Annotated in this window: 48 protein-coding genes; 10 read left to right on the top strand and 38 right to left on the bottom strand. The window is 63.1% G+C overall.

Features of this window, described 5'->3' with window-relative positions:
• The first annotated feature begins 17 nt into the window (after positions 1-17).
• Positions 18-848, top strand: a complete 831-nt coding sequence (locus PCA31118_RS10370; protein ID WP_039396153.1) for a class II glutamine amidotransferase — start codon at positions 18-20, stop codon at positions 846-848.
• 139 nt (positions 849-987) lie between these two features.
• On the opposite strand, the gene PCA31118_RS10365 is transcribed toward PCA31118_RS10370, so the two are convergent.
• From PCA31118_RS10365 to PCA31118_RS10335, 7 genes are all read right to left on the bottom strand, one after another.
• Complete coding sequence (locus PCA31118_RS10365) at positions 988-1,713, bottom strand: amino acid ABC transporter ATP-binding protein (protein WP_039396149.1); 726 nt, start codon at positions 1,711-1,713, stop codon at positions 988-990.
• Positions 1,710-2,390: a glutamate/aspartate ABC transporter permease GltK gene (gltK, locus tag PCA31118_RS10360; RefSeq protein WP_150625102.1), complete on the bottom strand. Its 681-nt coding sequence runs from the start codon at positions 2,388-2,390 to the stop codon at positions 1,710-1,712. Before gltK ends, PCA31118_RS10365 begins: the two co-directional genes overlap by 4 nt.
• The gene (locus PCA31118_RS10355; RefSeq protein ID WP_044454215.1) at positions 2,390-3,130 is read right to left on the bottom strand and encodes an amino acid ABC transporter permease; all 741 of its coding nucleotides are present in this window, start codon (positions 3,128-3,130) and stop codon (positions 2,390-2,392) included. The genes gltK and PCA31118_RS10355 overlap by 1 nt, the downstream gene beginning before the upstream one ends.
• Before the next feature lie 105 nt (positions 3,131-3,235).
• On the bottom strand, positions 3,236-4,159 hold the full coding sequence (locus PCA31118_RS10350; protein ID WP_150625101.1) for a glutamate/aspartate ABC transporter substrate-binding protein: 924 nt from the start codon (positions 4,157-4,159) through the stop codon (positions 3,236-3,238).
• Between the two features lie 162 nt (positions 4,160-4,321).
• Positions 4,322-5,608 carry a Glu/Leu/Phe/Val family dehydrogenase gene (locus tag PCA31118_RS10345; RefSeq protein ID WP_044454211.1) on the bottom strand — a complete coding sequence of 429 codons (1,287 nt, stop codon included), beginning with the start codon at positions 5,606-5,608 and terminating at the stop codon, positions 4,322-4,324.
• Between the two features lie 191 nt (positions 5,609-5,799).
• Entirely contained in the window at positions 5,800-6,756 is a 957-nt protein-coding gene (locus PCA31118_RS10340; RefSeq protein ID WP_150625100.1) for a LysR family transcriptional regulator, read from the bottom strand.
• A gap of 230 nt (positions 6,757-6,986) precedes the next feature.
• On the bottom strand, positions 6,987-8,900 hold the full coding sequence (locus PCA31118_RS10335; RefSeq protein ID WP_150625099.1) for an ABCB family ABC transporter ATP-binding protein/permease: 1,914 nt from the start codon (positions 8,898-8,900) through the stop codon (positions 6,987-6,989).
• A 142-nt stretch (positions 8,901-9,042) separates the two neighbouring features.
• On the opposite strand from PCA31118_RS10335, the gene PCA31118_RS10330 reads away from it, so the two are divergent.
• Positions 9,043-9,462, top strand: a complete 420-nt coding sequence (locus tag PCA31118_RS10330) for an acyl-CoA thioesterase (protein WP_150625098.1) — start codon at positions 9,043-9,045, stop codon at positions 9,460-9,462.
• Between the two features lie 229 nt (positions 9,463-9,691).
• Here the strand turns inward: PCA31118_RS10330 and PCA31118_RS10325 are convergent, their stop codons facing one another.
• The 20 genes from PCA31118_RS10325 to PCA31118_RS10230 all read right to left on the bottom strand — a co-directional run bounded on the left by PCA31118_RS10325 (position 9,692) and on the right by PCA31118_RS10230 (position 36,205).
• Positions 9,692-10,459 carry an enoyl-CoA hydratase gene (locus tag PCA31118_RS10325; protein WP_150625097.1) on the bottom strand — a complete coding sequence of 256 codons (768 nt, stop codon included), beginning with the start codon at positions 10,457-10,459 and terminating at the stop codon, positions 9,692-9,694.
• Between the two features lie 230 nt (positions 10,460-10,689).
• Positions 10,690-11,889 carry an acetyl-CoA C-acyltransferase gene (locus PCA31118_RS10320; protein WP_150625096.1) on the bottom strand — a complete coding sequence of 400 codons (1,200 nt, stop codon included), beginning with the start codon at positions 11,887-11,889 and terminating at the stop codon, positions 10,690-10,692.
• 17 nt (positions 11,890-11,906) lie between these two features.
• Entirely contained in the window at positions 11,907-14,351 is a 2,445-nt protein-coding gene (locus tag PCA31118_RS10315) for a 3-hydroxyacyl-CoA dehydrogenase/enoyl-CoA hydratase family protein (RefSeq protein WP_150625095.1), read from the bottom strand.
• Positions 14,352-14,368: 17 nt separating this feature from the next.
• Complete coding sequence (locus tag PCA31118_RS10310) at positions 14,369-16,156, bottom strand: acyl-CoA dehydrogenase C-terminal domain-containing protein (protein WP_150625094.1); 1,788 nt, start codon at positions 16,154-16,156, stop codon at positions 14,369-14,371.
• 48 nt (positions 16,157-16,204) lie between these two features.
• Entirely contained in the window at positions 16,205-16,798 is a 594-nt protein-coding gene (locus tag PCA31118_RS10305; RefSeq protein WP_150625093.1) for a TetR/AcrR family transcriptional regulator, read from the bottom strand.
• 247 nt (positions 16,799-17,045) lie between these two features.
• Positions 17,046-18,203 carry a cardiolipin synthase ClsB gene (gene clsB / locus PCA31118_RS10300; RefSeq protein WP_150625092.1) on the bottom strand — a complete coding sequence of 386 codons (1,158 nt, stop codon included), beginning with the start codon at positions 18,201-18,203 and terminating at the stop codon, positions 17,046-17,048.
• 51 nt (positions 18,204-18,254) lie between these two features.
• Positions 18,255-18,719: a dihydroneopterin triphosphate diphosphatase gene (gene nudB / locus PCA31118_RS10295; RefSeq protein WP_150625091.1), complete on the bottom strand. Its 465-nt coding sequence runs from the start codon at positions 18,717-18,719 to the stop codon at positions 18,255-18,257.
• Positions 18,720-19,017: 298 nt separating this feature from the next.
• Complete coding sequence (aspS, locus tag PCA31118_RS10290) at positions 19,018-20,820, bottom strand: aspartate--tRNA ligase (protein ID WP_150625090.1); 1,803 nt, start codon at positions 20,818-20,820, stop codon at positions 19,018-19,020.
• Between the two features lie 46 nt (positions 20,821-20,866).
• On the bottom strand, positions 20,867-21,511 hold the full coding sequence (locus PCA31118_RS10285) for a DUF502 domain-containing protein (protein WP_044454192.1): 645 nt from the start codon (positions 21,509-21,511) through the stop codon (positions 20,867-20,869).
• A 188-nt stretch (positions 21,512-21,699) separates the two neighbouring features.
• Positions 21,700-22,041, bottom strand: coding sequence for an FmdB family zinc ribbon protein (locus PCA31118_RS10280; protein ID WP_150625089.1), 342 nt, complete (start codon positions 22,039-22,041; stop codon positions 21,700-21,702).
• 130 nt (positions 22,042-22,171) lie between these two features.
• A complete protein-coding gene (locus PCA31118_RS10275; RefSeq protein WP_150625088.1) occupies positions 22,172-23,617 on the bottom strand; it encodes a high affinity choline transporter 1 in 1,446 nt (481 codons plus the stop codon).
• Positions 23,618-24,080: 463 nt separating this feature from the next.
• Complete coding sequence (locus tag PCA31118_RS10270; protein ID WP_150625214.1) at positions 24,081-24,713, bottom strand: methyltransferase; 633 nt, start codon at positions 24,711-24,713, stop codon at positions 24,081-24,083.
• Between the two features lie 106 nt (positions 24,714-24,819).
• Entirely contained in the window at positions 24,820-26,379 is a 1,560-nt protein-coding gene (gene ubiB / locus PCA31118_RS10265; RefSeq protein WP_150625087.1) for a ubiquinone biosynthesis regulatory protein kinase UbiB, read from the bottom strand.
• 3 nt (positions 26,380-26,382) lie between these two features.
• Positions 26,383-27,006, bottom strand: a complete 624-nt coding sequence (locus PCA31118_RS10260; RefSeq protein WP_150625086.1) for a ubiquinone biosynthesis accessory factor UbiJ — start codon at positions 27,004-27,006, stop codon at positions 26,383-26,385.
• Positions 27,007-27,152: 146 nt separating this feature from the next.
• Positions 27,153-28,139, bottom strand: coding sequence for a Tim44 domain-containing protein (locus tag PCA31118_RS10255; RefSeq protein ID WP_150625085.1), 987 nt, complete (start codon positions 28,137-28,139; stop codon positions 27,153-27,155).
• Positions 28,140-28,413: 274 nt separating this feature from the next.
• Complete coding sequence (ubiE, locus tag PCA31118_RS10250; protein WP_150625084.1) at positions 28,414-29,148, bottom strand: bifunctional demethylmenaquinone methyltransferase/2-methoxy-6-polyprenyl-1,4-benzoquinol methylase UbiE; 735 nt, start codon at positions 29,146-29,148, stop codon at positions 28,414-28,416.
• A gap of 57 nt (positions 29,149-29,205) precedes the next feature.
• The gene (locus tag PCA31118_RS10245) at positions 29,206-29,619 is read right to left on the bottom strand and encodes a gamma-butyrobetaine hydroxylase family protein (protein WP_150625083.1); all 414 of its coding nucleotides are present in this window, start codon (positions 29,617-29,619) and stop codon (positions 29,206-29,208) included.
• 273 nt (positions 29,620-29,892) lie between these two features.
• On the bottom strand, positions 29,893-30,330 hold the full coding sequence (locus PCA31118_RS10240) for an HIT family protein (RefSeq protein ID WP_150625082.1): 438 nt from the start codon (positions 30,328-30,330) through the stop codon (positions 29,893-29,895).
• Between the two features lie 92 nt (positions 30,331-30,422).
• The gene (locus PCA31118_RS10235; RefSeq protein ID WP_150625081.1) at positions 30,423-32,111 is read right to left on the bottom strand and encodes a Na+/H+ antiporter; all 1,689 of its coding nucleotides are present in this window, start codon (positions 32,109-32,111) and stop codon (positions 30,423-30,425) included.
• A 98-nt stretch (positions 32,112-32,209) separates the two neighbouring features.
• A complete protein-coding gene (locus PCA31118_RS10230; protein ID WP_150625080.1) occupies positions 32,210-36,205 on the bottom strand; it encodes a DUF3683 domain-containing protein in 3,996 nt (1,331 codons plus the stop codon).
• 588 nt (positions 36,206-36,793) lie between these two features.
• On the opposite strand from PCA31118_RS10230, the gene PCA31118_RS10225 reads away from it, so the two are divergent.
• Both PCA31118_RS10225 and PCA31118_RS10220 read left to right on the top strand, forming a co-directional pair.
• Entirely contained in the window at positions 36,794-37,252 is a 459-nt protein-coding gene (locus tag PCA31118_RS10225; protein ID WP_150625079.1) for a (2Fe-2S)-binding protein, read from the top strand.
• Between the two features lie 17 nt (positions 37,253-37,269).
• Positions 37,270-39,495, top strand: coding sequence for a xanthine dehydrogenase family protein molybdopterin-binding subunit (locus tag PCA31118_RS10220; RefSeq protein ID WP_150625078.1), 2,226 nt, complete (start codon positions 37,270-37,272; stop codon positions 39,493-39,495).
• A 60-nt stretch (positions 39,496-39,555) separates the two neighbouring features.
• Here the strand turns inward: PCA31118_RS10220 and PCA31118_RS10215 are convergent, their stop codons facing one another.
• Positions 39,556-40,164, bottom strand: a complete 609-nt coding sequence (locus tag PCA31118_RS10215; protein WP_150625077.1) for a YqaA family protein — start codon at positions 40,162-40,164, stop codon at positions 39,556-39,558.
• Positions 40,165-40,318: 154 nt separating this feature from the next.
• On the opposite strand from PCA31118_RS10215, the gene PCA31118_RS10210 reads away from it, so the two are divergent.
• The 4 genes from PCA31118_RS10210 (at position 40,319) to queF (ending at position 44,402) form a co-directional block, all read left to right on the top strand.
• Positions 40,319-40,939: a nucleotidyltransferase family protein gene (locus PCA31118_RS10210; RefSeq protein ID WP_150625076.1), complete on the top strand. Its 621-nt coding sequence runs from the start codon at positions 40,319-40,321 to the stop codon at positions 40,937-40,939.
• Positions 40,940-41,060: 121 nt separating this feature from the next.
• On the top strand, positions 41,061-42,590 hold the full coding sequence (gene ilvA, locus PCA31118_RS10205) for a threonine ammonia-lyase, biosynthetic (protein ID WP_150625075.1): 1,530 nt from the start codon (positions 41,061-41,063) through the stop codon (positions 42,588-42,590).
• A gap of 47 nt (positions 42,591-42,637) precedes the next feature.
• Positions 42,638-43,588, top strand: a complete 951-nt coding sequence (locus PCA31118_RS10200) for a 5'-nucleotidase (RefSeq protein ID WP_150625074.1) — start codon at positions 42,638-42,640, stop codon at positions 43,586-43,588.
• Entirely contained in the window at positions 43,575-44,402 is an 828-nt protein-coding gene (gene queF / locus PCA31118_RS10195) for an NADPH-dependent 7-cyano-7-deazaguanine reductase QueF (protein WP_150625073.1), read from the top strand. Before PCA31118_RS10200 ends, queF begins: the two co-directional genes overlap by 14 nt.
• Positions 44,403-44,523: 121 nt before the next feature.
• On the opposite strand, the gene PCA31118_RS10190 is transcribed toward queF, so the two are convergent.
• The 5 genes from PCA31118_RS10190 to PCA31118_RS10170 all read right to left on the bottom strand — a co-directional run bounded on the left by PCA31118_RS10190 (position 44,524) and on the right by PCA31118_RS10170 (position 48,628).
• Positions 44,524-45,045 carry a hypothetical protein gene (locus PCA31118_RS10190; protein ID WP_150625072.1) on the bottom strand — a complete coding sequence of 174 codons (522 nt, stop codon included), beginning with the start codon at positions 45,043-45,045 and terminating at the stop codon, positions 44,524-44,526.
• Positions 45,032-45,571: a hypothetical protein gene (locus tag PCA31118_RS10185; protein ID WP_150625071.1), complete on the bottom strand. Its 540-nt coding sequence runs from the start codon at positions 45,569-45,571 to the stop codon at positions 45,032-45,034. The genes PCA31118_RS10190 and PCA31118_RS10185 overlap by 14 nt, the downstream gene beginning before the upstream one ends.
• A 231-nt stretch (positions 45,572-45,802) precedes the next feature.
• Entirely contained in the window at positions 45,803-46,189 is a 387-nt protein-coding gene (locus tag PCA31118_RS10180; protein WP_044457733.1) for a RidA family protein, read from the bottom strand.
• A 56-nt stretch (positions 46,190-46,245) separates the two neighbouring features.
• Positions 46,246-47,745 (bottom strand): N-acyl-D-amino-acid deacylase family protein, encoded by a 1,500-nt coding sequence (locus tag PCA31118_RS10175; RefSeq protein ID WP_150625070.1) that lies wholly within the window; start codon positions 47,743-47,745, stop codon positions 46,246-46,248.
• A gap of 1 nt (position 47,746) precedes the next feature.
• Positions 47,747-48,628 carry a MurR/RpiR family transcriptional regulator gene (locus tag PCA31118_RS10170; RefSeq protein WP_150625069.1) on the bottom strand — a complete coding sequence of 294 codons (882 nt, stop codon included), beginning with the start codon at positions 48,626-48,628 and terminating at the stop codon, positions 47,747-47,749.
• A gap of 163 nt (positions 48,629-48,791) precedes the next feature.
• Between PCA31118_RS10170 and PCA31118_RS10165 the strand changes: the two genes are divergently transcribed.
• On the top strand, positions 48,792-50,063 hold the full coding sequence (locus tag PCA31118_RS10165) for an amino acid deaminase (RefSeq protein WP_150625068.1): 1,272 nt from the start codon (positions 48,792-48,794) through the stop codon (positions 50,061-50,063).
• A gap of 7 nt (positions 50,064-50,070) precedes the next feature.
• Here the strand turns inward: PCA31118_RS10165 and PCA31118_RS27535 are convergent, their stop codons facing one another.
• The 4 genes from PCA31118_RS27535 to PCA31118_RS10145 form a co-directional block, all read right to left on the bottom strand.
• On the bottom strand, positions 50,071-50,700 hold the full coding sequence (locus PCA31118_RS27535; protein WP_150625067.1) for a MarR family winged helix-turn-helix transcriptional regulator: 630 nt from the start codon (positions 50,698-50,700) through the stop codon (positions 50,071-50,073).
• A gap of 4 nt (positions 50,701-50,704) precedes the next feature.
• The gene (locus tag PCA31118_RS10155; protein ID WP_150625066.1) at positions 50,705-52,300 is read right to left on the bottom strand and encodes a DHA2 family efflux MFS transporter permease subunit; all 1,596 of its coding nucleotides are present in this window, start codon (positions 52,298-52,300) and stop codon (positions 50,705-50,707) included.
• A gap of 148 nt (positions 52,301-52,448) precedes the next feature.
• Positions 52,449-53,216: a bestrophin-like domain gene (locus PCA31118_RS10150; RefSeq protein ID WP_150625065.1), complete on the bottom strand. Its 768-nt coding sequence runs from the start codon at positions 53,214-53,216 to the stop codon at positions 52,449-52,451.
• 68 nt (positions 53,217-53,284) lie between these two features.
• Complete coding sequence (locus tag PCA31118_RS10145) at positions 53,285-54,823, bottom strand: DUF1254 domain-containing protein (RefSeq protein WP_150625064.1); 1,539 nt, start codon at positions 54,821-54,823, stop codon at positions 53,285-53,287.
• A gap of 26 nt (positions 54,824-54,849) precedes the next feature.
• Between PCA31118_RS10145 and PCA31118_RS10140 the strand changes: the two genes are divergently transcribed.
• Positions 54,850-56,694 carry a DUF1254 domain-containing protein gene (locus PCA31118_RS10140; RefSeq protein ID WP_246190158.1) on the top strand — a complete coding sequence of 615 codons (1,845 nt, stop codon included), beginning with the start codon at positions 54,850-54,852 and terminating at the stop codon, positions 56,692-56,694.
• Positions 56,695-56,740: 46 nt separating this feature from the next.
• On the opposite strand, the gene PCA31118_RS10135 is transcribed toward PCA31118_RS10140, so the two are convergent.
• Positions 56,741-57,658: a LysR family transcriptional regulator gene (locus PCA31118_RS10135; protein WP_150625063.1), complete on the bottom strand. Its 918-nt coding sequence runs from the start codon at positions 57,656-57,658 to the stop codon at positions 56,741-56,743.
• Between the last annotated feature and the right edge of the window lie 13 nt (positions 57,659-57,671).

Below are 57,671 nucleotides of genomic sequence, written 5' to 3'. Positions count from 1 at the left end.
ATCGATTTGCCCGCCCCATGTGCCAACTGCTCGCAATGAATTGCGCGGAACCGACCGACATCACGTTCTCATTTACCGGTTTTGCGGCGCGTGGGGGGGGCACGGATCACCATGCCGACGGCTGGGGCATCGCATTTTTCGAGGACAAGGCCTGCCGCCTCTTCATCGATCATCAGGCCGCAGCCAACTCGCCCATCGCCGAACTGGTGAAGAAGTACCCGATCAAGTCCAAGAACGTCATCGCCCATATCCGCAAGGCGACGCAGGGCATCGTCGAGCTGGAGAATTGCCATCCGTTCCAGCGCGAATTGTGGGGACGCCACTGGATCTTCGCTCACAACGGCGATCTGCACGATTACGATCCGTTCCTCTCCGGCGTCTACCAGCCGGTCGGCACGACCGACAGCGAGCGGGCCTTCTGCGACATCATGCAGGGGCTGCGCAAGCGCTTCCCCGGCTCGCAGCCGCCGCTCGACGAGCTCTTTCACGCCGTTGAAGACATCACGCGCACGATCACCCGTCATGGCGTGTTCAACTTCGTGCTCTCGAACGGTCAGGCGCTGATTGCGCACTGCTCGACCCGGCTGCACTTCATTGCCCGTCAGTGGCCGTTCACCAAGGCGCATCTGATCGACGCCGACTGGGAAATCGACTTCGCCAAGTTCACCACGCCGGCCGATCGGGTCGCCGTAATCGCCACGGCCCCCCTCACCGATAACGAAGTCTGGACGACCTTCGAGCCGGGCGAACTGATCCTGTTCGAGAAAGGCGCGCCGACGCTGCGCACGGTCGTGCCGATTCCAGAAGCCGTGCGCCTGCGCAATGCGCAGAACACCGCCTGCCAGTAACGCCAGTAGCACCAGTAACGCTGACAAGGCCGACGCGACCCACATCACTACGGCAAGACACAAAAAAAGCGTGCCCGAAGGCACGCTTTCTTCATTCCGCAGCCGGCGACGTCGATGACACCGGCGTCGCGACGGCCGATCAGTGCAGGATCTTGGCCAGGAAGTCCTTGGCGCGGTCCGACTTCGGGTTCGCGAAGAACTCGTCCTTCTGATCGTCTTCGACGATGATGCCCTGATCCATGAAGATCACGCGATTGGCCACCTTCTTGGCGAAGCCCATTTCGTGCGTGACCACCATCATGGTCATGCCTTCCTGAGCCAGTTCGACCATCACGTCGAGCACTTCGTTGATCATTTCCGGGTCGAGCGCCGAGGTCGGCTCGTCGAACAACATGGCGATCGGGTCCATGCACAGGGCACGGGCGATCGCCACACGTTGCTGCTGACCGCCCGAGAGCTGCCCCGGGAACTTGTGAGCGTGCGCCTTCAGGCCCACGCGCTCGAGCAGCTTGAGCCCCTTGTCGCGCGCAGCTTCCTTGCTGCGACCGAGTACCTTGACCTGTGCGAGCGTCAGGTTTTCGGTAATCGACAGATGCGGGAACAGTTCGAAGTGTTGGAACACCATGCCGACGCGCGAGCGCAGCTTGGCCAGGTTCGTCTTCGGATCGGCGACCGACGTGCCATCGACGATGATCTCGCCTTGCTGGATCGGCTCCAGACCGTTGACGGTCTTGATGAGCGTGGACTTGCCCGAACCCGACGGGCCGCACACCACCACGACTTCACCCTTCTTGACTTCAGTGGAGCAGTCCGTGAGCACCTGGAACTGGCCGTACCACTTGGAGACGTTTTTCAGGGTAATCATTTCGCCAACCTCTTTTGAAGACGTTTAACCAACATCGAAACCGTGAAGCAGATCACAAAGTAGATCGCTCCGGCAAACACAATCATGGCAGGCAGCGTGCCGTCACGCTGACCGACCGAGTACGCCATACCGAAGAAATCGGACAAGGCGATCGCGTACACGAGCGAGGTATCCTGGAACAGAATGATGCCCTGCGTGAGCAGCAACGGCACCATGTTACGGAACGCCTGCGGCAGCACCACGAGGCCCATCGCCTGCCAGTAAGACATGCCCAGCGCGAAGGCAGCCGACATCTGGCCACGCGACACGCTCTGGATACCGGCGCGGATGATTTCCGAATAATACGCTGCTTCGAACAGCGAGAAGGCCACCAGCGCCGAGACCATCCGGATGTCCCACGTCGGCGGCACGTCCAGCAACGAACGCAGCACCTGCGGCACGATCAGGAAGAACCACAGCAGCACCATCAGCAGCGGGATCGAGCGGAACACGTTCACGTACAGATCCGCGAACCATTTCAGCGGCGCAACGCCCGACAGACGCATCATCGCGAGCAGCGTGCCCCAGATGATGCCGACGACCACGGCCAGCGCCGTGATCTGCAGCGTGGTCACCATGCCCTTGATGAGCAGCGGCATCGCGTCGATGGCGCCGCCCCATGCGAAGATCTCACCCATTATTTGCCCCCGATGTAGCCCGGCAGGCGGGTCTTGGCTTCGATGAAGCGCATGAGCACCAGCACCGCGATGTTGATGATCATGTAAGCGATCGTCACGACAATGAACGACTCGTAGCTATGGGCCGTGTAATCGATGAGCTGCTTGCCCTGACCCGTCAGTTCCAGCAAGTTCACGGTCGAGATCACGGCCGAGTTCTTGAAGATGTTGACGAATTCCGAGGTGATCGGCGGGATCACCACACGGAAGGCCACCGGCAGAAGCACGAAACGATACGTTTGCGGGAGCGTCAGCCCCATCGCAAGACCGGCATTCTTCTGGCCCTTCGGCAACGAATTGATCCCGGAGCGCACCTGTTCGCACACACGCGCCGCCGTAAAGAGACCGAGACCCACCACACCGGTGAGCAGCGAGACGTTCGACGGGTTGAGCGAGAACAGCCACTGACGAACCGCTTCGGGCAGGAAGTCGGGGGCCACGTAGTACCAGAAGAACAACTGCACGAGCAGCGGGATGTTCCGGAACAGTTCGACGTAAGCCGCCGCGAATCCGGAAATCCATTTGTTTGGAATGGTACGCATCACGCCGAGCACGGAGCCGACGATAAGCGCAATGATCCAGCCGCCGAGGCCGACTTCAAGCGTGAGCTTGAGGCCCGAGAGCACCCACCCGAAGTAGGTGGTGTTCTCGCCGGTAGCCACCGGCTGGAAGAAAAAACTGAAATCGAGACCGAGAGCCATGATCTCCCCTTTTCTACTTGTCTTGCTTAAAAAGAAGCGGAAGGATCGACTCCTTCCGCTTCAGCATTACGTACTTACGCCTGGCAAACCAATACGCCTGTCGGCTTACTTGGTGCCCTGGACGTCAGCATTGTCGTTCGGCGCTTTCCACAGTGCGGCCATTTCAGCCGACGGCGGGAAGTCCATATTCGGCCCCGGCTGGTTATTCTGAGCCAGTGCGGCGATCGGCTGCTGGAACCACTTCGCGTAATCCTTCTGTGCCTGACCCGACTTCTGGTAATCCGCAACAGCCTTGTCCACCACCTTCTTGAAGGCCGGATCGTCCTTGCGCATCATGCAGCCGTAGGCTTCGTACGATTGCGGTTTGCCCACGATGCTGTAGTCCTTCGCATCCTTGAACTTCGCGCGCTCGCCGGCGAGCAGGGCGTCATCCATCATGAACGCCACCGCACGGCCCGAATGCAGCGTGATCGCAGCTTCGCCGTGATCCTTGGAGCTGATAATGTTCATGCCCAGATTTTCTTTCTGGTTCATCTCGCGCAGCAGACGCTCGGACGTGGTGCCAGCCGTCGTGACGACGTTCTTACCCTTCAGGTCTGCGAAATCCTTCACGCCCGAAGTGTTCTTGGTCAGCAAACGCGTGCCGATGATGAAGAACGTGTTCGAGAACGCGGCTTGCTTCTGACGATCCGCGTTGTTCGTGGTCGAACCGCACTCGATGTCGATCGTGCCGTTCTGGACCAGCGGAATGCGGTTCTGCGACGTAATCGGCGTCTGCTTGACTTCGAGCTTCGTCAGCTTCAGTTCCTTCTTGACTTCGGCAACGATCGCCTGAGCCACGTCGTTGGCATAGCCCACGACATTGTGTTGGTTGTCATAGAACGAGAACGGAATCGACGATTCGCGGTGCCCCAGCGAAATGACGCCCGTGTCCTTGATCTTCTTGAGAGTACCCGCTTCCTGAGCCTGAGCAGCACCTGCCATCAGGCCAACACAGCACATCGCCAACGCAATTTTTGAGAGGGTCATTCCTTGGTCTCCTTGGCAAAAACCAGTGCATTTTAGCACTGCATTTGCCCATTTTTTTATTCTCGAATGTTCGGAACGGACGTCTTTTTTGACGTAACTCGCCCCGAACATTCCTTTTTACGCACTAATGCGTATTACTACTTACCTGCAAGCGTTACCGGATCAGGGGTACAGACCGCGCATTTCGCGCGCCTGCAAAATGCGGGTACACGCGACGATGAATGCCGCTGTACGCAAGGAAACCTGATGTTCCTGTGCGACATGCCACACGCCGTCGAATGCTTCGCGCATGATGCGCTCCAGACGGTGATTGATCTCTTCCTCCGTCCAGAAGAAGCTCGAGAAGTCCTGAACCCACTCGAAGTACGACACGGTCACGCCGCCGGCGTTGGCGACCACGTCCGGCACGACGAGAATGTTCTTGCTACGCAGGATGTCGTCCGCAGCCGTCGTCGTCGGGCCATTGGCGCCTTCAACCACGACCTTCGCGCGGATCTTGTCGGCGTTCTTCTCGGTAATCTGGTTTTCCAGCGCCGCCGGGATCAGGAATTCGCAGTCGAGCGACCAGAATTCGTCGTCCTTGATCGCCTCGGCCGCCGGGAAGCCGCCCACACCGCCGGTCTCGGCCACGTGCTTGAGCAGGTTCGGCACATCGAGACCGTCCGACTTGTAGATCGTGCCGGTGTGATCCTGCACGCCCACGACATGGGCACCGGCTTCCGCGAACAGGCGCGCGGCGATACCGCCCACATTGCCGAAGCCCTGCACGATCACGCGCGCACCGCGCACGTCCATGCCCAGACGGCGGGCCGCTTCGCAGCTCACCACGAACACCCCGCGACCGGTCGCTTCGCGACGGCCCAGCGAGCCACCCAGCGAGATCGGCTTGCCGGTCACCACGCCCGTGGCCGTGGAACCCTCGTTCATCGAGTAGGTATCCATCATCCACGCCATGATCTGCTCATTGGTGTTGACGTCCGGCGCCGGAATGTCCTTCGTCGGCCCGATGATGATGTTGATTTCGCTGGTGTAACGGCGCGTGAGACGCTCGAGTTCGCCGCGCGAAAGCTTGCGCGGATCGACACGGATACCGCCCTTGGCGCCGCCGTAAGGCACGTTCACCGCAGCGTTCTTGACCGACATCCAGGCCGACAGCGCCATGACTTCGGACAGCGTCACGTCCTGATGGAAACGCACACCGCCCTTGCCGGGGCCGCGCGACGTGTTGTGCTGAACGCGATAGCCCTCGAAGTGGGCGATGGTGCCGTTGTCGAGCTCGATCGGGCAGTCGACCACGAGGATACGCTTCGGGCGCTTGAGGGTTTCGACCCAGCGCGAGAGCGAACCGAGATAGGGGGTGACGCGATCGACCTGTTGAAGGTAGTTACCCCACGGACCGAGGTGTTCGGCGTCGAGGTAAGAAGGCAAGGCATGTGACGTTTGAGACATCGTTGGATTCTCCGGCTTCAATCTGCACCGCCGGCACACACCGCGCCAGCGACACGAATGGCTCGCACTTTACAAAGAACCGCAAACAACAATCCAATGCCGAATAAACATGCATCTATGCATTTTCTGCATAGTTTTGCGCCGGGCCCGCAAAGCCTGCCATGCCGGCGAGGCCTTCGGACCGTCAGCCGTCAGCCCTTCACCTGATCCCGCACCGCCTGCCAGAACGCTTCGACCACGTCGCGCTTGGTACGCTCGCGCCGATTGCTGGCGTCCGCGTGGGCAAGACGGTCGCGGTACAGGCGGATCTCCATGTCCAGATGCCACGGCGTGGACGCCTTGCCGGACGGCGCCAGATCGATGAGCTCGTCGCGCGCGACCGAGTCGATCACCGCGCTCTCCGGCAGAAATGCCACGCCATGCCCGGCAAGCACCATCGCCTTGAGCGCCTCTGCCATGTCCGTCTCGTAAACCTTGTCCAGATGCGGGCGGCTCGCCACATCGCCCACCAGCAGGTCCGCCATGCGCCCGAGATAGGCGTTCGACGTATAGGCCAGGTACGGCACGGGCGCTTCAGGGGTACCGGGCAGCTTGAATCGTGCCCGCTTCTGCGGGGTCGGCGCGCTGTAGGGACTGAAGCGCTCGCTGCCGAGCACGATCATCTCGTAGCGCGCAGCGTCGAGCTGCAACGGCTGGCTCGGATGGTAATAGCACATCAGCAAGTCGCAGCCGCCATCGGTGAGCGACATGGCCGCGTCGTGCACGTTGAGCGCGCGCAAACGCGTGCGCAACAGGCCCATGCGCTTTTCCAGCAGCTTCAGCCAGCGCGGGAAAAAGGTCATGGAGAGCGTATGCGGCACGGCGAAATCGATCACCGAGTGGTCTGCTGAGCGTTGTTCTCGCAGCAGCGCGCGCGCTTCCTGCGCCTGCGCCAGCAATGCCAGCGCCTGCTCGTAGAACACCTCGCCTGCGGGCGTGAGGCGAGTTGGGTAGCTCGACCGATCGATGAGCTCGCTGCCGAGCCACGCTTCGAGCGATTGAATGCGACGTGAGAACGCCGGCTGCGTCACATGACGCAATTCCGCAGAGCGGCTGAAACTGTTCGTCTTGGCGAGCGACACGAAGTCCTCAAGCCATTTGATTTCCATGCGGTGCTCCCGCCAAGGCCGGTCGATTGGGGCATGATCGGTGCCGTCAGTGCCATCGGAACCATCAGTACCGTCAGTTCGGAACGGCGATGTGCCCCAGGGCAATATCGCCTCCGTCAGCGCGCTAGTCTACGCAATCGTGCGCACGCACGACAGGCCTGCGTTCGTCATTCGCCGGGACCCCGTGACGGCAATCCGCGACGTGGATTCCCGCCGAAGGGCCCCGGCGATCACGACACCACTGTCGCAAAGTGCGAGGCCTCGGCGTCCCCTTCTCCGCCGCGACGCTGTTGCTGCAGCGCCCACATCTGCGCATAGAGCCCCTCGGCGCGCAGCAGTTGATCGTGTGTGCCTCGCTCGACGATACGCCCCTTGTCGAGCACGATGATCTGCGCCGCGTGCACCACGGTCGACAGACGATGCGCAATGACGAGCGTCGTGCGCTCGCGGGCAATGTTGCGAAGCTCCGTCTGAATGGCCTGCTCCGAGCGCGAGTCGAGCGCCGACGTCGCTTCGTCGAAAATCAGAATATGCGGGTTCTTGAGGATGGTGCGCGCAATCGCCACCCGCTGCTTTTCGCCGCCGGAGAGCTTCAACCCGCGCTCGCCGACCATCGATTCGTAACCGGCGGGCAGGCTTTCGATGAAGTCGTGGATGTGTGCGGCGCGCGCTGCGGCAATCACCTGCTCGCGCGAAGCCGACGGATTCCCGTAGGCGATGTTGTAGTAGATCGTGTCGTTGAACAGCACGGTGTCCTGAGGCACGATGCCGATCGCCGCACGCAGCGAGTCCTGCGTGACATCGCGAATGTCCTGCCCGTCGATAGCAATGCGACCGCCTTCCACACCGGGAAAGCCCACGTCGTAGAAGCGGAAAAGCAAGCGCGAGAGCGTCGATTTTCCCGAGCCGCTATGCCCCACCACAGCCGTCGTCGTCCCCGCTGCAATGGTGAAATCGACGTCGTGCAGAATCTGGCGAGACGGCTCGTAGCCGAAATTCACATGATCGAAACGCACGGTGCCGCCGCTGCACACGAGGGGCTGCGCACCGGGCGGATCGGCGACTTCGCGATTGACGTCGAGCAGGGTGAACATGCGATCCATGTCCGTCATCGCCTGCTTCAGCTCACGATAGATCACGCCGAGGAAGTTCAGCGGAATGTAGAGCTGCAACATGAACGTATTGACGAGCACGAGGTCGCCGAGCGTCATGCGCCCGCTCATCACGCCCTGCGTGGCGTGCCAGAGAATCAGAATGAGGCCGGTGGCAATGATGGCCTGCTGACCGAAGTTCAGCACCGAGAGCGAGTTCTGCGAACGAATCGCGGCGGCGCGATAGCGTTTCAGGTTCTCGTCGTAGCGCTGGGTCTCGAACGCCTCATTGCCGAAATACTTCACCGTCTCGTAGTTGATGAGCGAGTCGATGGCGCGTGCGTTGGCCTTCGAGTCGAGTTCGTTCATCGTGCGGCGAAAGTGCGTGCGCCACTGCGTGACCTTCACCGTGAAGACGATGTAAAACACAAGGGCGACGAGCGTGACGATGGCGTAGAACGCTTCATAACGCACCACGAAAAAGCCCAGCACCAGACTCACTTCGATGAGGGTCGGCAAGATGCTGTAGAGCGAGTACGAGATCATCGACTGGATGCCTCGGGTGCCCCGCTCGATGTCGCGGCTCATGCCGCCCGTCTGCCGCTCCAGATGGAAGCGCAGCGACAGCGCATGCAGGTGGCGAAAGACCTTGAGCGCGATCTGGCGCACGGCGCTTTCCGTGACTTTCGAAAACAGGATTTCACGCAGCTCGGTGAAGAGCGACGTCGACAGACGCACGATGCCGTAGGCAATCACCAGAAGGCCGAGACCGCCCACGACGATCAGGCTCGGATCGTTCGCGGCGCGCGCCGTCGCCGAGAGCGACGCCACGGGACCGAGCGCATCGACGATGTGCTTCATGATGACCGGCACGCCGAGGTTGGCGACCTTCGCCAGAATCAGACATGAGAGCGCGAGTGCGACGCGGCCCTTGAATTCGAGCAGATACGGGAACAGCGACTTGATGACCTGCCAGTCGCCGCGCGGCGGTTTGCCGCCGTTGGGCGCGCCGGAGGCCGCCGGCGCAGGCTCGGCCGGAGTGAAACGTCTCATGGTGGGGTGTGGCGGCGTCCGGCTCGAATGAGGGCTTTCCGCTAGAATCGGTAATGACGTATTTTCGCAGAACCCGGCGTCCCATGCTGAACCCTCGGCTGGACCGACGCCGGTTGGCTCTCCCGCGCTACCAAGGATCCTCATGAGCACCCCGACCCCGGCCCTCACGGCCCTGCCCGAAGAAAAAGAACTGGCCTTGCGCGTGATGCCGATGCCGGCCGACGCCAACGCCCACGGCGACGTGTTCGGCGGCTGGATCATGTCGCAGGTTGACATCGCGGGCTCGATTCCCGCGGCGCAACGCGCCAACGGCCGTGTCGCGACCATTGCCGTGAACTCGTTCCTGTTCAAGGAGCCGGTGTTCGTCGGCGATCTGCTCAGCTTCTACGCGACGATCGTAAAAACGGGCAACACGTCGATCACCGTCTACGTCGAGGCTTACGCTCAGCGCATGCGCCTGTCGCATGAGATCGTCAAAGTCACCGAAGCGATGGTGACGTACGTGGCCACCGACGAAGACCGTCGCCCGCGCCAGTTGCCCAAGCTCGACGTCGTCAGCTGAGTCGCAGGGCTTACCGCCCCCCTGCACCACCCTGCACCACCCGGCAACATCCGGCAACACCTGGCAACACCTGGCAACGGCTTGGGGCACCTTGCCGCGCAACGAAAAACGCCGCTGCCTCGGAGTCGAGGCGGCGGCGTTTGTCTTCTCGCGGGTCTCACATGATGCATGCGCCCCTGCCGGACATTCGGCGTCGCGCTATGGCGTTGCGGCCTGGTTGCGTTATGCCTTACGAAAACTGGCTGTAGTCCGGCTTTCGCTTCTCGAAGAACGCCGTAAACGCCTCTCGTGCCTCGGGCGAGAGCAGACGTTTCGCGAACTCCACGCCTTCCTCTCCGATACGCGCCTGTACGTCGCGCGCGCCGTCTGCCTTCATGAGTTGCTTGGTCACACGCAGCGACCCGGCCGGCATTGCGGCCAGTTGCGCCGCGCGCTTCGCAGCGTAGTCGAAGACTTCTGCGGCGGGCAGAACACGATTGACGAAGCCCATCGCCACGGCCTCGTTCACGTCGAACGGCTCACCGAACAGCAGCTTCTCGGCCGCACGCTGATACCCTGCCACGCGCGGCAACAGCCAGCTCGACGCCGCTTCCGGACACAACGCCAGTTGCGAGAAAGGCAGCGAAAATTTCGCCGAATCTGCCGCGTAGACCACGTCGCAGTGCAACAGCAGCGTCGTGCCCACCCCCACCGCGTTGCCGGCCACGGCGGCCACGATCGGCTTGCTCGCCTGGCTGATGGCGCGCAGGAACTGGAACACCGGCGCGCTCTCGTCCTTCGGCGGGTTCTTCAGGAAGTCTTCGAGATCGTTGCCTGCCGAGAAGGCGTCGGGTTGCCCCTGAATCAGCACCACGCGCAACGAGGCGTCGTCCTCTGCCTGTGCGATGCCGTCGGCGAGCGCCTGATACATCTCGGCGGTAATCGCGTTCTTCTTGTGAGCGCGGTTGAACGTCAGCACCTGCACGGCGCCCTGACGCTGTACCAATACGTCTTCCATCGTTTGTGTCTCCTCGCGATCCACTCGTCTGGTCGGCTGTGTGCGTCGTCCCGGTGGTGACGCGACCCGCACAGCCTCATCCATCCACATGACAACGCCGGGGGCAGCCACGCATTTGCGAAACCGCGCCCCGGCGTCCTGAGCCGTCGGCACTCGTAGTGTCGGCCCTGCACCGGGCCAACGCCTATCAAAAATCGATCACGGATGCCCGAATGCCGATTGGATCCGGCTTACATGCGCTCGATAATGCCCGCGGCGCCCATACCCGTGCCCACGCACATCGTCACCATGCCGTACTTCAGGTTGTGGCGACGCAGCGCGTGCACCACCGTCGCGGCACGGATGGCACCGGTAGCGCCCAACGGGTGGCCGAGTGCAATCGCGCCGCCCATCGGGTTCACCTTGCTCGTGTCCAGATCCAGATCCTTGATGACGGCGAGCGCCTGCGCAGCAAACGCTTCGTTCAGTTCGATCCAGTCCATATCCTGCTGGCTCAACCCTGCGGCACGCAGCGCCGCCGGGATCGCCTCCTTCGGACCGATGCCCATGATCTCGGGCGGCACACCGCGCACGGCGAACGACACAAAGCGGGCGAGCGGCGTGAGGTTGAACTGCTTGAGGATCTTTTCGCTCACCACCAGCAGCGCGCCGGCGCCGTCGGACGTCTGCGAGCTGTTACCGGCCGTGACCGAGCCCTTGTTGGCAAACACCGGACGCAGTTTGGCCAGCCCGTCGATCGACGTATCCGGACGCGGGCCTTCGTCGAGCGACAACGTACGCGTCTTGATCGACACTTCGCCCGTCGCCAGATTCGGGAAGCGCTCGACGATCTCGATCGGCGTGATCTCGTTCGTGAACTCGCCGGCTTGCTGCGCCTTGATGGCCTTCTGGTGCGAGGCGAGCGCAAAGGCGTCCTGCGCTTCACGGGTCACGCCCCACTGCTGCGCGACCTTCTCGGCGGTGAGTCCCATGCCATAGGCGATGCCCACGTTCTCGTCACGCTCGAAAATCGAAGGCGAGAGCGACGGCGTGTTACCCATCATCGGCACCATGCTCATGCTTTCGATGCCGCCCGCGATCATCGCGTCGGCTTCGCCCACGCGAATGCGGTCGGCGGCCATAGCCAGTGCGGTGAGGCCCGAGGCACAGAAGCGGTTGACCGTGACACCGCCCACCGTGTTCGGCAGCCCGGAGAGCAGCGCGCCGATGCGGGCGACGTTCAGACCTTGCTGGGCTTCGGGAATGGCGCAACCGATGATCGCGTCTTCGATGACCTTCGGATCCAGATCCGGCACCTGCGACAGCGTGCTCTTGAGGATGGTCGCGAGCAGATCGTCCGGACGCGTGTTCTTGTAGCTGCCCTTGGGCGCCTTGCCGATCGGCGCACGGGTGGCGGCAACGATGTAGGCGTCTTGCAATTGTTTGCTCATGTCAGTCTCCGATCGGCTTAGTTGCGCACCGGCTTGCCGGTTTGCAGCATGCCCATGATGCGTTCCTGGGTCTTCGACGTGCCCAGCAGTTCGATGAAGGCGCGACGCTCGAGCGCCAGCAGCCACTCTTCGTTCACGAGGCTGCCCGCTTCCACATCGCCGCCGCACACGGCTTCGGCAATGCGCGAGGCGATCAGGAAATCGTGCGCCGAGATGAAGTTGCCGTCGCGCATGTTCACGAGCGAGGCCTTGATCGTCGACACGCCCGAGCGACCCGCCACCGGAATGCCGGCCGGCTTGAGCGGCGGACGATAGCCGGCGAGCGACAAGGCGCGCGCCTCGTTGCGCGCGACCGACAGCAGCTCATGCACGTTGTAGACGATGGTGTCCGACGGCTTCAGATAGCCCATGTCGCGGGCGTCGATGGCCGAACCGGAGACCTTCGCCATCGCAGCGTTGGTGAACGACTTCGTCACGAACTGAAGATACTGGACGCTACCGGCTGCGGTGGCCGCTTCGGCCGCACGGATCGCCGCTTCCTTCAGACCGCCGCCGCCCGGCACGAGCCCGACGCCGACTTCCACGAGCCCGATGTAGCTCTCGAGCGCCGCCACACGCTTGGCGCTATGCAGCAGCAGTTCGCAGCCGCCGCCCAGCGCAATGCCGGACACGGCGCTGACCACCGGCACTTGCGCGTATTTCACGCGCATCATGCCGTCCTGGAATTTCTTGATGAACGGTTCGATGCCCTTGGCGCCGCCCATCATGAACGCGGGCATGGCCGCTTCCAGATCGGCGCCCGCCGAGAACGGACCGCCCGGCGCACCGAGTTTGAGCGACGTCGGCTGCCACACGACCACGCCGCGATACTGCTGCTCCGCCAGATCGATGGCGCGCGTCAGTCCGTCGATGACGTCCGGCCCGATGGTGTTCATCTTCGTCTTGAACGAGACGATGAGGACATCGTCCTGCCCCGGGGTCTCGTCGACCCACAGACGCACGGCATCGTTCTCTTCGATGGTCTTGCCGAACTTGCGCGGATCGGCGCTGGCGTCGCCCACGAGCGAAGCCGGGAACACCTGACGCTGGTACACCGGCAGCGTGCTGCGCGGCACGAACGTATCCTTGGCCGGGTTGTACGACCCTTGCGCCGTGTGCACGCCGCCCGCCTCGGCCACCTTGCCGCTCGTGACCCACTTGGGCAGCGGTGCGCTCGACAGCGCCTTGCCCGCGTCGATGTCTTCCTGCACCCACTGGGCAATGTCCTTCCAGCCGGCGGCCTGCCAGTCCTCGAACGGCCCCGTCGTCCAGCCGAAGCCCCAACGGATCGCGAAGTCGACCTCGCGGGCGTTGTCGGCGATCTGCTCCAGATACACGCCGATGTAATGGAATACGTCACGGAACACCGCCCACAGGAACTGTGCCTGCGGGTTGGTCGATTCGCGCAGCAGACGCAGACGCTCGGCCGGCGCCTTCTTCAGAATGCGCACCACCATTTCGTCGGCCTTCTTGCCCGACTCGACGTACTCGCCCGACTGCGGGTCGAGCACCTTGATGACCTTGCCTTCCTTCTTGTAGAAGCCCGCGCCCGTCTTCTGCCCCAGCGCGCCCTTCTCCACCAGCGCCTTGAGCACGGGCGGCGTGGCGTAGGTCGGTGCGAACGGATCGTCCTTCAGGCCATCCTGCATCGTCTTGATGACATGCGCCATCGTGTCCAGACCGACCACGTCGGCCGTGCGGAACGTGGCCGACTTGGCGCGACCGAGCTTGCTGCCCGTCAGATCATCCACGACGTCGAACGGAATGCCGTACTTCTGCGCTTCGGCGAACACCGCCAGAATCGAGAACACGCCAACCCGGTTGGCGATGAAGTTAGGCGTGTCCTTGGCTCGCACGACACCCTTGCCGAGCGTGGACGTGAGGAACGTTTCGAGTTGATCGAGGATGGCCGGATCGGTCGTCGCGGTCGGGATCAGCTCGACCAGATGCATGTAGCGCGGCGGGTTGAAGAAGTGCACGCCGCAAAAGCGCGACTTCAGATCGGCGTCGAAGCCTTCGGAGAGTTCGGTGATCGACAGGCCGGAGGTGTTCGACGCGAAAATCGCGTGCTTGGCCAGATGCGGCGCGACCTTCTTGTACAGGTCGTGCTTCCAGTCCATGCGCTCGGCGATCGCTTCGATCACCACGTCGCAGCCGGCGAGCTTCTCGAGGTCGTCTTCGTAGTTTGCCGCTTCGATGTACTGCGCGTCGGCCTTGTCGGCAAACGGCGCAGGGCTCAGTTTCTTCAGGCCCTCGACAGCGCGCGTGACGATGCCGTTCTTCGGACCTTCCTTGGCCGGCAGGTCGAACAGCACGACGGGCACTTTCGCATTGACGAGGTGCGCAGCGATTTGCGCGCCCATCACGCCGGCGCCGAGCACGGCGACCTTGCGTACGACCAGGGGTTTGTTGGTTTGGCTCACAGTGATCTCCTCCGCTCTCAGAACAGGTCGACGTCGACTTCCATCAGCGTCTTCGCACCGGCACGGGCCATGCGAATTTGCGACGCGGTCTCCGGCAGCAACTTGGCGAAATAGAAGCGCGCCGTGGCGAGTTTCGACGCGTAGAACTTGTCGCCACTGTCCTGCTTGTCGAGCGCGATGCGTGCCATGCGCGCCCAGAAGTAGGCGAACACGAGGTGACCGACCACGCGCTGGTACGGCACGGATGCGGCACCCACTTCGTCCGGATTGGCCATCGCCTTCATGCCGATTTCCATCGTCAGCTTCTGGACCTTGTCACCGATGTCCGCGAGCGGGTTGATGAACTCCTGCATCTCTTCCTTCGTGCCTTCGGCTTCGACGAAGTCCTGCACGAGCTTGCCGAACTTCTTGAGCTTCGCGCCCATGTCGCCGAGCACCTTGCGTCCGAGCAGATCGAGCGCCTGAATCGAGTTGGTGCCTTCGTAGATCATGTTGATACGCGCGTCGCGCACGTACTGCTCCATGCCCCACTCGGAGATGAAACCGTGGCCGCCGTAAATCTGCATGGCGTGGTTCGTGCACTCGAAAGCGTTGTCCGTGAGGAACGCCTTGATGATCGGCGTGAGCAGCGCGACCAGATCGGCCGCTTCCTTGCGCTGCGCCTCGTCACCATGCGACAGTTCCTTGTCGATGTGCAGCGCGGTCCAGTACGAGAAGGCGCGACCGCCTTCCACGTAGGCCTTTTGCGTGAGCAGCATGCGACGCACGTCCGGGTGGACGATAATCGGATCGGCCGGCTTGTCCGGTGCCTTCGGCCCCGTGAGCGAGCGCATCTGGAGACGCTCCTTCGCGTACACCAGCGAGTTCTGGTAAGCGACTTCGGTCAGGCCCATGCCCTGCATGCCAACGCCCTGACGCGCGGCGTTCATCATCACGAACATGGCGTTCAGGCCCTTGTTCGGTTCGCCGACGAGCCAGCCCTTGGCGCCATCGAGGTTCATCACGCAGGTGGCATTGCCGTGGATACCCATCTTGTGTTCGATGGAGCCGCACTTGATACCGTTGCGCTCGCCCGGTGCGCCATTGGCGTCGGGGATGAACTTCGGCACGACGAACAGCGAGATGCCCTTGGTGCCCGGGGGCGCATCCGGCAGACGTGCCAGCACGAGGTGAACGATGTTGGCGGCCATGTCATGCTCGCCCGCCGAGATGAAGATTTTGGTGCCGGAGATGGCGTACGAACCGTCGCCGTTGGGTTCGGCCTTCGTGCGCAGCATGCCCAGATCGGTGCCGCAGTGCGGCTCGGTCAGGCACATCGTACCGGTCCATTCGCCCGACACGATCTTCGGCAGATAGGTGGCCTGTTGTTCGGGAGTGCCGTGCGCATGCAGACACTCGTAAGCGCCATGCGACAGGCCGGGGTACATCGTCCAGGCCTGGTTGGCCGAGTTCAGCATTTCGTACAGCGCGTTGTTCACGACCTGCGGCAGGCCCTGACCGCCGAATTCCGGATCGCAGGCCAGTGAAGGCCAGCCGGCTTCGACGTATTGCTGATAGGCTTCCTTGAAGCCGGTCGGTGTGGTCACGACACCGTCGCCTTCGTACTTGCAGCCCTCGCGGTCGCCCACCTGATTGAGCGGGAACACCACTTCGCTACAGAACTTGCCGGCTTCTTCCAGCACCTGGTTGATGGTGTCGGCATCGATGTCCGCGTGCTTCGGCATCGCCTTCAATTCGTTTTCCACGCCCAGCAGTTCGTGCATCACGAATTGCATGTCGCGCAGCGGCGCGTTGTACTGTCCCATGACCTACTCCTCCGAACAAATCGAATCGAATCGCGGACGGCTCGCGCCTTACCCGCGCTGATAAGACGAAATCAGTTTTTCCAATGCCACCCGGGTCATGTCGACGGCGCCGGGTTCCCGAAGGAAGCGCGCGTCGTGATGCAGGCCGAGTGTCAGGCTGTACATTTCGAAGAGCATCAGACGCGGATCGGTATCCGCGCGCAGATGTCCCTCCTCCTTCGCTTGCGTAATCGCGCGCAGCAGGGCCGATCGCCACAGCCGCACACTCCTCACCAAGGCTTCGCGCACCGGACTGGCTGCGCGATCGTCGTACTCGACGGCGCCGCTGATATAAATGCACCCCGTCGTAACTTCGCGAATACGCTTGTCCATCCAGCGATCCACCAGCGCTCTGAGTCGCGGCAAGCCGCGCGGCGCTTCCATGCTGGGAGCGAACACCTCTTCTTCGAAACGCCGGTGGTACTCCATCAGCACTTCGATCTGCAAATCCTCGCGCGATCCGAAGTGCGCGAAGACGCCGCTTTTGCTCATTTGCATGCGATCGGCCAGCAAGCCGATCGTCAGCCCCTCAAGCCCGTCGCGCCCCGCCAATTCCAGCGCGGCGTTCAGGATCGCGGCTCGTGTCTGTTCACCCTTTCGCATATGTTCTGCATCGCTTTGGTTGTCCGTTCCTCGATGCTAACCAAAAAATCGAACGGCCGTCCTATTATTGGGAAACGCCCATGGGGTAACAAGGAATTTATTAGACCGGAATACCTAATCGGTATTGAAGACAGGCGGGCACCGAGCCCGCGCGGAAAGGACGGAAAACGCAGAGAAAACGGACGAAAGCGGACTGAAACTACGCGAAACAAGAGGAAACGACGGGAGTCCGCCGGAGAACGGCGCGTCAGTCGTACTTGCCGCGTGTGAGTACCTTCATCACAAGACGATAGACGCGGTAGGCCGCCCACTGCCGAAAGCGCCGCCAGCGCGAACGCTCGCCATAACGGGCCGGGTCGATCTGACGCGCCTCGGCAAACGCCGCGCGGATGTGGTCGCGCAGTTGGATGACGACAGGGTCGTCGAGCACCACCACGTTCGCCTCGTGGTTCAGAAACAGGGACAGTGCATCGAGATTCGACGATCCGACCGTCGCCCAGACATCGTCGACCACGGCCACCTTGCCGTGCAGTTGCCGCATGTCGTACTCGCCAATGCGCACCCCGGCGGCGAGCAGCTTCGCGTATAGCCAGGGCACGGCCGTATCGAGCAGACGGAACTCCTTGCGTCCGATGAGCAGATGCACCGCCACGCCGCGTCTGGCCGCCTGCGTGAGCGCACGTCGCAGCCGACGCCCGGGCACGAAGTACGGATTCGCGAGCCAGACCTCGTGACGCGCGCGCCCCAGCGCCATCAGATAGGCTTTCTCGACCGCCCGGCGATTATGGAGATTGTCGCGCGCGACGAAGGCGGCCTGACCGGCATACGATGCGTGCAAACGCCCGCGTCGCCCACGCCGCCGATGACGAAACGGCGTGCCGAGGTAACCGGGGGCAAGACGCCGCCACTGGATGTGAAAGGCCATCACCACCTCGGCAACGACAGGCCCGCGGCATTGCACCGCAAAATCCCAGCGCGGCTCGTCCATGCGCACGCCACCGCCGCCGTTGTAATCGTCGATGACGTTGATGCCACCCACGAACGCCACCTCATGATCGACAATGGCAATCTTGCGATGCGTGCGGGAAAAGCCGAACTTGCCGAACAGATGCGGGTTGTAGACGCGATGCATCACGCCGCTCTCGTGCCACCCTTCGATGTAGGGCAGACGTCGGCTCGTGCCCACACCGTCCGTGATCACCCGCACCCTGACGCCACGCTCGGCCGCACGCCTCAATGCGGCGGACACGTTCTCACCGGCCTCGTCCGCTTCGAAGATATACGTCTCGAGCGCAACGTCATGCGTAGCCTTGTCGATGGCGTCGACGAGCTCGGTAAAGTAGTTCTCACCGAGATAGAGCAGCGTCAGTTGGTTGTCGTGTGAAAACGGCAGGTACTTGCTCATCGACGCTGATTCGGACAACTAATGAATGTCTGGTGGATACTCAATGAATATCTAGCGAACACGCAAAGGCAACTGCCGGATGGCATCGCCATTCGACGGCGAGAAACACCGCGCCGCCGCCTCCTGCCAGGGTAGCCAGACGTGGTTGACATGCTCGCGCGGCGAGAGCGTCACGACCGTATCTTCCGGCACGCACAGGCCGAACCAGTGCTCCGTATTGCGCGTGACGCCGGGCGCGTAGCGGTGCGCCCAGCGCTCATAGATGTTGTATTGAATCTGATGATGCCAATCGGTGAGCGACTCCTCGGGCACGGGCGTGCCGTTCGCCACGCGAATACCCGTCTCCTCGAAGACCTCGCGCGTGGCCGTCTCGATCAGCGGCTCGTCGAGCCGGTCTTTGCTCCCGGTGACCGACTGCCAGAAATTCCCGGCATCGGCACGCTCGATGAGCAGCACGTCGAGGGCCGGCGTGTAGATCACGACGAGCACGGATTCGGGGATCTTGAAAGGCTTCATGCAGGTGACCGGGTTCATGACGGCAATTACGACGATTGCGACGATTGCGACGATTACGGCAATGCCGTCGACAGGAGCGACGGCAACGATGATGCATTGTATAGGGCATGCGCCATGTTGCGGCACAGGGATCGCCAACCGCTCGGTGCGCCGCCGAGTCCGTCGCTTCGGCCACCATTAGGGAAGTCCCGAAAAACAAAACCCCCTCGCCGGAGACGGCAGAGGGGGCTTGCATCCTGCATGCGACATTCGGCGTGCGACGACGGGAGAGCGCCCGGCGTACGCACGTCCAACAGCCTTACGCCTTCGGCGCTTCGGCCTGACGCAGACGGATGTGCAGATCGCGCAGTTGACGCTCGTCCACCGGCGACGGCGCTTGCGTGAGCAGATCCTGCGCACGTTGCGTCTTCGGGAAGGCGATCACGTCGCGGATCGAATCGGCGCCGGCCATCATGGTGATGACGCGGTCCAGGCCGAACGCGATACCGCCGTGCGGGGGCGCACCGTATTGCAGCGCATCGAGCAGGAAGCCGAACTTCGCACGGGCTTCTTCCTCACCCAGCTTGAGCGCACGGAACACCTTGCTCTGCACCTCTTCCTGGAAGATACGGACCGAACCGCCGCCGATTTCCCAGCCGTTGAGCACCATGTCGTAGGCCTTTGCCAGGCACTTGCCCGGATCGGTCTCGAGGTAATCGATGTGCTCGTCCTTCGGGCTCGTGAACGGATGGTGGCAAGCCACCCAGCGGGCATCTTCCTCGTCGTACTCGAACATCGGGAAGTCGACGACCCACAGCGGGCGCCAGCCGGCTTCGAACAGACCATGGGTCTTGCCGAATTCCGAATGACCGATCTTCAGACGCAGCGCGCCGATACCGTCGTTGACGACCTTGGCCTTGTCCGCACCGAAGAAAATGATGTCGCCGTCTTGCGCGCCGGTGCGCTCGAGGATCGAGGCGATGGCGGCGTCGTGCAGGTTCTTCACGATCGGGCTTTGCAGACCGTCGCGGCCCTTGGCCACTTCATTGACCTTGATCCAGGCCAGCCCCTTCGCGCCGTAGATCTTCACGAAGTCGGTGTAGGCGTCGATTTCGCTGCGCGAGATCTCCGCACCGCCCGGCACGCGCAGGGCGACCACACGACCGCCTTCGGTCGTTGCCGGCACCGAGAACACCTTGAAGTCCACGTCGGCCATCACGTCGGTCAGCTCGGTGAATTCGAGCTTCACGCGCAGGTCAGGCTTGTCCGAGCCGAAACGACGCATGGCTTCGGCGTATTCCATGACGGGCACCTTGGCGTCGAGCTCGACGTTGATGGCTTCCTTGAACACGTGACGCACCATGTTCTCGAACAGATCGCGGATTTCCTGCTCCGAGAGGAACGAGGTTTCGCAGTCGATCTGCGTGAATTCCGGCTGGCGGTCGGCGCGCAGGTCTTCGTCGCGGAAGCACTTGGTGATCTGGTAGTAGCGATCGAAGCCGGCCACCATCAGCAACTGCTTGAACAGCTGCGGCGATTGCGGCAGCGCAAAGAACATGCCGGCGTTCACGCGCGAGGGCACCAGATAGTCGCGTGCGCCTTCCGGGGTGCTCTTCGTGAGCATCGGCGTTTCGATGTCGATGAAGCCTTGCGCGTCGAGATACTTGCGCACTTCCATCGCCACCTTGTAACGCAGGCGCAGGTTGTATTGCATCTGCGGACGACGCAGGTCCAGCACGCGATGCGTGAGGCGCGTGGTTTCCGAGAGGTTTTCGTCGTCGAGCTGGAACGGGGGCGTGACCGACGGGTTGAGCACCTGGAGCTCGTGGCACAGCACTTCGATCTTGCCGCTCGTCAGGTTGGCGTTCTCGGTGCCGGCCGGACGGCTGCGCACGAGGCCCGTGATCTGCACGCAGAACTCGTTGCGCAGGCCTTCGGCGGCCTTGAACATCTCTGCGCGGTCCGGATCGCACACGACCTGCACCAGACCCTCGCGATCGCGCAGGTCGATGAAGATGACCCCGCCGTGATCACGGCGGCGATTGACCCAGCCACAAAGCTTGACCGTTTGGCCCAGTTGTTGCTCGGTCACCAGACCGCAGTAGGAGGTACGCATGGACATTTTGCTGTTCCGATTTTCAAAAAATGGCGTCGACAGATCCCGTGGCTCACAGGAGCGGGCCGGGACGTTGCTGGCGCGGGTTGTGGGCGGGCGCCACCACGCCCATCGATACGATGTACTTCAGTGCGGCATCGACCGTCATGTCGAGTTCGATGACGTCGCTCGCCTTCATCATCAGGAAGAAGCCTGACGTCGGATTCGGCGTCGTCGGGACATAGACGCTCACGTACTCGCCCTGCAAGTGATTGACCACATCGCCGCCCGGCGCGCCGGTCAGGAAGGCGATGGTCCAGGATTCCCCGTGCGGATAACGCACGAGCAACGCCTTGCGAAACGCGTTGCCGCTGCTCGAGAGCAAGGTGTCGGAGACCTGCTTGACGCTACCGTACAAGGGTCCAACGATGGGAATGCGCGTCAGAATGGCTTCCCACCAGCCGACCAGCTTCTGACCGATGAAATTATGCGCCAGAAGCCCGACCACGAACACGAACGCGAGCGTGACCACCACGCCGAAGCCCGGCACGCGCATGCCAAGCAGGCGCGACGGCTGCCACTCGTCGGGCAGCAGCAACAGGGTCTGATCCATCGTACCGATGATCAGGCCCAGCACCCAAAGCGTGATGGCCAGGGGCACCAGCACCAGCAGGCCGGTAAGGAAAATCGTCTTCAACGCCGGTTTTTTGACGCTCATGGCAGGACTCGCGAATGTGGGCGGCGACTGGGTCAGCGGGGCAAAACTTGAAAGTGTTACTGAATACTATCGGTTACTGATGACATGTCTGGCATCGAGCCCGGCATGCCAGGTGCTGCAATTCGGTTCGGTGCGGCGCTGTGCGACTCAATGCGACACACCGCCGCGCGATTCCCGTACGGAAGGGCTCAGTGACAGGCGCAACCACCGCCGCAGCTCGCTGCGGAGGCGCTCGACGATTCGCTGCCGCCGGATGCCGGAGCCGACGCCGAGGCGCTCTCGCCGGACGCTGCCGCCGCACCTGCTGCACCTGTTGCACCGGACGCCGGAGCGCTCGTGCCACCGGAGCCGCCGCGGAAATCGGTCACATACCAGCCCGAGCCCTTGAGCTGGAACCCGGCCGCAGTCACCTGCTTGCGAAACGTGTCCTTGCCGCATTCCGGGCACTGGGAGAGCGGGTCATCGCTCATTTTTTGCAGCACATCTTTCGCGAAACCGCATGTTTCGCAACGATAGGCGTAGATAGGCATGATTCTTTTCGACGGAAAAAGGCGCGCAAAGCCTTGAATTATAACCGCTTCACAAGGCTTTCGGGATTTGTACGGTGATATATGGGGTTGGCGCCGTTGAAGATCAAGGCCGGCGCCACCCCGGGCCGCGTCAGATCGTGGAGACCCGCTGCTCGGGCGGCTGATCGCGCTCGGCGGCCGGTTGCAGCAGCGAGCCGACGACCATCCCTGCAATCGACGCCAGCAAGCCGGCGAGTTGCGGCGGCACCAGCGCCTGGGGCGCCCAGGCTTCGCAGGCAATCCACACGACCAGGCCGAAGAACACGGCCAGCGTGCCGCCCAGCGAACTCGAACGCTTCCAGTACAGGCCGAAAGCCAACGGCACGAAGCAGCACACCAGCGTGACCTTATAGGCGCTCTCGACCATCTGGAAGATCGATGCCTTCGAGTTCAGGGCGTACACAAGCACCAGCGCCGTAAAACACAGCACGACCATACGCATCAGGCGCAGCAGATGCTTGTCGTCGATGCGCCCCTTGAGCATCGGGCGAATGATGTTCTCGGCAAACGTCACCGACGGCGCCAGCAGCGTGGCCGACGCACAACTCTTGATGGCCGAGAGCAGCGCCCCGAAGAACATGACCTGCGCGACGATCGGCACGCTGGTGAGCACCAACTGAGGCAGAATCTGTTGCGGATCGGTGCCGATGTACTTCTGCACCATCGACGGCGCGATGAGCAGCGCCGAGTAGGCGAGGAAAATCGGGATGAACGTGAAGAAGAAATACAGCACCCCGCCCGTGATCGAACCGGAGACGGCAATGTTCTCCGACTTGGACGACATCACGCGCTGGAACACGTCCTGCTGCGGGATCGAACCGAACATCATGGTCACGCCCGCCGCAATGAACGCCAGCACGTCGGCCGGATTCATCTCGGGCAGGAACACGAACTTGCCGGCGTCCGCCGCGTGGGCAATCACGGCTTCCGCCCCGCCGGGGACCATGCCCGACACGACCACAGCGATGTAGACGAGCCCCACCACGATGATGATCATCTGGATGAAGTCGGTCACCGCCACCGAGATCATGCCGCCCAGCAGCGTGTAGGCGAGCACCGAGACCGCGCCGATGATCATGCCCGTGGGCTCCGACATGGCGCCGCCTGACACAGTGTGGAACACGAGACCGAGCGCCTTGATCTGCGCACCGACCCAACCGAGGTACGAGATCACGATGGCGATCGACGTCACCACCTCGACGGTGCGGTTGTACTTGAGCTTGTAGAAGTCGCCGATCGTCATGAGGTTCATGCGATACAGCTTGCGGGCGAAGAACATGCCCACGAGAACCAGGCACATCGACGAGCCGAACGGGTCGGCCACCACGCCGCGAAGGCCTTCGCCGATGAAGGTGGCCGGAATGCCGAGCACCGCTTCCGAGCCGAACCAGGTGGCGAACACGACCGCCACGACCATGCCGTAGGGCAGACGGCGGCCGGCGACGGTGAAATCCTTGGTATTGCGGACCTTGAGGGCGGCCAACAGCCCGATGGCCACCGAAATGACCCAATACAGAATGACAAACCAGATCAGCATAACGCGGCCCCAGCCAAGCCCCAGGGCGGTGGTCGCTGGCCGGGAATCGTCAATGGCGGACGTGATTCGGCCGCATGAAGCCGCCGCGCAAGCCAACGAAACCTAGCCTTGGGCCGCAGCCTTCCGGGCAACAGAAAATCAGGTCGTGCATGACGGGGCTGATGCGATTCAGCGCTCGGGGGCGCCCGTTCTTGCCACCTGGCGAAAAATTTTGGGCCGATTATAGCGGCGCGGAAGACGGGCGGGGAAAAAATCACAAATCCGCTGAAGATTCGTGGCAAATATCGGGAAATACGCGACGGCTGCACGAACGTTACCGGCATTTGGCGACGGCCGCCGCTTGCCGCGTAGGCATTGCTCCACGCGCGAACGGACGCCGGAACGCACCTCCGAACATACCCCCGAACATACCCCCGGACACACTTCCGAACGTCTCGGGATCGTACGCCCGAACAACGCGGACTCAGCGACGCCGCCAGACCATCCAGTGTTCGGCGCCAGCGAACACGGGGACCGAATCGTCGACGCGCCGGGTGTCCTCACAGACGAAGTCCGACGCCAGCAGCGCGTCGAGTGCATCCGGCGCGATGCCGAACGGCGGTCCCTTTTGCGTTTCCCTCAGAAAGAAGAACCCCACCAGACGCCCACCCGGCGGCAGGAGCTGCGCCATGCGACGCCCGTAGTCCTGCCAGAGGTCGCGAGGCAGCGCGCAGAGAAATGCTCGTTCGTAGATCAGGTCGAGTGTGAAAGGCGGCGTGTACGCAAAGAAATCGGCCTGTTCGACGAGCGAGGCTCGCTGGCCCAACTGGGCTTTGGCCGACGCGACCGCCATCGGCGAGAAATCGATGGCGCGCACGGGCCAGCCCTGCGTGTCGAGCCACGCGGCCTCGTAGGCCGCGCCGCAACCGGGAATCAGCGTGGCACGCGGCACGCCCTCGGTTGCCTCGGCGGCCACGAAAGCGCGCAGCGCCTGAGGCACGCCGGCCGCGTCCCACGGCGTGAAAGATCGGGCGAAGCGCTCGTCCCAGAACGCCGCTTGCGACGGATCCCGATGCGCGAACGACGGCACGTCGGGCGCCCCGGCCGACGCCGGCATATCGCCGGCACGCGTCCCATGCTCCCCCTTCTCCCCATGCTGTGCGTGCGTCACGGCGTCAAATTTGCGAAGGTTCACCACTGCGCCTCGTTCGAGAAATGCCGGATCAGCTATACAGCCACACGAACGCCGTCAGCACGCCGATGGCAATGCCGCCGACAAGGCAAAACGCGCCCGTGAGCAACCGATTGGTGCGGCGCTGCTCCTGGAGCAACGCCAACAGCAGCGTGTCGTCCTGACCACGCGCGTGGGCGGCGAGCGCCTGATGGATCAGACGCGGCAATTGCGGCATCGTCTTGCTCCATTGAGGCGCTTCGGCCTTCAGGCGTTCCAGCCAGCCACGCGGCCCGATCTGCTCGGCCATCCAGCGTTCGAGAAACGGCTTGGCGGTCTTCCACAGGTCCAGATCCGGATCCAGCTGGCGCCCCAGTCCCTCGATATTGAGCAGCGTTTTCTGCAGTAACACGAGCTGCGGCTGAATTTCGACATTGAAGCGGCGCGACGTCTGGAAAAGACGCATCAGCACCAGCCCAAGCGAAATTTCCTTGAGAGGACGATCGAAATACGGCTCGCACACCGCGCGAATCGCCCCTTCGAGTTCCTCCACACGCGTATCGGGCGGCACCCAGCCCGACTCCAGATGCAGCGACGCCACACGGTGGTAGTCGCGACGGAAGAACGCAAGGAAGTTCTGCGCCAGGTAGTTCTTGTCGAACTCGGACAGGGCGCCGACGATGCCGCAATCGAGCGCAATGTAGCGGCCGAACGTGGCGGGGTCGAGACTGACCAGAATGTTGCCCGGATGCATGTCCGCGTGGAAGAAGCCGTCGCGCAGGAACTGCGTGAAGAAGATCTCGACGCCTTCGCGCGCGAGCTTCTTCAGATCCACGCCCGCTTCACGCAGCACGTCGATCTGGCTGATCGGCACACCGTACATGCGCTCCATCACGAGCACCGAACTGGAACTGAACTCCCAATAGATCTCGGGCACCATCAGCATGCCGGAGTCGATGAAGTTGCGGCGAAGCTGCGCGGCGTTGGCGGCTTCGCGCATCAGGTCCAACTCGTCGTGCAGGTACTTGTCGAATTCGGCGACGACTTCACGCGGCTTGAGGCGCTTGCCGTCCGGCCACAGGCGTTCGACCCAACCTGCCAGATCCCGCATGAGCGCCAGATCGCTGTCGATGACACCGAGCATGTTCGGGCGCAGCACCTTCACGGCGACGTCCTTGCCCGCATGTTCGCCCTCGCGAACCCTGGCGAAGTGCACCTGGGCAATCGACGCGCTGGCCACCGGAATGCGCTCGAACTCCACGAACACTTCTTCGAGCGGACGTCCCAGCGACTTTTCGATGCTCGCATGCGCCACCTGCGGATCGAACGGCGGCACTTGGTCCTGCAAACGCGCGAGTTCCAGCGCGATATCGGGCGGCATCAGGTCGCGGCGCGTGGAGAGCACCTGCCCGAACTTCACGAAGATCGGCCCGAGCGATTCGAGCGCCAGACGCAGGCGTTCGCCACGCGGCGCCTTCAGACCGCTGCGGCCGATCGTGAGCACGCGCAGCAGCGCTCGCGTGAAGGGATGGGGAATGCTCGAGAGCACCAGCTCATCGAGACCGTACCGGTAGCAGACGAAGAAGATCTTGATGAGACGCAGAAGACGCATCGGTCAACGGCCTCCGTGAGTGCGAGGCGCCGCAATGGCAGTCCCCGTCTGACGTTCGAGCTTCTCGATGCGCTTTTCCAGCCGCGCGAGGTCGTCACGCAACGTACCGATATCCGCACGCATGGCATCGAGTCGGGGTCGCGCCACAAGCATCGGATTCTCTTCGACCAGATAATCGGCTAGCGAACGCGCCAGCGTGCCCCCCGTGCGGCGTGCGCCTGCCACGGCGGCCTTGCCGGTCTCGGTTACACGGTGCGCGGCAGCGTCGCCGATCACCTTGCTGAGGTCTTCCGCAGCCTCCCAGCGCAGATGCTGGGCAAGATACGACACCGTGTTGGCGAACTCGGCGTCACCTTCGATCTTGACGTGACGCATCACGGCGGCCTGCCCGCCTCCCGCAAAATCGGCCAGCGCCGCCGGGGGCACCGAGATACTGACGTCGCAGGGGAAATTGGCTTCGGCGGCGGCGAGATAGCCGTCGTCGCCCACGCGCAGGCGCAGGTCGACTGGGGACATGGCCAACCGGGCGGACGCACCGATGTGATGGCGCAGGCGCTCGCGTGCCCACGGTTCGCGGGCAAGCAGATGGTTCACGGTGGCGGCAAAGGCTTTGGCGGCTACGGTCATGAGCTAGGCGGCCGACCGGCGCTGAACACCGGTCGCACCGAAAGACGCCGTCCGGCAACGATCTTCGGACGGCAAAAACAAAAGAGCCCGCGCTTCGGTGCGCGGGCTCTCATTGTAAGGCAGGTTACGGCAAAAACGTCGCCAGCTTAGCTGAGCTGCTGAATCCCGGCGAGCACCCAGCCACCGTTGCCGGTCACCGGCTTGGTCAGGTTCCACACTTCGTTGAACGGCTCGGCGGCGGCGCCTTCGGTTTCGCGGATCAGGCCCGAGAAGCGAACGCTTGCCATGTACTCGGTGGTCGACTGCTCGATACCGAGAAGTTCGGCGTCAAGCTGCACGACATCCGTACGGTTGGTCGACTTGCCGCGCTCTTCGAGATCCATCTTGATTTCCGCGAACATCTGCGGCGTGGTGAACTCGTTGATGTCGGCCTGATCGCCCTTGTCCCATGCGGCTTGCAGACGGTTGAAGTACACCTTCGCGCTGCGCAGGAAGCCTTCCGTATCGAAACCGGCCGGCACACCGAACGACTCCGTCGCGGCGGCGCCCGCTGCGGCACCGGCGGCCACCGGCAGGCCGGATGCGCCGGCCAGATGCGACGGCTGGGCCGGTTGTTGACGCGACTCGTTTTCCCACGACTGACGCAGCGAGTTATTCGAAGCGTCGTTGCCTGCGCCTGCATAGGCCGGCGTCTGCGACTGCGACTTGTTGCCGCGGAAACGGCGAATGATCCACATCACGGCGAAGGCGATCAACGCGATGATGATGACGTTGGCCATCATGCTCGCAAACGCACCGCCCATGCCGAAGTGCGACAGCAGCGCGGCGATACCGAGACCGGCGGCCAGACCGGCGATCGGTCCGAGCCAGCGGTTGGCCGGCTTGGCGGCGGCAGCCGCACCCGCGGCACCTGCGCCGGCGGCGGCCGGTGCTGCCTGCGTCGGGGCGGCGCCCGGTGCGGCTTGCGCCGGTTGTTGCGGCGTGGCCTGACGTTGCGTCACGGTGTTGGACTGCTTGCCGATGCTCCGGCCGCCGCCAACGCGCTTGGCGTCAGCGTCCGCGATCGTCATGCCGACCGCCACTACGCCGGCCACAACGCCCAACAACAGCTTGTTTTTCAGGAACTGGAACATCGTTCTGGTCTCTCCGTGGAGTTTATAGGTTGCTGTCTATTGACAGACGTCAACCCAAATGGTTCAGCCGCTTTTTACGTACTGAAACCAGATAAGGCGTCGGGCGATTCTGCCACAGCAAAATTAGCTTGTTCTTAGGGATTCCAGACAAAACGCCCCGGCGTGGAAATTTTCCACCGTCCGGGGCGCGGCATGGGGTCTGGGGTGTCAGATTCGCCCGGATAAGTCTTGATACGTCTGACAAGTCGGGCGAAGCCAGTAAGTGAGCGTGTACTTAGAACTTGCGGCCGATGTGCAGCGCTACGACGCCCGCCGTCAGGTTGTGATACTCGACCCGTTCGAGGCCGACGTCTTCCATCATCGACTTGAGCGTTTCCTGATCCGGGTGCATGCGAATCGATTCGGCCAGATAGCGGTAGCTGTCGGCGTCGCCCGCGATGCGCGAGCCGAGCCACGGCAGCACCTTGAACGAATAAGCGTCGTACGCCTTTTCCAGCGGCTGCCAGACCTTCGAGAATTCCAGCACCATGACCTTGCCGCCCGGCTTGATCACGCGGCGCATTTCCGCAAGCGCCGCGTCCTTGTGCGTCATGTTGCGCAGGCCGAACGCCACGCTTACCACGTCGAAATAGTTCGACGGGAACGGCAACTTCTCGGCGTCGCACAGCAGCGACGGCGTGACGATGCCGTCGTCGAGCAGACGGTCGCGCCCCACGCGCAGCATCGATTCGTTGATGTCGGTGTGCCACACTTCGCCGGTCGGTCCCGCCTGACGTGCGAACGCCTTCGAGAGATCGCCCGTGCCGCCCGCGATGTCGAGCACCTTGAAGCCCGGGCGCACAGCAGCACGCCCGATCGTGAACGCTTTCCAGATGCGGTGCAGCCCGCCCGACATCAGGTCGTTCATGATGTCGTACTTGCTGGCGACGGAATGGAACACTTCGGCGACTTTGCCGGCCTTTTCCTTCTCGTCTACGGTTTCATAACCGAAGTGGGTCTGATCACCCATTGCACATCTCCAAAATCATGTAAGCGAGCGCACGCTCAGGCGCGCATCACCGGAACCTCAATGGTGGTGGCAGCCACCTGCGGACGGCGCGGGCATCGGCGTGTCGCGATCGACACCTGCTGCCGCGAGCTTGTCCAGGTACTCCTGCCACAGTGCGTCCTGTCGCACGCACAGCTCGTAGAGGAAGTCCCACGAATAAATGCCGGTGTCGTGTCCATCCGAGAACACGGGACGCACCGCGTAATTGCCGATCGGCTCCAGGCCGTTGAGCGTGACGTCGCGCTTGCCGGTTTGCAGCGTCTCCTGCCCCGGACCGTGACCGCGCACTTCCGCCGATGGCGAGAGCACACGCAGCAATTCAAACGGCAGGCGGTAAGTCTTGCCGTCTTCGTAACCGAGTTCCAGCACCTTCGAAGCGCGATGCAGCGTCAGGGAAACGGGAATCGGCGTGTCTTTCTCCAGCCCAGCCATGGTCTTGCTCCAGAAAATTCATTGCGTGCCGGTTTGTGACACATTCCGTGGCACATTCGGTTGACACGTTAAGTGACACCTGCGGCGGCACCTCGTGCCGCACGTCGGCGGGCAGTATAGCTGCTCAGCCCCGAGCGGTCATGCCGACCGACGCGTGGCCTCGGGATTTCGGGTGCGCGCACCGGCAAGACACCCGCGACATCGCAAACGCCCCCGCGCCTGCCCTCGTCGGGGAGCGATCGCCGCCAGAACGCGACCGGCTTGGCCCGCAGCTTACGCCGGCCATCCCGGGATTCGCTCCAATTCTGCCACGATGGCCTCGCGCAGCGCAGGCATCCACGCCGAGCGCTCGGCGATCACGGCTTGCGGCAATTCGCGTTGCGGGGCACTCCACACCGAGCCGGGGAAGTGAATGTCGTCGCGATAACGCGGGATCACATGCCAATGCACGTGCGGCACCATATTGCCCAGACTCGCCACGTTGACCTTGTGCGGCGACATCACCGTGCGCTGTGCCGTCTCGACGGCGAACACGGCGCGCATCACATGTTCGCGCGCGGCCTGCGGCAGATCGCTCATTTCGGCCACGTGCGCGTGCCAGATCACGCGGGCAAAGCCCGGGTAACCGGCTTCGTTCGCCAGCACCACACGCAGCACCGGATCGCGCCATACGACTTCACCGCCGTCACCGGCGCAAAACGGACATTCCATCTACGCTCTCCCTTCCCTTGGCGATCGCTCACTATCGATCACTATCACTCACTATCGAGCACAAGCCCTCAGCACTCGGCGCGCGCCTCACGTCAGTGCTTTCTGCCCTTTCGGCGCTTGCCCGTCGCAGGATCGACCGGCCCGAGCGCGAGTTCGGCAAAATCGATTTCGCTGAGCAGTTCGCGCAGCGTTTCGTCGTTGATGCGGTGCGTAATGCGCAGACGCGACAGCTCCACGCGCTCGGCCTGCAACGCCGCCGCGCGCAAACGACGCTCCACTTCCACCTCCCGCACCGCGCGCTCGCGCATCTCGTCGGTCGCCGTCGACGCATTGAGCGTGCGGCGATAACGTCCCATCACCCGGGCGGCGGCTTCGGCGCACACGGCCGTGTCCAGTTCGTCGCCCGACTTCGCAATCACCTTCTGCAACGATTCGACGGCACGGATCGCCGCTTCCGACGCCGCAAGCCTCGCCTCGCCCATCTCGCGATTGCGCGGGTCTTCGACCGGCCAGCGCACACCGCGCAGCAGTACCGGCAGCCCGAGGCTGCCGCCTATGAGCGAGAGCAGGATCACACCGGCGGCAAGGAAAATCAGCAGGTCGCGGCCTGGGAACGGCGCGCCGCCCGGCAGCGCCAACGGCACGGAAAGCGCACCGGCGAGCGTCACCGCCCCGCGCACGCCGGACAGGGCCGTCACACCGGTGAAGCGAATGCCGGGCTTCATCGTGATTTCCCCGCGACGCATGCCGAGGAAATACATCACCCGCCAGGCCACCCATACCCAGCAAAAGCGCAGCACGATCAGCACCGCCGAGATGGCGCCCACGTAGAACATCAGCTCGCCCAGATTTACCAGCGTGCCCCAAAGGTGCTCGCTCGGGCGCAGGGCCGCGCGCACGATGTCGGGCAATTGCAGGCCAAGCAGTACGAACACCGCGCCATTGAACACGAATTCGAGCATCGACCACACCCCGTTGCCGAGAATGCGTGTGGCCGTGCGAGAGTTGAGCAGATCCGTGGAGCTGACCGTCATGCCCGCCGCCACGGCCGCGAGAATGCCGGAAAACCCGAAATGCTCGGCAAGCAGATAGGCGGCAAACGGCATGAGCAGCAGGAGCAGCACCACGGTCGCGGGCTCTTCGGTGGAGGCGTCGAGCACGCGGCGATGGAATTGCGTGAACAGCCAGGTCACCGCCCAGCCCGCGAGCAGGCCGCCGATCGCAATCACGAAGAACGAGAACGTGGCGTTGCCGATGGAGAAGATGCCGGTCGTGGCGGCCACCAGCGCAAACTTGAACGCCACCAGACCGGAGGCGTCGTTCATCATCGCCTCGCCTTCGAGCACGTGCATAAGGCGCGTGGGCATGCGCATGCGCCCGGTCAGCGCGGAGACGGCAACGGCGTCGGTCGGCGAGAGCACGCCACCGAGTGCGAACGCAACCGCCAGCGGAATCGAGGGAATCATCCAGTGGATGAAGTAGCCAACGCCCAGCACGGTGAAGATCACGAGGCCGAGCGCCATGGCGATGATCGGCACCCGAAGGTGCCAGAACTCGCGCTTGGGCATGCGCCAGCCGTCGGCGAAGAGCAGCGGCGGAATGAACAGCAGGAAGAAGATCTCAGGGTCGAGATCGATGTGCAGGCCCGCGCCCGGATAAGCGAGCGCGGCACCCACGGCGATCTGCACGAGCGGCACGGGCAGGAACCGGACGAAGCTGACCAGCACGCCGGTCAGCGCCACGACGAACAGCAGGATCAGTGCTGTGTAGACTACCTCCATGCCACCTCCGTGATCCGTCGGTCAGGCATCGGCCGCGTTCCCCGCCAGGCGCAGCGGGGGCAGAAGGAGAGGACGGGGAGGAAGGGGCAGAAAGATCATCAGACGAGCACGCGTTCGATACCGCCGTTGTTCGCATCCTTGACGTAGTCCACCAGCCACTGATCGCCCAGCACGTGCTTGGCGATCTCGACGACGATGTAGTCGGCGGTGACGTCCGCGTCCTCGTTGTAGCGCGACAGGCCTTGCAGGCACGACGGGCAGCTCGTCAGGATCTTGACGTCGTCCACCTTGCCGTCCGCCCGCAGTTTCGCCGCGCCCTTGCGCATCTCCTCTTCCTTGCGGAAACGGATCTGTGTCGAGATGTCCGGACGCGTGACCGCCAGCGTACCCGATTCGCCACAGCAACGATCGTTCTTCTCGATCTTGTAGCCGTCGTTCTCGCTGCCCATCAATTGATTCACGAGCTTGACCGGGTCCATCGTCTTGATCGGCGTGTGGCACGGGTCGTGATACATGTAGCGCGTACCGTTCACGCCTTCGAGCTTTACGTTCTTCTCGAGCAGATATTCGTGAATGTCCACGATGCGGCAGCCCGGGAAAATCTTCTCGAATTCATAACCGGCCAGCTGATCGTAGCAAGTCCCGCACGACACCACCACGGTCTTGATGTCGAGGTAGTTCAGCGTGTTGGCCATGCGATGGAACAGCACGCGGTTGTCCGTCACGATCTTCTCGGCCTTCTCGCCCTGCCCCGACCCGCGTTGCGGATAACCGCAGCACAGATAGCCCGGCGGCAGCACCGTCTGCACGCCCACGTGCCAGAGCATGGCCTGCGTGGCCAGACCGACCTGCGAGAACAGACGCTCCGAGCCGCAGCCCGGGAAGTAGAACACCGCTTCCGAATCCACGGTCGTGGCCTTCGGATTGCGAATGATCGGCACCACCTTGTTGTCTTCGATGTCGAGCAGCGCGCGCGCCGTCTTCTTCGGCAGGTTGCCCGGCATCTTCTTGTTGACGAAGTGGATCACTTCCTCGCGCAGCGCCGGCTTGCCGACGGTCGCCGGCGGATGCGCCGTCTGCTTCTTCGCAATTTTCTTGAAAATGTCCGCGCCGAAACGCTGCGCCTTGTAGCCCCAGTCGATCATCACCTTGCGGGTGATGTTGATCGTCTCCGGGTTGGTCGCGTTCAGGAAGAACATGCCGGCAGCCGCGCCCGGGTTGAACTTCTTCTTGCCCATCTTGCGCAGCAAGTTGCGCATGTTCATCGTCACGTCGCCGAAGTCGATCTTGACCGGGCAGGGCGTGGCGCACTTGTGGCAGACCGTGCAGTGATCGGCCACGTCGTTGAACTCGTCCCAGTGCTTGATCGACACGCCACGACGCGTCTGTTCTTCGTACAGGAACGCCTCGATGAGCAGCGACGTCGCCAGAATCTTGTTGCGCGGGCTGTAGAGCAGGTTCGCACGCGGCACGTGCGTGGCGCACACCGGCTTGCACTTGCCGCAACGCAGGCAGTCTTTCACGCTGTCGGCAATGGCGCCGATGTCCGACTGCTGCATGATGAGCGACTCGTAACCCATCAGCCCGAAGCTGGGCGTATAGGCGTTCCGCAGATCGGCCGGCAGTTCGGGCAGGTTGAGCAGCTTGCCCTTGTTGAAGCGCCCTTCCGGGTCCACGCGCAGCTTGTAGGCGCGGAACTCGCCGATTTCGGCTTCGGTCAGGAACTCCAGCTTGGTGATCCCGATACCATGCTCGCCCGAGATCACGCCGTCGAGCGAACGCGCGATGTCCATGATGCGGGCCACGGCCTTGTGCGCATCCTGGAGCATCTCGTAGTTGTCCGAGTTCACCGGGATGTTCGTGTGCACGTTGCCGTCGCCGGCGTGCATGTGCAGGGCAACGAAGACACGGCCGTGCAGCACGCGTTTGTGAATCGCCTGCGCCTCGTCGAGGATCGGCTTGAACTCGCCGCCGGTGAAGATCTGGCGCAGTTCCGCGCGGATCTCCTGCTTCCACGAAATGCGCACCGTGCGATCCTGAAGCAGATCGATCAGACGCGTTTCCGGTTGCTTGTTCAAACGCTCGTTGAGTGCGACGTTGATCTCGCGAATGCCGTGACGGTTGAGCAGCGGAATCGCCTCGGCGAGCGGCATTTCGAAGTTATCGCGCAGGAATTCCCAGCGCGCGCGGACTTCGCGAAGCATCGTCAGCGCCGTTTGCACGCGGTCTTCGAGCAGTTCGGCCGACGGAATCTCGTTGGCGTCGTCCGTCTTGCCGAGCGGCAGGTTGCCCGCTTCGAAGAACGTTTCGAGCGCGTCGACGAGTTGCAGCTTGTTCTTGAGCGAGAGCTCGATATTGATGCGTTCGATGTGATCCGTGTACTCGCCCATGCGATGCAGCGGAATCACCACGTCTTCGTTGATCTTGAAGGCGTTCGTGTGGCGGGCGATCGCGGCAGTCCGCGAGCGATCCAGCCAGAACTTCTTGCGCGCCTCGGCCGACACGGCGACGAAGCCTTCGCCGCTCTTGCCGTTGGCCATGCGAATCACTTCCGAGGTGGCCTGCGCGACCGCGTTGTCGTCGTCGCCGACGATGTCGCCGATCAGCACCATCTTCGGGAACGCATTGCGCTTCGACTTCGTGGCGTAGCCCACGGCGCGCAGATAGCGCTCGTCCAGATGTTCCAGACCGGCAAGAATCGCGCCGCCGGCCGCCGTCTGCGCGAACATGTAGTCCTTGATCTCGACGATGCTCGGAATCGCTTCCTTCGCCTGACCAAAGAACTCCAGACACACGGTGCGCGTATGGGCCGGCATCTTGTGCAGAATCCAGCGCGCGCTCGTGATCAGGCCGTCGCAGCCTTCTTTCTGAATGCCCGGCAGCCCGGCGAGGAACTTGTCCGTGACGTCTTTGCCGAGCCCTTCCTTGCGGAAGCGCTTGCCTTCGATTTCCAGCAGTTCCGTCTTGAGCAATGCGGCGCCGGGCGCCTGATTGCCGTCATACCACTTCAGTTCGAAGCGGGCGACCGGAATGTCGTGAATCTTGCCCAGGTTGTGATCGAGGCGCGTGACTTCGAGCCAGTTGCCTTGCGGATCGACCATGCGCCACCAGGCGAGGTTATCCAGCGCCGTGCCCCACAGCACGGCTTTCTTGCCGCCCGCGTTCATGGCCACGTTGCCGCCGATGCACGACGCATCGATCGATGTCGGGTCCACGGCGAACACGAGGCCGGCGCGCTCGGCGGCTTCGGCCACGCGGCGCGTCACCACACCCGCGCCCGAGAAAATCGTGCCGACGGGCTTGTCCACCCCCGGCAACTGAACGTATTCGACTTCGTCGAGCTGTTCGAGCTTTTCCGTATTGATGACGGCCGAGAAAGGCGTGAGCGGAATCGCGCCGCCCGTATATCCGGTGCCGCCCCCACGCGGAATCACCGTGAGCCCCAACTCGAAGCAGCCCTTGACCAGCGACGCCATCTCCAGCTCGCTATCCGGCGTGAGCACGACGAACGGGTACTCCACGCGCCAGTCGGTCGCGTCGGTGACGTGCGAAACACGCGACAGGCCGTCGAACTTGATGTTGTCGCTGGCGGTCGTGCGTCCGAGCACCTTCTTCGCGCGACGGCGCAACTCCGCCATCTTGTCGAACTCGGCGGCAAACTCCGCCACGGCGCGGCGCGCGGCGACTTCCAGTTGCTCGACGCGCGCGGCGCGTTCGCGGCCATGCGCGTCGGCGTGTTCGGCCACGTCGGCACGGCGACGCTTGTCGATTTCGTTCAGACGGTGCTCAAGCGCGTCGATCAGCAGCTTGCGACGCTTCGGGTTGTCGAGCAGGTCGTCTTGCAGATAGGGGTTGCGACGCACCACCCAGATGTCGCCGAGCACTTCGTACAGCATGCGCGCCGAGCGGCCGGTGCGGCGTTCGGCGCGAAGTTCGTCAAGAATCGCCCAGGCGTCCGCGCCGAGCAGGCGCATGACGATTTCGCGGTCCGAGAACGAAGTGTAGTTGTAGGGAATTTCGCGCAGGCGCGGCGGCTGGGCGGCTACGGCATGTTTTGCGTCGTGCGGCTCGAAGGCAGGCAAGGGTGCGTTCATCTTGTCGGGCTCGTCAGTGCGGCGGTGCATCCGCCGTCGGCGTTCGTCTCGCGAGACGCGCCGAAAGTCAAAATCGGGTATGCGCTGAAGATGCCGGCCGCAAGCGCGACAGATGCGCGCGGGCCGGCAACGGACGATCTGCGGTCAACGAGATCGACGACTGCCGTGCGAGGACGTCGATGACGAATCGTGTCCGGTCATCGAGCAGAAGCACAGAGGGGTGAGGCAGTTGTTGCGCATGCCCAGATCTTTCTTCCGGCTTGGGAAAGTGTTGGTAGGGGAATGTAGGTCGAATTGTACTTCATTGCACCGCAACACGTCGGTCCCGCACCGAAATCCCCCGCAAGGCGCGCGAATCCACTCTTTGCAGACGATGCACTGCCCTCATTGCAACGTTGATGCCGCCTTCACGACGCGCCCCTGCCCCCGCTCATTCCCCTGACCTCATGTGACTTTCACAACAATAGTCGTGCGCTATATCCGTTTGGATACAACGACTTGCAACACATTTCTGAACTGAAATTTCCGGGGAATGGGAGTATGTTCTAGCGGTCCCCGCCCCCTATCCACCCATCAAGAGGTGCATCCATGGCTTCGTTCCAACTGAACGGCAAACCGGTGAAGGTCGATGTCGACCCAGCCACTCCCCTGCTCTGGACCCTGCGCGACGCCCTGAACATGACCGGCACCAAATTCGGTTGCGGCATGGCGTTGTGTGGCGCCTGCACCGTCCATATGGACGGCGCGCCGATCCGAAGCTGCGTCACGCCGGTGTCTGCCGTCGAAGGCAAGAAGATCACCACGATCGAGAACGTCGGCGCCGATCCGGTCGGCCGGGCCGTGCAGGACGCCTGGGTCAAACACGACGTGCCCCAGTGCGGCTACTGTCAGAGCGGCCAGATCATGTCCGCCACCGCCCTGCTGCGCGAGAACAAGACCCCCAACGACGAACAGATCGACGCCGCCATGGCCGGCAACATCTGCCGTTGCGGCACCTACGCCCGCATTCGTGCGGCCATCAAAGACGCCGCCGCGTCGCTGGCCTGAGATGAGGAGACACCGAAATGCGTGAACTTCGTTTCTCCCAACGTCCCGGCGTGGCCGTGGGCGACTTCGCCGGCGTGAGCCGTCGCGGTTTCCTCAAGACGTCCGCCATCGCAGCCGGTGGCCTGATGCTCGAAATGTCGCTGCCGGGCATGATGCGCACGGCGAGCGCGCAAGGCGCGGCGGCAGCGCCCGTCGTGCCGTCCGCCTTCGTTCATATCGCCCCGGACGACACCGTCACCATTCAGGTCAACCGCCTCGACTTCGGTCAGGGCGTGCAGACCGCGCTGCCAATGCTCGTCGCCGAAGAACTCGATTGCGACTGGGCCAAGGTGCGCGGCGAACTGGCGCCGGCCGGCGACGCGTACAAGGACCCCATGTTCGGCATTCAGATGACGGGGGGCTCGGGCTCCGTCGCTCACTCGTGGATGCAATATCGTCGCATCGGCGCCTCGGCCCGCGCCATGCTGATTGCGGCGGCCGCGCAGCAATGGAAGGTGCCCGCAGACCAGTTGCGCACGGAAAACGGCGTGGTGATCGGCCCGAACGGCAAGCGCGCAACGTACGGCAGCCTCGCCGCCAAAGCGCAGGCGTTGCCCGTGCCCGCCAATGTCGCGCTCAAGGATCCGTCGACCTTCCGCCTGCTGGGCAAGCCGACGCGCCGCCTGGACGCCAAAGCCAAGTCTACGGGCACGCCGATGTACGGCATGGACTTCAAGCTGCCGAACCTGAAAGTCGCAGTCGTCGCTCGTCCGCCGGTATTCGGCGCCAAGGTGAAGTCGTTCGACGCCAAGGCCGCGAAAGCCGTCAAGGGCGTGCGCGACGTCCTGGAGATTCCTGACGACCGTGGCGGTACTGCCGTGGCTGTCATCGCCGATGGCTACTGGCAGGCGAAAACCGGCCGCGAGGCGCTCAAGGCCGAGTGGGACACCAGCGGCGTCGAACACGTCGACACGACCGCGCAACTGGCCCGATTCAAGGAATTGGCCAAGACTCCCGGCATCGTCGCCATCGATACTGATGTTTCCAAACTCAAGGGCGCCCCGAAGACGATCGTCGCCGAGTACAGCTTCCCGTACCTCGCACATGCGCCGATGGAGCCGCTGAACTGCACCGTTCAACTCTCGGACAAGGGCGCAGAAGTCTGGACCGGCACCCAGTTCCAGACCGTCGATCAGGCCGCCATCGCGCGCACGCTCGATCTCAAGCCCGAGCAGGTCAAGCTGCACACTTTGATGGCCGGGGGCGGATTCGGCCGTCGCGCGGTGCCCACGTCCGATTACGGCGTCGAAGCGGCGCAGGTCGCAAAGGCATGGCGACGGGCGGGTCATCGCGAACCGGTCAAGGTGATCTGGAGCCGTGAAGACGACATCCACGGCGGCTACTACCGTCCGATGTACGTGCACCGTGCTGAGATCGGTGTCGACGCCAAGGGCAACGTGCTCGCGTGGAATCACACCATCGTCGGCCAGTCGATTCTCCAGGGCACGCCGTTCGAGAAGATGATGGTCAAGAACGGTATCGACGGCACGAGCGTGGAAGGCGTGTCCGGCACCCCCTATGCCGTGCCGCTACGTCTTGCGCTGCACAGCCCGCAGGTCAACGTGCCGGTGCTGTGGTGGCGCTCGGTGGGCAACACCCACACGGCGTACGTCATGGAGACGCTGATCGACGAGTTGGCGAAGAACGCCGGCCAGGATCCGGTGGCCTATCGCTATGCGTTGCTGGGCGACAAGCACCCGCGGCATCGCGATGCGCTGGCCCTGGCGGTCGAGCGCTCGGGGTACGGCAAGACCAGGCTGCCCGACGGTCAGGCCTGGGGTGTGGCCGTGCACGAGTCGTTCGACTCGGTCGTTGCGTACGTTGTCGTGGCGGAGATGCGCAACAATGCGCCGCGACTGGTGAGCGCGGTGGCCGGCGTGCATTGCAACTTCGCCGTGAACCCGTTGACGGTGGCCGCACAGGTCGAAGGCGCGGCGTTGATGGGGCTGGGCACGACCTTGCCGGGCGCGGCGATCACGCTCAAGCAAGGCGAGGTGGAGCAAAGCAACTTCCATCAGTACACGGTGGCGCGTCTGACCGACATGCCGGCCATCAGCGTGCATGTCGTGGCCTCGGGCGATGCGCCCACGGGCATGGGCGAACCGGGTCTGCCGCCGCTCGCACCGGCGTATGCAAACGCCATCGCGGCCCTGACCGGCAAGCGGTTGCGCGCGCTGCCGTTCGATCTGACGGCGACCGCCTGAGCCATCGCTGGCGCACCGACACATCGGTGCGTCAGCAAGTCGCGTGAACGCGAGGGGGCGTCATCCGACGAGCAAGTGTTTGAACGGCGCGAAAATGCCTTGCCAGAACGACTCGGGCACACGAAGCATGAGGTAGGTGATGGCGATGTAGCGCAGCGTCTTGCCGATTGCGATGTAGACGAGGCAGGTGCGCCATGACAGCCGCAGCCACCCGGCAAGCGTGCAAAGCGGATCGCCGACCACCGGCAGCCACGAGAGCAGCAACAGCGGCGGGCCGAAGCGCTTCATCCACCGACGGTAGCGCTCGCTCATCGGCGCTCTGCCCTCGGCATCGCCCTTCCCACCCGACAGATCCACCGTCACTGCGACGTCACCGTTCGCGACCGCTGCCCGCGCATGCGCCCGACGACGCGCCTTGAGCCGCACATACGCGCGACGCGCGGCAAATCCCATCCACCAGTCCAGCATGCCGCCCAGCGTATTGCCCACGCTCGCGACCACAATGGCGGGCCAGAACATATGCGGATTGAGCGCGACGTAGCCGAAGAGCGCCGGCTCGGAGCCCATCGGCAGCAACGTGGCGGAGAGAAACGAGACGAGAAAAATCGCAGGCAAGCCAACGCCGGGCAGCGCCAACACGCCCAGCAGCCAGGTGATGAACGACTCCATGCCACTCCGAAAAAAACGAAAAGCGATCCAAGAACGCAAAAAAAGCGCAGCAAGTGCGCCATCCCAAACCGACCAGCCGGTCGGTCACTGCAACCGGCCCCCCCGCCCACACTCGTTTGGCAGAAACGAAAAGTCTGGCGCATAATGCGTGACCATGACCCGACCCTCGACGCCGCCCGTGGCCATTCTACTGGCAGGCGGACTCGGTACCCGCTTCGACGCGGCGGGGCGCCGGAACAAGCTGCTCGCGCCGCTGCCCGGAGATCCCCTGAACCGACCCGTTGCCCTCGCCAGCGCCCACGCGCTGCTGGCGGCATTGCCGCGCGTGATCGCGGTCGTGCGTCCGGATTCGGCCGAGTTGGAAAACGTGCTGCTCCAAGCGGGTTGCGAAGTCGTGATGAGCCATGCCACCAAGCGAGGCATGGGCGCCACGCTCTCGGCCGGCATCAACGCCGCCGTGGACGAAGATCCGCCCCCAGGGCTCGAACATCTCGACGGCTGGCTCGTGGCGCTGGCCGACATGCCGTACATCCACCCGAACACCCTGCGCGCGGTCGCGAACGGTCTCACGTCGCCCGAATCCATCGTCGCACCGAGTTATCAGGGACAACGCGGCCATCCGGTCGCGTTCGGCGCCGCCTACACCTCGCGCCTGGCCGCCCTCGATGGCGACATTGGCGCGCGCGACCTGTTGATTAGCGAGCACATTACGATCGTCGATGTCGACGACGCCGGAATCGTGCGCGACATCGACACCCCAGACGACCTACGCTAGGGCGCGCACTCCCCTTTCCCGTTTCTCCCCGAAAGACCAAGCGCGACCGCCCCGGCGGAGGTGCTGGTCTATCATTGTCCTTTTGTTCCTTGATGTGCCTAACCTGAAGAAGCCTTAAATCATGTCCGACGCAGCTCCCGATTACCTGAAGAAGATCCTGACCGCCAAAGTCTACGACGTCGCCCACGAGAGCGAACTCGAGCAGGCCCGCACGCTCTCGATGCGGCTGCACAATCGAATTTATCTCAAGCGCGAAGACAATCAGACGGTGTTCTCCTTCAAGATTCGGGGCGCGTACAACAAGATGGCGAACCTCAGCGAGGCCGAACGCGAGCGCGGCGTGCTCACGGCGTCTGCGGGCAACCATGCACAGGGCGTTGCCTATTCCGCCGCGCGTCTGGGCTGCAAGGCCGTCATCGTCATGCCGGTGACCACGCCGCAGGTGAAAATCGACGCCGTCAAAACGCACGGCGGTCGCGCCGTCGAAGTCGTGCTGGCAGGCGATTCGTACAGCGACGCTTTCGCCCACGCCATGACGTTGCAGGCCGAGCGCGGCCTGACCTTCGTGCCGCCGTTCGACGACCCGGACGTCATCGCGGGTCAGGGCACGATCGGCATGGAAATTCTGCGTCAGCATCAGGGTCCGCTGCACGCCATCTTCGTGCCGATCGGCGGCGGTGGACTGGCGGCCGGCGTCGCCGCTTACGTCAAGTCGGTACGCCCCGAGATCAAGATCATCGGCGTGCAATCGGTCGACTCGGACGCCATGGCGCAGTCGATCCACGCCGGCGAGCGCATTCTGCTCAACGACGTCGGCCTGTTTGCGGACGGCACCGCCGTCAAATACGTCGGCGAAGAGACCTTCCGCCTGTGCAGCCAGTATCTCGACGAAGTCGTGCGTGTCGATACCGACCAGCTTTGCGCGGCCATCAAGGATGTGTTCCAGGATACGCGCAGCGTGCTCGAACCGTCGGGGGCATTGTCCGTCGCCGGCGCCAAGCTTTATGCCGAGCGCGAAAAGCTCAAGGGCGAAACGCTCGTGGCGATCACATCCGGCGCGAACATGAACTTCGATCGTCTGCGGTTCGTGGCCGAACGCGCCGAAGTCGGTGAAGCGCGCGAAGCGGTGTTCGCCGTCACCATTCCGGAAGCGCGAGGCAGCTTCAAGCGCTTTACCGAAGTGGTGGGCAGCCGCAATGTGACCGAGTTCAACTACCGAATTAGCGAGGCGTCCAGCGCCCATATCTTCGTGGGCATCCAGATGCACAACCGCGACGAGGGCGAGCGCATCCGCTCGGGCTTCGAGCGTCATGGCTTCCCCACGCTCGATCTGTCCAACGACGAACTGTCCAAGCAGCACATCCGCTACATGGTGGGCGGACGCTCAGCGCTCGCCAGCCACGAAGTGCTGTATCGCTTCGAGTTTCCGGAGCGCCCGGGAGCGCTGATGAAGTTCCTCTCGGCGATGAGCCCGAACTGGAACATCAGCCTCTTCCACTACCGCAATCAAGGCGCGGACTACAGCAACATCCTCGTGGGCATTCAGGTGCCGGACAACGAGAAGGCCGCGTTCCGCGACTTCCTCGCCACGCTCGGCTATCCTTACTGGGACGAAAGCGACAACCCCGTGTACAAGCTGTTTCTCGGGTAAAGCGCTGCGCCCGGCTTACGACATCATCCAAGGAAATCCCCACCGCCATGCCCATCACGCTCGAGAACAAACTCGTTGTCGCGATCTCCTCGCGCGCGCTGTTCGACTTCGAAGAAGAGAACCGCGTGTACGAGGCCGGTGTGGCGAGTGGCGACGATCAGTCGTACATGCAGTACCAGCTCGACCGGCTCGACAAACCCGCGCCGGCGGGCGTCGCCTTCCCCCTCGTGCAGAAATTGCTCGCGTTCAATGGGGGCAGCGACGGCCATACGGGCGGGGCGAACGACCGGCATCGTGTGGAAGTCGTCGTCCTCTCGCGCAACGATCCCGTCAGCGGCATGCGTGTGTTCCGGTCGGCGCGGCAGGTCGACCTCAAGATCGAGCGTGGCGTATTCACGCGCGGGCGCGATCCGTTCGGCTACCTCAACGCGCTGGGTGCGCACCTGTTTCTCTCGGCGAACGAACGCGACGTGCGCAGCGCGCTTGCCGCCGGTTTCCCGGCCGCACGCGTCTATCCGGACTCTGCGAAAAAGGCCGAATTGCATCCCGACGAAATTCGCATTGCCTTCGACGGCGACGCGGTGCTCTTCTCCGACGAGGCCGAGCAAGTCTTCCAGCGCAACGGACTCGACGCCTTCCAGCAACACGAGAGCGAACGCGCCGCAACGCCGCTGCCGCCGGGGCCGTTCAAACCGTTGCTGCTCGCGTTGCATCGTTTGCAAACGCTCGCCGGGCACGAAGTCCCGGTGAGGATTCGTACCGCACTCGTGACGGCGCGCTCGGCCCCTGCGCACGAACGCGCGATCCGCACGTTGATGGACTGGAAAATCGACATCGACGAGGCGATGTTCCTGGGCGGGCTGGACAAGGGCGCATTTCTGCGCGAGTTCGAGCCCGATTTCTTCTTCGACGATCAGACACGCCACTGCGAATCGGCCGCCCGGGTCAGCCCGACCGGCCACGTCATCAGTGGCATTGCCAATCATGACCACGCCTGAACAATCCACGCTCGGCAAGGAAGTTGCCTACACCGAGCACTACGACCCCTCGCAACTCTTCCCGATTGCCCGCGCGCCCGCGCGCGCGGAAATCGGCGTACCGGACACGCTGCCGTTCTTCGGCGCCGACATCTGGAACGGCTACGAACTCTCGTGGCTCAATGAAAAGGGCAAACCGCAGATCGCGCTGCTCACGGCCATCGTGCCGGCGGACTCGCCGTTCATCATCGAGTCCAAGTCGTTCAAGCTGTACCTCGGCTCGTTCGCGCAAACGAAGCTCGCCAATCTGGACGCCGCGCGCGCGCTGATTCAGCAGGACCTGTCGGAAGCCGCCGGCGCGCCCGTACAGGTTCGGCTCACCGATCCGAGCGGCTTCGGCAAGCTTGAGCTCGACGAACTCGACGGCCTGCTCGTCGACCGTCTGGACGTGGATACCGACATTTACGTGCCCGACGCTTCACTGCTCACCGCCGCGTTCGACGAGTCCCACGTGGAGGAGACGCTCGTGTCCAATCTGCTGAAGTCGAATTGCCCGGTCACCGGCCAGCCCGACTGGGGCAGCTTGCAGATTCGCTACGTCGGCCCGCCGATCAACCAGGAAGGCCTGCTCAAGTACGTGATCTCGTACCGCCGTCACACCGGCTTTCACGAGCAATGCGTAGAGGGCATCTTCATGGACATTCTGCGTCAGTGCAAACCGAGCCAACTGGCCGTGTATGCGCGCTACACGCGACGCGGCGGTCTCGACATCAATCCGTTTCGCACCAACTTCACGTTGCCGATGCCGGATAACGCGCGGACCGCGCGTCAGTAAAAGCGTCAGTAAGAGCGTCAGTAAAAGCGTCAGTAAGAGCGTCAGTAAAAGCGTCAGTAAGAGCGTCAGTAAGAGCGCCAGTAAAGAGAAGACGACGGGGCGCCCCGCCCCGTCGGCACCGTCAGCCGAGGTAGCCTACGCGCGCCATCATGCGCAGTGCGGCGTTCCGAACGATCGCGTACTTCGGCTGGGCGGCGCAACGGTGCAGCGTTTCTTTCATCGCGCGACCTGCCGCATCGAATTGACGCAGTTCGACGAGACATTCGCCAACACGGTACATCGGCCCCGGCGCCTGCTCATCCATGAGCGCCGCCGCCATGAACAGCGGCAGCGCCGCCTTCGGCGCGCCATGACGCTGCATCGACAACGCCAGCGCCACGGCATAGTCGGCAACCAGCGGACACGCCGAGAGCAACGGCGCAAAACACTCGATGGCCTGTGCGAAGTCGCCCCGCTCGAACGCGCCGTAGCCGCAGCGATAGACAGCGTCGCACTGGCTCGCGTCCCACGCGCCCGGCAGCGGCATCCCCAGCGCCTCGCGCTGCTTCCCGGCATCGTCGAGCAACTTGAGGGCCGCTTTGATCTCCCCGGCGACGAACGCGGACGACGGCACAGGCCCCGGCATCATTTCAACGACGCTCATAACGGGTCTCATGGCTTCTCTCGTGACGGCGTTCGTGAAGCGCACCTTCGCCCGGCGCAGTGAAGTGCACCCGTGTGCTCATCGCGCCCCCCATCGCCCCCACCATCGCCCCCCTCATCGCCCCCATTTCCTGCTCCGCCTCCCGCCGTGCCCTCAGGCAAAGGCACACCTGACTGAGACCGAACGTCACCGCGAGCGCCGACAACGTCCCCATGCCACCGCCCAGACCGAAGCCGATCCAGCGGTTGTGTTCGGCAGCTTCGGTGTCGTCGACTTCGGCGGCGGCGTCCAGACAGAGATACGCGCTACCGGCCAGCCCCACCATGCCGAGGATCGTGACGGCCAGGCCCGAGAGGCCCGTCACGCAACCCGCCTGAGACAAGCGGCTCATGGTCTGCGAGCGCAGACGAACGTCGTCCGGCGTCCCGGGAAAATCAATCGTGATCCGCGCATCTTCCGCAGACTCGACTGCGGCCCGGTACACCGGCGCACTCGGTCCCGCGCTGTCGATAGGTCGTTGCGTCATCCTCTGCCTCCGTTCAGCCATTTACATCGTCACATTGGGAAACTGAAGATTGCGCGAGGCCGAACGGTCGCGCCATCGAAGGTAAACCGCGAACTTTGTGAAACGGTGACGTACGTATCGGTCAACACGAGAACACGAGAAGACGGGGATCACGAGAGCGCACCGCGAAAACGAAAAAGCCGACGGTGACCGTCGGCTTCTTCAGGCGCCCTATGCCTTCCGGCTCGCGACTTATGCCGCAGGCTTCTTGTAGGCCACGCAATCGACTTCGACCTTGCAGTCGATGACCATGCTCGACACGACGCAGGCGCGTGCCGGCGGATGATCGCCGAAGTACTCCTTGAACACCTTGTTGAACGACGCGAAGTCGCGCGGGTCGTCGAGCCACACACCGATACGCATGACGTGCTCGGTGCCGTAACCGGCTTCCGTCAGGATCGCGATCATGTTCTGAATGGCCTGATGCGACTGGGCGACAATGCCGCCGTCGATCACTTCGCCGTCCTTCATGGGGGTCTGGCCCGACACGAACAGGAAGCCGTCCGCTTCGGTTGCGCGTGCGAAGGGCATGCGCTGGCCACCCGTGCCTTGCCCGCCTTCCACGCCATATCGTTTGATGCTCATCATCACTCCTTTGAACGAATCGATTTCAACACACCGGCCCGGAGCATCGCTCAGAGCGCCGGCTGAGGCGTGCCGCGACGCACGAAGCGTCCGGCGCGCGCATTCTGCGTTGGCGCGCGGTTCTGCCACGACAGCACGCCGTTGACCCACACCGCCGCAATACCGTACGCAGGCTGCATAGGATCGGTAAAGGTCGCGGCGTCGGCCACGGTCGCAGGATCGAACAGCACCAGATCGGCCCAGTAACCCTCCCGAACGAAGCCCCGCTCGCTCAGACCGAAGCGCTCCGCCGACAGCCCCGTCATCTTGTGGACGGCCTGCGCAAGCGGGAAGAGTCCCTGCTCGCGGCTATAGCGGCCCAGCACGCGCGGGAAAGCGCCCCACAAGCGCGGATGCGGCAGCGGGTCGTTGGGCAGGCCGTCAGAGCCGACGACCGTTGCCGGATGACGCAAGATGCGTCGCACGTCGTCTTCTTCCATGCAGTGATACACAGCCCCCGCCGGTTGCAGGCGCTTCGCCGCTTCCATCAGATCGACGCCCCAGTCGGCCGCGATGGTCGCGAGCAGCTTGCCGCCCTGGTCGGGGTGCGGCTGCGACCACGTCACGAGAATGTCGAAGTCGTCGGTGACCTGCTTGAGGTCGAGCGTCGACGAACTCGCCGTGTACGGATAGCAGTCGCAGCCAACCGGCTGGAATCGCTGCGCCTTGTCGAGCGCCGCCAGAATTTCGGTGCTGCGCCCCCAGTTGTCGACGCCCGCGCATTTCAGATGCGAGACGACCACCGGCACACGGGCATGACGACCGATACGGAAGGCTTCGTCGAGCGCTTCGAGAATCTCGGCAAACTCGGTTCGCAGGTGGGTCGCGTACAAACCGCCGGCCTCGGCGAGCGGTTCGGCCAGCGCCAGCACCTCCTCGGTCGGCGCGGCATTCGCATTGGCGTAGGCGAGCCCCGTCGACAACCCCAGCGCACCGTGTGACAGCGCCTCGCGCAACTGCGCACGCATGCCTTCGATTTCCGCGTCGGTCGCGGCACGGTCGAGGCGGTCCATATGGTTGTTGCGCAGCGCCGTGTGGCCAATGAGCGCCGCGACGTTGATGGCAGGCTGCGCCTTTTCGAGCGCGTCGACATAAGCCTTGAACGTCGGATACTGAAACGCGCCGGCCTCGCCCAGCAGGTTCATCGGATCGGGCGGATCGCCTTGGAGGGTGACCGGCGACGCGCTGATGCCGCAGTTACCGACAACGACCGTCGTCACCCCCTGCGAGAGTTTCGGCGTCATCTCGGGCGCGCGAACGACGTTGGTGTCGTCATGCGTATGCACGTCGATGAAACCGGGGCTCAGCACATGGCCGTCACCATCGAAGCGTTGCGCCGCGTGCCAGGCGGACAGTGCGCCCGCTGGCGCCACCGTGTGGATCCGGCCGTCGAGCAAGGCGACGTCGAAACGCTCGTCCGTCATGGGCGCGCCGGAGCCGTCCGCCACACGAACGTTGGTAATCAGGGTATCCAGTGTAGCGACCGGGCGATTTTCGAGGCGGTCAGTCATGTCAGTCTCCCAGAGGCTGACGATCGCCGCCGCCCCGATGCGTGTCGAGCACGTACTTGATGCGTCGCAATAGCGCCTGACTCTGCGGCTTGGCGAGGAGCGCCAGCTCGGTGGCCAGCACATCCATTGCAAGCAGCATCGCGTAGCGCGACGACGACGGTTTGAAAATGAAATCCGTTTCCAGCGCGCGGATCGGCAACACGTCGTCCGCCAGCGCCGCGAGCGGCGAGCCCGTGGCCGTAACGGCCACCACCTGTGCGCCATATTCCCGCGCGATTTCGCACGCGGACACCAGCTCCGGGGTGTTACCGCTCACCGAGAAGGCGAGCACGACATCGTCGCGCCCCAGGGTCCCGGCCACCATGCGGGCGAGCACGGCGTCCTGATAGCTCGCCACGGGTCGCCCCAGACGCACGAGCCGGTAACGCGCTTCGTCTGCCATGAGCGACGAGCCGCCGCCCATACCGAACGCGTAGATCATGCGCGCCGAGAGCAGGCGCGTGGCCGCGCGTCGCACCGTCTCCGGCTTGATGAGACCGCGATGCACTTGCAGCGTCGTCTGGATATCGTCGGCGATCCGGTCGATGGATTCGACCGCGCCGTCCTGGGCGTTGGCGGCACTCGCGCCGAGAAACCGCTGCCCCACGACGGCTGCCTGCGCCAGTCGCAGTTTGAGATCGCGCACGTCGCGGCAGCCCATCGCCTTGGCAAAGCGCGTTACGCTGGCTTCGCTCACACCGGCACGCTCGGCAAGCACGTTGATCGACGCCGCCGCCGCCCCCGCAACGTCCTCCAGCACCACCTGAGCGACTTTGCGTTCTGCCTGACTGAGGACGTCGCTGCGTTCGGCAACGCGCGTCACGATATCGAAGGTCTCGGCCATATCTCCGGTCTGTACGGCGTCACGATGCGCCGATTAAGCGATTTCTGAAAGTCGTTCGACGATTTTTGTTACTTTATAACAAATCTGTCAAACGCTGGTAATTAAACGCTATTATAGGCGTCATCCGGCCGTCGTCGGCGCACTGAACCTTGGAGGATTCCCAATGAGTGATACAAACTATCAGCACGGCATGATCGATACCCTCAACAAGGGTCTGGGTGCGCTGGAGGCCCCGCTTGCGCCGTCGGCGACAACCGGTCTGGGCTGGAATCTGCTCAACGAAGACCTGAGCTTGCCCACGGCGGTGCTGTATGAGGACAAGATCCGTCACAACCTGGCGTGGATGCAGCGCTTCGTGCACGAGTACGGCGTGAAACTCGCCCCGCACGGCAAGACGACGATGGCCCCGAAGCTGTTCCGCCGTCAGCTCGACGGCGGCGCGTGGGGCATTACGCTCGCCACGGCGCAGCAGACCTTCGCCGCGTATCACCATGGCGTACGACGCGTGCTCATGGCGAACCAACTCGTCGGCAAGCGCAACATGGCGATGATCGCCGACTTGCTGAAGGACCCCGGTTTCGAATTCTTTTGTCTGGTGGACTCCGCCGATGCCGTGGCGCACCTGGGTGAGTTCTTCCGCGCGCGCGGCCAGACGATACAGGTGCTCATCGAGCTGGGCGTAACGGGCGGGCGCACCGGTGTGCGCGACGCGGCGCAACAGCAGGCGGTGCTCGACGCACTTTCGCAATACCGCGATGCGGTCAAGCTGGCCGGCGTGGAAGTCTATGAGGGCGTGCTCAGCACCGAAGCCGACATTCGTGCATTCCTGCAACGCGCGGTGAGCGTGACACGTGAGTTGGTCGCTGCGGGGCGCATCGAGCGCTCCCCGGCCGTGCTCTCGGGGGCGGGATCGGCGTGGTACGACGTCGTCGCCGACGAATTCGCGCACAAGGATGCGGGGGCGCCGCTCGACGTCGTGTTACGTCCGGGCTGCTATCTGACGCACGACGTGGGCATCTACAAGGCCGCGCAGGCGCAGATCGCCACGCGCAATCCGATCGCGAAGCAGATGCGCTCGCAACTTCAACCGGCGCTGCAACTGTGGGCGTACGTGCAATCGATTCCGGAACCGGAGCGCGCGATCATTGCGCTTGGCAAGCGCGATGCGGCGTTCGATGCGGGCATGCCGGCGCCGGCGCAGCAGTTTCGTCCCGGCCAGAGCCAGCACCCGACGCCAACCCCCGAGCACTGGGAAGTCACCGGCATGATGGATCAGCATGCGTACCTGCGCATCGCGCCGGGCGACGACATTCGCGTGGGCGACATGATCGCGTTCGACATTTCGCATCCGTGCCTCACGTTCGACAAGTGGCGTCATTTGCCGGTCGTCGATGGTGATTACAACGTCGTCGAGATCGTGCAGACGTTCTTCTGACGAGCGACTACGCCGGATTTCGCGGTGTCCGTTTGCGCGTAGGCGCAGGAGCGGGAGTGAGTTCAGCGGCAGTGCCGCCGACCTCACCCCGCGCGCGCTTCTTTGCCTCTCTGCGCTCGCGATCGACGCCATCGACGCCCTCGGCGCCATGGGCACCATCACCGCCGACGGTCTTCCCGTCGGCCGCCTGAGACGCCCCGGCCTTCGCCCTGGAGGCCACCGACTTGAATTGCGCCTCCAGATGCGTCAGCGCGCTCTCCAGCGTGGCGATTTCGTCCGGCGTCATGCCTTCGAGCGTCTCGTCGAAAAACGCCTGACGGCGCGGCGTCGCTTCGTCGTGCACGGCCATGCCAGCCTCGGTCAATGTGACGTTCGTCAGACGGTTATCGTTGGGGTCGGTCGCGCGCGTGAGCCATCCGAGGGCTTCCATCGATTGCAACTGACGCGTGAGCGAGGCCGGATCGAGTCGGCAATGTTCGGCGAGAAACTTCTGCGAACACGTGCCGCGCTCGGCGAGCGCGAGAATGATCCGCCAGCGTGGCAGCGGGTGTCCGACCTGCGCATCGAATGCGAGCATCATCGCGCGATACGTCAGGCTGAGTTGCTGGATGACGTTACGTTTGAGCGGTGTGGACATCGTCTCACTCCCCTGCCGGCGGTTGCGGCTTCACGCCGCGCGTGAGCCGAATGAGCGGTACGCGTCTGACGAACCACAAGCCGGCGAGCGCCGCCGCGAGCGACACCATCTGCCCATTGTGAATCGCGGCGACCAGCGACGAGCGCGCCGCCTCGATGAAGAGCGCGCCGTTCTGTCCCATATGCGCGAGCGTCATCAGGAAATCGTTCTGGGCCTGAACATTGACGAGCATCTGAGGATCGGAGAGTTGCGACGTCCAGCGCGCGCCTTCATTCGCCGCGAGGGCATCGGTGACACGCCCCGTGTAGCTGTGATTCACGAGCGTGCCGACGATGGCGGTGCCGAGCATGCCGCCGATCATGCGCAGCGATTGCATGAGCGCGGTGGCAATGCCCAGATGCGCGCGTCCGGCCACTTCCTGCGCAAAGACGGTGAGATTCGGCATGACGAAGCCCAGGCCGAGACCGGCAACGAACATATACGACGCAATCAGCCAGTGCGGCGTGCCGCGATGCGTGGTAATCACGCCCGCGCAGGCCAGCGCGAGCAGCAGGAAGCCCAGATAGAGCATCACGTTAGGCTTGCGCAATCGCGTGATCAGACGGCCGTTCAAGATACTGCCCACGGTGATACATACCACCAGCGGCGTAATCAGCAGCCCGGTCTCGCGCGGTGAAAGCCCGAAGCCGCCCTGCAACAAAAGCGGGGCGTAGAAAAGCAATCCAAACATCGAAAACCCGGCGAATACCGAAAGTACGAACAGCGGCGCGAGCGATTTGTCGCGAAACATCTCGAAGGGCAGGATCGGATGCGACGTGCGCTTCTCCCACCAGTAAAGGGCGAGCGACGAGACGACGAGCAATACGCCGAGCGTAGCGACACCGCGCGAGAGACCGTCCGCCGGCAGCCATTCGACGAGCATCTGCAAGCTGCCCAGTGCGGCCGTAATGAGCAAGGCCCCGAGCCAGTCGATACTGGCCTTGCTGTGCTCCTCGGCGCGCATGTGCGGCAAGTGGCGTGCCACGAACCAGAGACCGAGCAGGCCGACGGGAAGGTTGACGTAAAACACCGAGCGCCAACCGTAGGCTTCGGTAAGGAAACCGCCGAGCGAGGGGCCGATGGCGTTTGCGATCCCGAACGCGGAACTCAGCAGCACTTGCCAGCGCAAGCGCACGTGCGGGTCGGGGAACAGTTCGGGCACGCACGCGAACGCGGTGCCGACCAGCATGCCACCGCCGATGCCTTGTAATGCGCGGGCGACCACGAGGAACGGCATGCTGTTCGCCGCGCCGCAAAGCACGGACGCCGCAGTGAAGACGATGATCGCCGCCAGGACGAAGCGTTTGCGGCCGTAGAAATCACCGAGTCGCCCGAAGATGGGGACGGTAATGACCGAGGTGAGGAGATACGACGTCGCGACCCAGGCGTAATACTCGAAGCCTTTCAACTCCGCGACGATCGTCGGCAGCGCCGTGCCGACGACCGTCTGATCGAGGGCCACGAGCATCGTGCAGAAACAAAGGCCGAGCATCGCCACGAGCGACTGCCGGAACGGCAACACCTGCCCCGCCGAATGGGGGGTACTGGGACTAGGAGCCATTTTTTGGACGGATCAATGTTTGATCAGTCAACGATTTTAGCACGTTAGCTGCGTAGTCATTGAGTAGTCATTGAGGACGGCGCATGCCAAATCGTGTGAAGGCGGTCGCTGCGCGAGACGCCCGTGGCGAGAACCGTCCTGCCGAGACCTAATTCGACGGTAACGATTGCTGCAAGTTGATCAGGTTCTGAGGCACGACACGAATCAGCCCGCCACGCGGACTGTCGATGTCAGCGATGAGGGAAAGGGAAAGCGACAATGTGACAGGTAGCACGAACAAGAGAACGCGACGACCGGAGACGCCGCGCGAACCATACCCCTGCATCAGATTGCCGAAGAAGGCAATGGCGATCATGAGTCCCCACGCAGACACCGGAACCCGATTTAGCCACGCGGCCTGCGTGTAGCCTTGTGTGTTGATGACATCGTTCACGCCGACGACTGCGAGCGCCACGATGGGATTGGGCTGTGCGGCGGCGGACGCTCGCACTTGGTTCCACAACTGCGTCTGGAGGTCTGCAGTCCTCGCGTCTATGACGTCGAGCTGGTCCGAATCACGTGTCCTGTAGAACTCGATGCGCAGGGTCACATAGTCTCGCAGCAAGCGTTTCAGCTCACCGGACCTTGGCTCGCCAAGGAGGTCGGCACGAAGATACTGCGTGCCGATCGCGTTTGCCTCCTCTTCCTCGAAGTTCTTTCTCTGGTCGTATCGGGTCACGGCCATCGAGAGCGTGAAACCAATGAGCAATGCGAGCAACGTGAGCGTCGCGCCCTGGACGACGGTGTAGTTCTCCCGGGCGTCGTCCGATATGGGAATGGCGCGCTGCAGGACCACGGCGCCCATCGTCGCGGCCAACGAGAGCAGCACGATCAGAATGACAAAAAGGTATGCGGGGTGGTGCACGAGTTGTGTCATGTCAACGTCCGAGAGCTTCGGTTCGGTGCAGCACCATGTCGACCGACTACCGCCCGGTCGCTATCGCGCTAGTTCGTTTTCACAATGTCGTCCGGCTTCCATGTCTGATCGAAAAACGCTTTTTGCGGCGAATAGAGCCGGAAAATCACGAAGTAGCCCTTGCCCGGCACCGTGCGAAGCCAGTTCTTTTCCTTGCCCGCAGGTGCGTTCGGTCCGAAATAGAGCTCGAGCGAGCCGTCGGCGTTTTGCAGCGGCTTATCCATTTGATTGAGCGACGGGAACGGTTGGTCGTTGGCGAGACCCGAAGCCGTCGTGGCATCGTAGACCGTTGCAGACCAGAAGTTCTTCGCTGGAATGTTGGGCGGCAGATGCAGCCGGTAGGTGTTACCGCCATCGAGGAAATTTCCGTCCTTGTCGCGAAACGTAACGGGATATTTGGCGCCGGCATCAACGATATTGACGACCATGCCCGGGCTCGCGGAATAGGCGCTCGTGAAGAACCCGGTACGCTGCTCAAGGTTCGTGAACTTGCCACCCGCCTGAAAGGCCGTGTTCTCGCCCGCAAACACATTGATCCACTGACGGTCGGGGTAATACCGGCTTCCGGGCTCGTTCGGCACCATGTCCACCATGATGACCTTGCTCATCTTGAACGCTGTCTGTGCGGCCTGCTCCAGCAGCGCACGTCTCTCCGGCGTCGGGTTGAACGGTCGGCCTTTCTCGATTCCGATGCTATGCAGGAAACCCCGCATGTCGAGGTCCGCTGTGTCGACATGCTCGCTCTCGATCAGGCGCGAAAGCATGTCAAAGTAGGTCACATCCCGTGGGAAGAGCAGATTTGCGGGTGTCTGATTTGCGTTGGGAAACTGCATCGGTTTCGCACTCGCCTTCTTGCCGAGGGGATAAACGCGCGTGGCGCTGATCTCGGCATTGGGCTTTGAGAGATCCAGCGGATCGGAGAAGAATGCACGCCAGAACAGGAAGACGTTGTACGTGCGAGAACGATAGACGAACGCCCCCTTGGGCAAACCGGCCGGCTCTCCCTTGAAGTCCGGCGGCAGGAGCACATAGACACCGCCTTTACCTTTGTCGGGGCCGGCAAAGCCGACATCTCCGGTCCACGTGTGCCCCTGAATCGTCGGACCTTCCAACGGGCGCTGGAAAAAATCGTCGAATATGCCCTGCACCCCCGGCGGCACTTCGACCACGAGCGGACCGTCCTTGTGCAAATCGAGATACCCCATCGCGTAGACGACATCGGAATTTGGCGTCGTGACCTGTGTGGACGCCTTGATCCGCTCTTTCCATACGGGCAGCACGTTATAGCCCGCCCCGAATGTCTTCTCTGAGCCTTCTTTCATCGCCCACATATTCACGGCGGGAAGCGCCCACAAGTAAGACTGCGTTGCACGTTGAAAAATAAACTCGTCCTGGAGCGTGCGCGACGTGCTCGGGGTGGGGTAGTCCTTTTCGAAGGGTGCATCCACCAGCGGCTGATAGCGTGCGTTCTGTGCCCGAGCGGCGGGGGTAGTCACTATCGCGCAAATGGCAAGCGCGGCGACCGAGGCAAGTGCGAACGGGGTGGGTGCGCTTCTGAACGGACTCATGAAAGTGGCTCCGGGAGGTTGATCAATTGACGCCGCGTCGTTCGAGGTGTCCTGACGGCAACGATCCGGGGCACTGTGGAGGCGACGACACGACTGTCGTCAGCGGATCGCGTTCGTCTGCCAATCTACCGGTACCCGAGCGCAAATCAAAGACGTTTGCCCCACATTGCCCCAAGGGGCAAACCGGCTGCCCTAACTCCCTATCGATGCCAACACGTATATCGAGAACACTGCCGACTTGCGCCAGACATTTCGGACGATTCGGATTCGGATTCGGATTCGGATCGCGAATGTCTCCACCATGCCCCCATGAGGTTGATATGGCTGATCACGAGAACGTGAATCTGACTCGTCGGTTCCTGAGCGCAGCTGGCGGCCTCCTGCCTGCCGCCTATGCAGCAACATTGGTGAGTTCGCCCAATACAGCGGCCGCCGAGACGAAGACACAAGGAGGCGGCAAATCGGCAGATGCGGCAAATCCGGGCGCGGCGACTACCTCACAGGCGCTGCCGCCCAAGGGTATCGACATGCACGCCGGATACGCCCAGGCCATCGCGCGAATGGCTTACGTATGGGGCTGGCCGATGGTCAATATGCTCAACCGCAATGCCGGCATCACGCAGGCGCCTTATCCGGGGTTGCTTAACGGTGTACTGCCCGCCGCGCCCCGTGGCCAGATCGCCATGCTTCACGACTACATAGCGCCATCGCAGACGTTCGTGACCTGCCCCAATCAGGACGTTGTCTACGGTCTGGGCTTCTTCTCGCTCGACGAAGAGCCAGTGGTGATGCAGGTTCCCGAATTCGGCACTCGCTTCTGGGTCTATGCGCTATACGATGCACGCACGAACCAGTTCGGACGACTTGGTAAGCCGTATCGGACGCGCCCCGGTTTCTATCTGCTCGTCGGCCCCAACTGGAAAGGCCGCAAACCCGCCGGCATTACGGAAGTCGTTCGTGCATCGACGGCACTCGCCAACGCTATTCCCCGCGTGTTCATGAACGATACGGAGGAGGACCGCAAGGCGATCCAACCGGTAATTGATCAGGTCGTGGCCTATCCGCTGACGCAATTCGACGGAAAAATGAAGACGATTGTGTGGCGCGACGCCCGCACGATAACGCCACCGGGTCAGGCGAATGACAAATCCGCCGACGCGGGCGAGACAAAATGGGTCATCCCGGAAAAGTTCTTCGACCAGTTCGGTGAAGTGCTGAACTCCGTACCGCCGCTGCCCGGCGAGGAGGCGCTCTATGCCCAATTCCGTTCACTGATGGAAGTCGCGGGACGCAACCCCGACATCAAGAAAGCGATCGTGCAGGCGGCCGTCGAGACCGAGCGCGATGCCATCGATCCGTTTTTCCAATGGCGACATAACGGGGTGCCTGCCGGCAATGGCTGGAACCGCTCCACGAATAACGCACAAACCGGCTTCGACTACTTCGATCGCACCGGCACGTCAAAATCGAACATGTTCGACAATCGCCCGGACGAAACGCAATATGTCTATACCGATGTCGATGCGGCGGGCGCGCCACTGACCGGCGACAGCCACTACGAGATCGTTTTCGCAAAGGGTGAAGAACCGCCAGTCAATGGCTTCTGGTCACTCACCTTGTACAACGACAAGCACTTGTTCCATCCGAACGATCTGAAGCGATATTCGCTCGGCACCAAGAACACCACTCTCAAACGAAATCAGGACGGTTCACTCACGCTATACGCGGGAGCAAAGTCGCCGGGCGCTGAAAAGGAATCGAATTGGCTCCCCGCCCCCAGCGGGAAATTCTCGCTTTACATCCGCGCATACTGGGGCAAACTGCCGATCCTCGACGGCTCGTGGAAGCCACCGCGCATCAATAGGGTCTGAGTCACATCATTGCTGTGCAACGCCCCAATCGGACGACGCACAGCGATCACTTCGGCCAGCGCCAGCTCGCCTCGCTCAGGTGCTCGGCAAAGAAGTCCGATAGCGCGCTCACTTTTGCCGGCCTTGCCCTTGCCGATGGCGTCACGAAATACAACCCGCCTTTCGTTAGCGACCAGTCCGTGAGGATCGCCTCCAGCCGCCCGTCGCTCAGATATTCGGCAGCGATGAACTCGGGCAGCTCGGCGATCGCGGCCCCTTCGAGCAGCATCGGCAGCAACGCGTCCGAATTGGTCACACGCAACGGACCGGTCGGGGTCACCGGCACTTCGTCGCCCGCATCGTTCGTAAAGCGCCACACATCGCTGTGCGCGCGATACGCGTAAGACAGGCAGGGGCGGTTCACCAACGCATGCGGATGCGTGGGTCGTCCCTCACGCGCCAGATACGCGGGCGAGGCCACGACATATTGCGTGACCGCGCATAAACGCCGGGCCACCAGCGACGAATCGGGCAGCGCCGCAATGCGCAGCGCCGCGTCGAATCCATCCGCGACCAGATCGACGGTCGAATCGGCCAGATGCAGATCGACCTGTACGTCCGGATAGCGACGAAAGAACTCGGGCATCAACGGCGCGACCCAGCGCAGCCCGAACGACATCGGCACGGCCAGTCGCACGAGACCACGTGGCTGCAACGACATCTCGCGCGCAGCACCCTCGGCCGCCTCGGCCTGCCGGTAGATCTCGCCCGCCTTTTCACACAACGTTCTGCCGAACTCGGTCAGCGCGAGCTGGCGCGACGTACGGTTGAACAACCGTGCGCCCAATCGGTCCTCCAGACGCGCAACGCCGCGCGACACGGTCGCAACCGATACCCCCATCTCGCGCGCCGCAGCCGCGAATGAGCCCTCTTCCGCGACCTTGGCAAACATCGCGAGTCCTTCGAAATCAGGCAGCTTCGACATGGTCGCTCGTCAT

The organism is Pandoraea captiosa, assembly GCF_902459775.1.
GTDB lineage: Bacteria > Pseudomonadota > Gammaproteobacteria > Burkholderiales > Burkholderiaceae > Pandoraea > Pandoraea captiosa.
Note: the sequence above shows the minus strand (reverse complement) of the source record. Positions and strands in the feature narration are given on the sequence as shown.

What these genes read in the sequence shown, in the direction of transcription:
- PCA31118_RS10370 (WP_039396153.1), top strand. Translation starts at nt 18, where the DNA reads ATGTGCCAACTGCTCGCAATGAATTGCGCGGAACCGACCGACATCACG.
- PCA31118_RS10365 (WP_039396149.1), bottom strand. Translation starts at nt 1,713, where the DNA reads ATGATTACCCTGAAAAACGTCTCCAAGTGGTACGGCCAGTTCCAGGTG.
- gltK (WP_150625102.1), bottom strand. Translation starts at nt 2,390, where the DNA reads ATGGGTGAGATCTTCGCATGGGGCGGCGCCATCGACGCGATGCCGCTG.
- PCA31118_RS10355 (WP_044454215.1), bottom strand. Translation starts at nt 3,130, where the DNA reads ATGGCTCTCGGTCTCGATTTCAGTTTTTTCTTCCAGCCGGTGGCTACC.
- PCA31118_RS10350 (WP_150625101.1), bottom strand. Translation starts at nt 4,159, where the DNA reads ATGACCCTCTCAAAAATTGCGTTGGCGATGTGCTGTGTTGGCCTGATG.
- PCA31118_RS10345 (WP_044454211.1), bottom strand. Translation starts at nt 5,608, where the DNA reads ATGTCTCAAACGTCACATGCCTTGCCTTCTTACCTCGACGCCGAACAC.
- PCA31118_RS10340 (WP_150625100.1), bottom strand. Translation starts at nt 6,756, where the DNA reads ATGGAAATCAAATGGCTTGAGGACTTCGTGTCGCTCGCCAAGACGAAC.
- PCA31118_RS10335 (WP_150625099.1), bottom strand. Translation starts at nt 8,900, where the DNA reads ATGAGACGTTTCACTCCGGCCGAGCCTGCGCCGGCGGCCTCCGGCGCG.
- PCA31118_RS10330 (WP_150625098.1), top strand. Translation starts at nt 9,043, where the DNA reads ATGAGCACCCCGACCCCGGCCCTCACGGCCCTGCCCGAAGAAAAAGAA.
- PCA31118_RS10325 (WP_150625097.1), bottom strand. Translation starts at nt 10,459, where the DNA reads ATGGAAGACGTATTGGTACAGCGTCAGGGCGCCGTGCAGGTGCTGACG.
- PCA31118_RS10320 (WP_150625096.1), bottom strand. Translation starts at nt 11,889, where the DNA reads ATGAGCAAACAATTGCAAGACGCCTACATCGTTGCCGCCACCCGTGCG.
- PCA31118_RS10310 (WP_150625094.1), bottom strand. Translation starts at nt 16,156, where the DNA reads ATGGGACAGTACAACGCGCCGCTGCGCGACATGCAATTCGTGATGCAC.
- PCA31118_RS10305 (WP_150625093.1), bottom strand. Translation starts at nt 16,798, where the DNA reads ATGCGAAAGGGTGAACAGACACGAGCCGCGATCCTGAACGCCGCGCTG.
- clsB (WP_150625092.1), bottom strand. Translation starts at nt 18,203, where the DNA reads ATGAGCAAGTACCTGCCGTTTTCACACGACAACCAACTGACGCTGCTC.
- nudB (WP_150625091.1), bottom strand. Translation starts at nt 18,719, where the DNA reads ATGAAGCCTTTCAAGATCCCCGAATCCGTGCTCGTCGTGATCTACACG.
- aspS (WP_150625090.1), bottom strand. Translation starts at nt 20,820, where the DNA reads ATGTCCATGCGTACCTCCTACTGCGGTCTGGTGACCGAGCAACAACTG.
- PCA31118_RS10285 (WP_044454192.1), bottom strand. Translation starts at nt 21,511, where the DNA reads ATGAGCGTCAAAAAACCGGCGTTGAAGACGATTTTCCTTACCGGCCTG.
- PCA31118_RS10280 (WP_150625089.1), bottom strand. Translation starts at nt 22,041, where the DNA reads ATGCCTATCTACGCCTATCGTTGCGAAACATGCGGTTTCGCGAAAGAT.
- PCA31118_RS10275 (WP_150625088.1), bottom strand. Translation starts at nt 23,617, where the DNA reads ATGCTGATCTGGTTTGTCATTCTGTATTGGGTCATTTCGGTGGCCATC.
- PCA31118_RS10270 (WP_150625214.1), bottom strand. Translation starts at nt 24,713, where the DNA reads ATGCCGGCGTCGGCCGGGGCGCCCGACGTGCCGTCGTTCGCGCATCGG.
- ubiB (WP_150625087.1), bottom strand. Translation starts at nt 26,379, where the DNA reads ATGCGTCTTCTGCGTCTCATCAAGATCTTCTTCGTCTGCTACCGGTAC.
- PCA31118_RS10260 (WP_150625086.1), bottom strand. Translation starts at nt 27,006, where the DNA reads ATGACCGTAGCCGCCAAAGCCTTTGCCGCCACCGTGAACCATCTGCTT.
- PCA31118_RS10255 (WP_150625085.1), bottom strand. Translation starts at nt 28,139, where the DNA reads ATGTTCCAGTTCCTGAAAAACAAGCTGTTGTTGGGCGTTGTGGCCGGC.
- ubiE (WP_150625084.1), bottom strand. Translation starts at nt 29,148, where the DNA reads ATGGGTGATCAGACCCACTTCGGTTATGAAACCGTAGACGAGAAGGAA.
- PCA31118_RS10245 (WP_150625083.1), bottom strand. Translation starts at nt 29,619, where the DNA reads ATGGCTGGGCTGGAGAAAGACACGCCGATTCCCGTTTCCCTGACGCTG.
- PCA31118_RS10240 (WP_150625082.1), bottom strand. Translation starts at nt 30,330, where the DNA reads ATGGAATGTCCGTTTTGCGCCGGTGACGGCGGTGAAGTCGTATGGCGC.
- PCA31118_RS10235 (WP_150625081.1), bottom strand. Translation starts at nt 32,111, where the DNA reads ATGGAGGTAGTCTACACAGCACTGATCCTGCTGTTCGTCGTGGCGCTG.
- PCA31118_RS10230 (WP_150625080.1), bottom strand. Translation starts at nt 36,205, where the DNA reads ATGAACGCACCCTTGCCTGCCTTCGAGCCGCACGACGCAAAACATGCC.
- PCA31118_RS10225 (WP_150625079.1), top strand. Translation starts at nt 36,794, where the DNA reads ATGGCTTCGTTCCAACTGAACGGCAAACCGGTGAAGGTCGATGTCGAC.
- PCA31118_RS10220 (WP_150625078.1), top strand. Translation starts at nt 37,270, where the DNA reads ATGCGTGAACTTCGTTTCTCCCAACGTCCCGGCGTGGCCGTGGGCGAC.
- PCA31118_RS10215 (WP_150625077.1), bottom strand. Translation starts at nt 40,164, where the DNA reads ATGGAGTCGTTCATCACCTGGCTGCTGGGCGTGTTGGCGCTGCCCGGC.
- PCA31118_RS10210 (WP_150625076.1), top strand. Translation starts at nt 40,319, where the DNA reads ATGACCCGACCCTCGACGCCGCCCGTGGCCATTCTACTGGCAGGCGGA.
- ilvA (WP_150625075.1), top strand. Translation starts at nt 41,061, where the DNA reads ATGTCCGACGCAGCTCCCGATTACCTGAAGAAGATCCTGACCGCCAAA.
- PCA31118_RS10200 (WP_150625074.1), top strand. Translation starts at nt 42,638, where the DNA reads ATGCCCATCACGCTCGAGAACAAACTCGTTGTCGCGATCTCCTCGCGC.
- queF (WP_150625073.1), top strand. Translation starts at nt 43,575, where the DNA reads ATGACCACGCCTGAACAATCCACGCTCGGCAAGGAAGTTGCCTACACC.
- PCA31118_RS10190 (WP_150625072.1), bottom strand. Translation starts at nt 45,045, where the DNA reads ATGAGCGTCGTTGAAATGATGCCGGGGCCTGTGCCGTCGTCCGCGTTC.
- PCA31118_RS10185 (WP_150625071.1), bottom strand. Translation starts at nt 45,571, where the DNA reads ATGACGCAACGACCTATCGACAGCGCGGGACCGAGTGCGCCGGTGTAC.
- PCA31118_RS10175 (WP_150625070.1), bottom strand. Translation starts at nt 47,745, where the DNA reads ATGACTGACCGCCTCGAAAATCGCCCGGTCGCTACACTGGATACCCTG.
- PCA31118_RS10170 (WP_150625069.1), bottom strand. Translation starts at nt 48,628, where the DNA reads ATGGCCGAGACCTTCGATATCGTGACGCGCGTTGCCGAACGCAGCGAC.
- PCA31118_RS10165 (WP_150625068.1), top strand. Translation starts at nt 48,792, where the DNA reads ATGAGTGATACAAACTATCAGCACGGCATGATCGATACCCTCAACAAG.
- PCA31118_RS27535 (WP_150625067.1), bottom strand. Translation starts at nt 50,700, where the DNA reads ATGTCCACACCGCTCAAACGTAACGTCATCCAGCAACTCAGCCTGACG.
- PCA31118_RS10155 (WP_150625066.1), bottom strand. Translation starts at nt 52,300, where the DNA reads ATGGCTCCTAGTCCCAGTACCCCCCATTCGGCGGGGCAGGTGTTGCCG.
- PCA31118_RS10150 (WP_150625065.1), bottom strand. Translation starts at nt 53,216, where the DNA reads ATGACACAACTCGTGCACCACCCCGCATACCTTTTTGTCATTCTGATC.
- PCA31118_RS10145 (WP_150625064.1), bottom strand. Translation starts at nt 54,823, where the DNA reads ATGAGTCCGTTCAGAAGCGCACCCACCCCGTTCGCACTTGCCTCGGTC.
- PCA31118_RS10135 (WP_150625063.1), bottom strand. Translation starts at nt 57,658, where the DNA reads ATGTCGAAGCTGCCTGATTTCGAAGGACTCGCGATGTTTGCCAAGGTC.